The following is a 57,671-nucleotide window of genomic DNA, read 5'->3' as shown; positions in this document are numbered from 1 at the left end:
GCGAGCCGACCAAGCTGCACGTTTATGCGCTGGAACGGGAGCCGACCGCCGAGGAGACGAAGCGGCTCGCCGACAAATGCTCCGGCCCCGAGCGCTTCGAGATCAAGGGCGACGTGCTTTACCTCCATGCGCCGGACGGGCTCGGCAAATCGGTGTTCGCCAACCTCATCCCGCGTACCTTGAAGGTGCCGGGCACGGCGCGCAACTGGCGCAGCGTGCTGGCCCTGCTCGACATGGCCGGCAAGGCCGGCGGCTGACTGTCCGAGGCACTTTTCCCGGAATTGCTCCGGCTCAGGCAGCCTTTTGCCAATCGAAGCTTAGTTCCTCGCGAAAGGCGAAGCGCTTGATATGGTCGGCGACCACGCTCTCCAGCCGCTCCAGCGACGCTTCATCGTCGGCGGCCACAGCGATGTGCAGCGCCTGATCGTCGGCATCCATCACGGTGCGGCCGATCGAGAGTTGGATGGCGCCGTGCTGCGGGTCGAACTCGACCGGGAATTTATGCGACCAGTGCTTGCAGAGCTGCTGCAGGTAGCGGCTGGCATGTTCGGTGGCGACATCGGCGCGGCTGGTCAGCATGAAATTCTCCTGGCGGATGAAGAGACGCCAGCCTGGATGAGGCTGGCGCCAATTGCGGATAGATAGGCAGCACCGGGCGAAACGCTAGCTGCCCCCGGTCAAATCGGGGTGGATTTACCAGACGCCTGTGTTCGGCATCGAGGTCCATGGTTCGGCCTTCGCCTTGGCCGGGCCTTTCTGCAGCAGCTCGATCGAGATGCCGTCCGGCGAGCGGACAAAAGCCATGTTGCCATCGCGCGGCGGACGATTGATGGTCACGCCATTGTCCATCAGCTTCTGGCAGGTTGCGTAGATGTCGTCGACCTCATAGGCGAGGTGGCCGAAATTGCGGCCGCCCTTATAGTCCTCCGGGTCCCAATTGTAGGTCAATTCGACCAGCGGCGCCTTCTCATGGATGCCGCTTTGCTCGTCTTCCGGCGCGGCGAGGAAGATCAGCGTGTAGCGGCCCTGCTCGTTTTCGTAACGGCGCACCTCCTTCAGGCCGAGCTTGTTGCAGTAGAAATCGAGCGACTGGTCGATATCGGCGACGCGGACCATTGTGTGCAGATAGCGCATGGCGGCTTCCTCGGGCTATTGGGGTTGCCAGGCAACATAGGGGCCACCCGGCGAAAGGGCAATCGTCCGACAATTGCGGCGCAGCGGCTGATTTCGGACCTCGCCGTTCGTCTTTGGGAAGCGCCGGCAAACAACATTTCAGCCTTTCCGGTAATGAACGGTGAAAAAAGGCACGTCAGCCCTTGCACACCCCGGAAGCCGCAGTGTTAATCTCTTGGCAAGAATCAGTTGTAGTTCAGTTGGAAAAAAGGGGGCATTCTTATGGGGGAAAAAGCCTCTTTTACGAGGCGGGACGGAAGCCTTGACGACGCCTTGCAGCGGGACAATGGCGGCGACTCCGCCGAGCTTGTCGAAATCGCCGGCGCTATCAAATGGTTCGACGTGGCCAAGGGCTACGGCTTCATTCTTCCGGACGACGGCGTCTCGGGTGATATTCTCCTCCATGTGACATGTCTTCGAAGGGACGGTTTCCAGACGGCGCTCGAGGGCGCGCGGGTCGTCTGCCTGGTCAAACAGGGCGAGCGCGGCTTGCAAGCTTTCCGCGTCCTTTCCATGGATGCTTCGACGGCCGTCCACCCGGCAGAGCAGGAACAGCGCACCCACGTCACCGTCAACCCGGAGAGTGGCCTTGAGCGAGCCTTGGTCAAGTGGTTCAACCGTACCAAGGGTTTCGGCTTCCTGACGCGGGGCGAGGGGACGGAAGACATCTTCGTCCACATGGAGACGCTGCGGCGCTACGGCATAACCGAACTCCGGCCCGGCCAAGTTGTGCTCGTTCGGTTCGGGCGCGGCGACAAAGGCCTTATGGCCGCCGAAATCCACCCCGATATGGGCACCTTGTCGGTCTCGCACTGAGGTTCTCTCGACTCAGTCGAGAGGTCCCTTTGCCGCGGCGCGACCATCTTGTCCGAAAACCGGTTCCACTTGTCCGGATGATGGTTTAGGACGAGCGTCTGGACGAGGTACGCATGGTTCATCGCAATTGGCTGACTGCGGGCATATTCTGCGCCGCGATCGTTTTCGCCGCCTGTTTCATCGCTGCGAAGCCAAGTTCGGCGGATGCGATGCTGCTGCCGATCGACCGGACGCCGCTTGTGGTGTCGACCGGTTCGGGCGAGCATTCCTTCTCCATCGAGATCGCCGATACCTCCGCCGAACGCGAGGCGGGACTGATGTTTCGCCAGACCATGGCAGACGATCACGGCATGTTGTTCGTCTTTGAAAGAACGGACGAGGTGGACTTCTGGATGAAGAACACGCCGATGGCGCTCGACCTAATCTTCATCGGTGAGGATGGCAGGATCAAAGCCATCAAGCGCGGCGAGCCCGAATCCGAAGCGATCATCTCGCCGGGACAACCCGTGCGCTTCGTGCTTGAGCTCAAGGCCGGCACAGCCGCCAGGGACGGCATCAAGGAAGGCGATCTGTTGCGCCACCCGGCTATCGGTACTGGCGCCAACTGAAAAAGCAAATCTGCCGATGCAGTTCTTTTCCCATGACGGTTTCGAACTTGCCTATCTCGATCGCCAGCCGGCCTCGGGGCAGGGCGACCCGGTGCTGATGATCCATGGCTTTGCCTCGAGCCACTACGTCAACTGGGTCTCGCCGGGCTGGTTCAAGACGCTGAACGACGCCGGCTACCGGGCGATCGCTTTCGACCATCGCGGCCATGGCTCGTCGTCGAAGAGCTATGACGAGGCCGATTACACGCCGGCCAAGATGGCGTCCGATGCGGCCGCGCTGCTTGATAATCTCGGCATCGAGCGCGCGCATGTCATGGGTTATTCGATGGGCGCGCGCGTCTCGGCTTTCCTGGCGCTCTCCGACCCGGAGAAGGTTGCGACGCTGGTGTTCGGCGGCCTCGGCATCGGCATGATCGACGGGGTCGGCGACTGGGATCCGATCGCGGCGGCCCTGCTGGCGGAAGACCCTTCCCAGACCACGCATCCGCGCGGGCGCTCCTTTCGCGCCTTCGCGGATCAGACGCGCAGCGATCGTCGCGCGCTTGCGGCTTGCATCGCAAAGTCGCGCGAGTTGCTGAGCGAGGATGACATGGCCCGCATCGCCCAGCCGACATTGATCGCCGTCGGCACGAAGGACGACATCGGCGGTTCGCCGGACGAGCTTGCGGCGCTGATGCCGAATGCCAGGGCCTTTCATATTGAGGGCCGCGACCACATGCTCGCCGTCGGCGACAAGAGCTTCAAGCAGCGCGTGCTCGAGTTCTACGCCGAAAACCCGCTCTGAGCGCGGCGCTGCTGGGCTGACAAATGGTAGACCTGCACGTCGCGCTAGCCCTGCGCCCTCCTGTCGGCGAGGGACCTCGCCATGACGCACAGCAGCTCGAACATCATCGTCGCGCCGGCCAGCGCCGTCATGCCGCCGACATCAAAGGGAGGCGCGACCTCGACGACATCGGCGCCGACGAAATTCAATCCGCCCAACAATCGAACCAACTCCTGCGCCTCGCGCGTCGTGAAACCTCCGATCTCCGGCGTGCCGGTGCCGGGAGCCATGGACGGATCGATGCAATCGATGTCGAACGTCACATAGGTCGCGCTGTCGCCGACGAGATCGCGCGCCTCCTGCATGACGGAAGCGACGCCGCGCCGGACGAATTCTTCCATATAGATGATGCGCACGCCCTGAGCGGTCGCCCAATCGTGTTCGCCCGGTTCATAGATCGAGCCTCTGATCCCGATCTGGACAATCCGCTTCGGGTCGAGCAGCCCCTCCTCGATCGCGCGGCGGAAAGGCGTTCCGTGCGTGTAGGGATTGTCGCCGAAATAGCGGTCATTGGTGTCGGAATGCGCATCGAAGTGAATCATGCCGACAGGCGCCTTGCGGGCCACGGCGCGCAGCACCGGCAGCGTCGTCAGGTGGTCGCCGCCCGCGGCGAGCGGCAGGGCACCGTCCGCTACGATCGCCGCAATGCCGTCCTCGATGCGCTTCAACCCGTCGAGCAGGTTGATCGGATTGGCCGAGACGTCGCCGACATCGGCAATATTGGCGATGGAGAACGGTTCGGTTCCCGAGACATGGTGGACCCGGCGTATCAGGCTCGACTGGTTCCTGATTTCGCGCGGACCGTGGCGGGCGCCGGCCCGGTTGGTCGTGCCGCCGTCCCAGGGAATTCCGACAAGGGCGATGTCGAGCCCCTTCGCGCTCGGCACGGCCGGCAGCCGCATGAAAGTGGAAAGCCCGGCAAAGCGCGGCACCTGCGCGGCGTCGACGGGTTGGTGGAAGCTGTTTTCCATGGTGACGGCCATCCCAGAGCGGTTCACGTTCGATAGTGATCGCAGTGCCTTGAATTTGGGCATAGGGGCAAAGCCCCGCGGGAGTATGGGCCTATCAGGGCGGATTTTGCAGGGCTTGCAGTGAACGGCCGAGATTTTCCCTGGCCTGCGCCTCGAACCGATCCCGGAACTCGGTCGTATGGAAAATGTGCGGACGGGCGAGGAAACTCTTCAGGACGGCCGCCCGGCCCGCGCGCCACATCGGCTCGTCCACCCAGCCATATTCCAGCCGGACCGCCTTCTCGTAAGCATCGAACACCGCGGGTTCGGCGCCGAGGATCGCCAGATCCATGTCGAGCAAAAGGGCCGCATCGTTGAGCGCGCCCTCGTCGCGCAAAGGCGGCAATTGATGGGTGGCGGTCGCGTTGATCATCGCCGCTATGCGGGCTAGGCGATGAGGATCGACGCGCCCGGCAAGCTTTTTCTCGGCCAGGTCTGCGCTTTTTGCCTCATTGTCCTTGGCGCGGCTGTCATAGATCGCGTCATGAAACCAGATCGCCGCTTCGACGGCGCCCGGGTCGTCGAGCAGGTCTCGGTATTCTTCAGCCAGCGCCAGCATGGCCTCGATATGGGCGAGGTTGTGATAGTGCCGGTCCCCGGCCTGACAGAGGGCGCAAAGCTCGGCTTTCAGCGCAACATCGATCAGCGTCTCTTTTTCCATGACGAATTTTTTCCGGGCGGCTAACGCTGGCAGGACAACGCAAGTCGCCGCCGGCTTCAAGAGCATATGTATCCGATTGACCAAAATGCGCGACGGAGGGAAGCTGCCGAGATCGAACCCAAGGAGCGTGACATGACCGGCGGGACGAAACCTGGCACGATCGACATGAAATTGGAGGCGGTCGTCATCCCAGTTGCCGATGTCGATCGAGCCAAGGGCTTCTATGCCGGCTTGGGCTGGAGGCTCGATGCTGACTTCGTGGTCGGCGACGCGTTCCGAGTCGTGCAGTTCACGCCGCCGGGTTCGCCATGTTCGATCCATTTCGGCACGGGCCTCACATCGGCCGCGCCTGGTTCGGCGAAAGTGCTTTATCTGATCGTGTCCGATATTGAAGCGGCCCGGGCTGAACTCGTGGCGCGTGGCGTCGAGGCAAGCGACATCTTCCACCGCAACGGCCCCGGCCAGCCGCCGATCAAAGGCCGGCATCCGGAGGGGCGCAGCTATTCCTCGTTCGTCACATTCAGCGATCCGGACGGCAATGGCTGGCTGCTGCAGGAGATCACCCAGCGCTTGCCCGGGCGCGTCGATGCGGGTGACACGACGTTCACTTCATCCCCGGAACTTGCGGCCGCGCTGCGGCGGGCCGCGGCGGCACACGGCGAACATGAGAAACGCGCTGGCGGACAGTACGACAAGAACTGGCCTGACTGGTACGCCGCTTACATGGTGGCGGAACAGGGCCGGAACGGCATTGCCGCAATGAGGTCTGACGCCGGACTGTGCCCGTTTCCTACGTTTGGGAAGACGACAATCGAGGCGATTTCGAATGCGCTCCCGATCAAGGGTTCGTTTTCCATCGCCGCTTGAATTTGCGTGAACCAGGTCCATTTGACAAAGCACTAAGGAAAATTGAGTTCAACCGTGCTATGATGTGGCCTATATGTGCCGCCGGAGAATGAGGAAGGCCGGAGAGCGTCGATGAACAGCATTACGATTGCCCGCCCCAGCAGGGTGCAGCCGGTCGATCCGATCTGGCGGTCGATCCGCGACGAAGCGATGGAGGCGGTGAACCGCGATCCGTTGCTGGCGGCCTTCCTCTATTCGACGATCCTCAACCAGGAGAGCCTGGAAGAAGCGGTGATCCACCGGCTTGCCGAGCGCCTTGATCACCAGGATATCGGCTCTGATCTCATCCGCCAGACCTTCAAAGCCATGCTGGACGACGATCCTGACTGGAGCACGACGGTGCGCGTCGACATCCAGGCCTATTACGATCGCGACCCGGCCTGCGACCGTTTCATCATGCCGGTGCTCTATTTCAAAGGTTTTCACGCCATCCAGACGCATCGTCTGGCGCACTGGCTGTGGAACCATGGCCGCCGGGACTTCGCGCTCTACCTGCAGAGCAGGTCGTCGTCGGTGTTCCAGACCGATATCAACCCGGCCGCTCGCATCGGCAAGGGTATCTTTATCGATCACGCCACCGGGCTGGTCGTCGGCGAGACGGCGGTCATCGAGGATGACGTGTCGATCCTGCACGGCGTGACGCTGGGCGGCACCGGCAAGGCCAATGGCGACCGTCATCCGAAGATCCGCCGCGGCGTGCTGATCGGCGCCGGCGCCAAGATTCTCGGCAATATCGAGGTCGGTCATTGCTCGAAGATTGCCGCCGGTTCGGTGGTGCTGTCGCCCGTGCCGCACAACAAGACGGTCGCCGGCGTGCCGGCGCGGGTCGTGGGGGAAACCGGCTGCGACCAGCCCTCGCGACAGATGGACCAGCTCCTGCCGTCGCAGAGCATGGACCACGTGGTCAGCTTCGACATCTGAGACTGTCAGCCCGCCTAGTGACCGGAATCCGGCCACGGTTTTCAAGTGCCGGTTGTCACGTGTTATCCTGTCGGCTTGCCTTTACATCGCCATCGTCGGCGTGTCAGAAGCGCGTTCCCATGAATTAAGCCGACATTTCGGAGAAGTCTTTTGAAGCCTGATGAAATCAGAAAGCTGGACGCCTATTTCAAGCGCGTCTTCCAGAATCCCAAGCTGCAGGTGAAGGCGCGTCCGCGCAAGGAAGACTCGGCCGAAGTCTATGTCGGCGACGAATTCCTCGGCATCGTCTTCAAGGACGAGGACGACGGCGACTACAATTTCTCAATGGCGATCCTCGACATCGACCTCGCCTGACCCGGGGACAGCTCCGGCCGGCGCGCGACACCACCGCCCGGCCGGCTGCAACCCGTAGGCGAAGTACCGGCTAATCCTGGCAATGCCGCGGAATGTGCACGCGCCGCCAGCTGGTCGAACCTTCCCGCACCACCACCCTACGCGCTACCGTCCCGTAAGACGGCGGGATTTCCCGGATGCGGACTTGTTGCGGCCGCACCAGCACTTCGTGGGCAACCGCTTCATATTCCGCCGGCTGAACGACGCGCCGGACGCGCTCCGGCTGGACCACGACCGTCTCGGCGACGCGCGCATAGCGGGCCTTTCGCCATACCTTGCACAGCACCTTGCGGCCATGGATGACGCGCCATTCCCAGGCATAGCCGCCATCGTCGACCTTGACAGTGTGGTAGACCGTGCGTGTGACCGCCGGCGCGGTCTCGTAGGTGACGCGCGGCGGCGCGATCTGCTCCACGCCTTGATAGGTGCCGTAAATCGGCGCGTCGTAGTCGACCACCTGTCCGCCAGGGTTCAGCATCACGTCCTCGTAGAGGGTATCGTAAAGTGCCGGCCTGTGGATCGGCTCGTAGCATTCGAGCGCGCGGCCGCCTGCGGCGGTTTCACAGACGCTGGCAAGCATCGCGACTGCCGCCAGCGATGCGGAGCTTTTGCGGATCATGACATTCCCCCGTTGAAAAAGGATGTCTTCACAATGCAGGACTGTAACGGAAGCTCCGCGGGCGGACAGCGATTTCAAGGCTTTTCGTTAAGCGTCGTGGTTAAGGAATTGCTACCTTGCGAGCGCCTTACGGGGCCGGCCGGGACTGGGCCCGTCTCATTAGGCCAGAGCGCGCCGTGCTCCGCGGGCCTACCGCGCTTGATTCGGCTTAACCAGATGGCTAGGAGAGGCGGCCTTGCGCTAGGGTGAGCCGGCATCCTATTTAGGTCGTAACCAATCCAGAACGATTCCGCGCGATTGCTGATATATCAAGGTGCCGGAATCCATCTCCTACAAGGGTAGTCCATGAAGAACCCCGTTGAAACCTACATGAACCTCGTTCCGATGGTGGTCGAGCAGACCAACCGCGGCGAGCGTGCCTATGACATTTTCTCGCGCCTCTTGAAGGAACGCATCATCTTCATCACCGGGCCGGTCGAGGACGGGATGGCGACGCTGGTTTGTGCACAGCTTTTGTTTCTCGAGGCGGAGAACCCCAAGAAGGAAATCAACCTCTATATCAATTCGCCGGGCGGCGTCGTCACCTCGGGCATGGCGATCTACGACACTATGCAGTTCATCAAGCCGGCGGTGTCGACGCTCTGCATCGGCCAGGCTGCTTCGATGGGTTCGCTGCTTCTGACCGCCGGCCACAAGGACATGCGTTTTGCCACGCCGAACGCCCGGATCATGGTCCATCAGCCGTCCGGCGGCTTCCAGGGCCAAGCTTCGGACATCGAACGTCATGCGCAGGACATCATCAAGCTGAAGCGCCGCTTGAACGAGGTCTATGTCAAGCATACCGGCAAGAGCTATGACGAGATCGAGAAGACGCTCGACCGCGACCATTTCATGACCGCGGACGAGGCCAGGGACTTCGGCCTGATCGACAAGGTCATTTCCAGCCGCGAGGCGGTCGAGACAGCCACCGCTTCAGCCTGACCTCGACGGCAAATGGCAGCATAACGCGGTTTTGGCGCGTCTTGCGGCATTTCGGCCACATTTGGCTGTTCCCTCAGGCGTTGGGATTGCCTACGTTAAGGCTATGTTGATTTTCGACGGCTTAGCTTTGCGTGGGGTTGCTGCGAATCATTGCCGCGTTTTCTGATTTGTGTTTCGTACGGAATGCGCTGTGTGAGCCGGGACACTGGCGGTGGCGGATTCCCGCGATAGATTGGTGAAGACGTCACTCAAAGCCAGACGGTCGGCGGGCGTCGGTGAAAGGACAGAAAAATGAGCAAGGTCAGCAACGGCGGCGGTGATTCAAAGAACACCCTCTACTGCTCGTTTTGCGGCAAGAGCCAGCACGAGGTCCGCAAGCTGATCGCGGGGCCGACGGTCTTCATCTGCGACGAATGTGTCGAGCTGTGCATGGACATCATCCGCGAGGAGAACAAGACCTCGATGGTGAAGTCGCGCGAAGGCGTGCCGACACCGCAGGAAATCCTCAAGGTCCTCGACGACTACGTCATCGGCCAGCCCTATGCCAAGCGCGTGCTGTCGGTGGCGGTTCACAACCACTACAAGCGCCTGGCGCATGCCGGCAAGAACAACGACGTCGAGCTGGCCAAGTCCAATATCCTTCTGATCGGCCCGACCGGCTGCGGCAAGACGCTTCTCGCGCAGACGCTCGCCCGCATCATCGACGTGCCGTTCACCATGGCCGACGCCACGACGCTGACCGAGGCCGGCTACGTCGGCGAGGACGTCGAGAACATCATCCTGAAGCTGTTGCAGTCGGCCGACTACAATGTCGAGCGGGCGCAGCGCGGCATCGTCTATATCGACGAAATCGACAAAATCTCGCGCAAGTCGGATAATCCCTCGATCACCCGCGACGTGTCGGGCGAGGGCGTGCAGCAGGCGCTCCTGAAGATCATGGAAGGCACGGTCGCCTCCGTGCCGCCGCAGGGCGGCCGCAAGCATCCGCAGCAGGAATTCCTGCAGGTCGACACCGCCAACATCCTGTTCATCTGCGGCGGCGCCTTCGCGGGGCTGGACAAGATCATCTCGGATCGCGGCCGCAAGACCTCGATCGGCTTCGGCGCCACCGTGGCTTCGCCCGAGGATCGGCGCACCGGCGACCTGTTCCGCCAGGTCGAGCCGGAGGATCTCCTGAAATTCGGCCTGATCCCGGAATTCGTGGGCCGTCTGCCGGTCCTGGCGACGCTGGAAGACCTCGACGAGCCGGCGCTGATCCAGATCCTGACCGAACCGAAGAATGCGCTGGTCAAGCAATATCAGCGGCTGTTCGAGATGGAGAATGTCGACCTGACGTTCCACGAGAACGCGCTGTCGGCGATCGCCAAGCGCGCGATCGAGCGCAAGACAGGCGCGCGCGGCCTGCGCTCCATCATGGAAGCGATCCTGCTCGACACCATGTTCGAGCTGCCGGCGCTGGAAGGCGTGCGCGAGGTGGTGATTTCGGAAGAGGTGGTGTCCGGCAACGCCCGGCCGCTCTACATCTACTCCGAGCAGAAGGAAAAGAAGGGCAATGTCAGCGCCTGAAATGGCACTGCGCCCGATAATTTTCATGGAACGGCGCCCGCGTGGCGCCGTTTTGCTGTCAAGGGCGGGGAGGGCGAGCAGTGGAAGGGCTCGAACGACCGTGTTAACCCTTGATCTTTGCCTCGGTTACATCCACCTAACAGCAGAAGGCCGAGGCGCCGAATTCTGTGCTGTAAAATTCCCGTCACAAACGGTGGTAGGCGGAACGACGCTCGGTCGTTAATATGAGATTCGCGGTTGGCTAAAATAAGCGGCCGCGACATGAAAGGTTGGACAATGGCCAAGATATCCAAGGCTTCCGGCGACGGCGTTTTCGCAGTCCTCCCACTGCGCGATATCGTCGTGTTCCCGCATATGATCGTTCCGCTCTTCGTGGGGCGTGAAAAGTCGATCAAGGCGCTGGAAGAGGTGATGGGTCAGGAAAAACAGATCCTGCTTGCCACCCAGATGAATGCAGCCGACGACGATCCTGAGCCCGGTGCGATTTTCGACATCGGCACACTCGCCAATGTGCTGCAGCTTTTGAAGCTTCCCGACGGCACCGTGAAGGTGCTGGTCGAGGGCGCCTCGCGCGCCAAGATCGTCTCGTTCACCGACCGTGCCGATTTCCATGAGGCCCGCGCCACGGCGCTCGCCGAGCCGGAAGAGGAAGAGGTCGAAATCGAGGCGCTTGCCCGCTCGGTCGTCACCGACTTCGAGAATTACGTCAAGCTGAACAAGAAGATCTCGCCCGAAGTGGTGGGTGCCGCCAGCCAGATCGACGACTATTCCAAGCTCGCCGATACGGTTGCATCGCATCTCGCCATCAAGATCCCCGAGAAGCAGGAGATGCTTGCAACGCTTTCCGTCAAGGAGCGTCTGGAGAAGGCGATGGGCTTCATGGAAGCCGAAATCTCCGTGCTCCAGGTGGAAAAGCGCATCCGTTCGCGCGTCAAGCGCCAGATGGAGAAGACGCAGCGCGAGTACTACCTCAACGAGCAGATGAAGGCGATCCAGAAGGAGCTCGGCGAGGGCGAGGATGGCCGCGACGAGGCCGCCGAGATCGAGGCGCGCATCAAGAAGACCAAGCTCTCCAAGGAGGCCCGCGAAAAGGCGGAGGCCGAGTTGAAGAAGCTGCGCTCGATGTCGCCGATGTCGGCTGAATCGACGGTCGTGCGCAACTATCTCGATTGGCTCTTGTCGATCCCGTGGGGCAAGAACTCCAAGGTCAAGCAGGACCTCGGCTTTGCGCAGGACGTGCTCGATGCCGATCACTTCGGCCTCGACAAGGTCAAGGAACGCATCGTCGAGTATCTCGCCGTGCAGAGCCGCCAGAAGAAGCTGAAGGGGCCGATCCTGTGCCTCGTCGGCCCGCCCGGCGTCGGCAAGACCTCGCTTGGCAAGTCGATCGCCAAGGCCACCGGCCGCGAGTTCATCCGCATGGCGCTCGGCGGCGTGCGCGACGAGGCCGAGATCCGTGGCCACAGGCGGACCTATATCGGCTCGATGCCCGGCAAGGTCATCCAGTCGATGAAGAAGGCCAAGAAGTCCAACCCGCTCTTCCTGCTCGACGAGATCGACAAGATGGGCCAGGACTTCCGCGGCGATCCGTCGTCGGCCCTGTTGGAAGTGCTCGATCCGGAGCAGAACTCGACGTTCATGGATCATTACCTCGAGGTCGAATACGACCTGTCGAGCGTGATGTTCGTGACGACCGCGAACACGCTGAACATCCCTGCGCCCCTGATGGACCGCATGGAGATCATCCGTATCGCCGGTTACACCGAGGACGAGAAGATCGAGATCGCCAAGCGTCACCTGATGCCCAAGGTGATCCGCGACCATGCCCTGCAACCGAACGAATTCTCGGTCGGCGAGGACGCGATCCGCGGCATCATCCAGACCTACACGCGGGAAGCCGGTGTGCGCAGCCTGGAGCGCGAGCTGATGAAGCTCGGCCGTAAGGCGGTGACCGAGATCCTGCGGACGAAGAAGAAGACGGTGAAGATCACGGCGGACAACCTCGCCGATTATCTCGGCGTGCCGCGCTTCCGCTTCGGCCAGATCGAGGCCGACGATCAGGTCGGCGTGGTCACGGGTCTTGCCTGGACGGAAGTCGGCGGCGAGTTGCTGACGGTCGAAGGCGTCATGATGCCCGGCAAGGGCCGCATGACGGTGACCGGCAATTTGCGCGACGTGATGAAGGAATCGATCTCGGCGGCGGCGTCCTACGTCCGCTCGCGCGCCATCGATTTCGGCATCGAGCCGCCGCTGTTCGACAAGCGCGACATCCACGTGCATTTGCCGGAGGGTGCCACGCCGAAGGACGGCCCGTCTGCCGGTGCGGCCATGGCCACGGCCATCGTGTCGGTGCTGACGGGTATTCCGGTCCGCGCTGATGTGGCGATGACCGGCGAAATCACGCTGCGCGGCCGTATTCTGCCGATTGGCGGCCTGAAGGAGAAGCTGCTCGCGGCGCTGCGCGGCGGCATCAAGAAGGTGCTGATCCCGGAAGAGAACGTCAAGGATTTGGCGGAGATTCCGGACAATGTGAAGAACGGCATGGAGATCGTCCCGGTCTCGCGGGTCGGCGAGGTGCTCGCGCACGCGCTGGTCAGGATGCCTGAGCCGATCGAGTGGGTCGAACCGGTCAATGCGCCGGCTCCGGTCGACAGCGGCGACGATGCTGGAAAGTCGCTTGCTCATTAGCGGTTGCTAATATTGCAGCGCACAAAGAGAGAGCCGGGCTTTCAAGCCCGGCTTTTTTCGTGTGAAAAGCCATGAAAAAGTGGAAAAAAGCCCGGAATTCCGCGGTTTTCGGCTTGGGTTCCGGAGCGCTTCTTTCTAAAGTCCGTCTCCTGCCGGATGAGTCGTAGTTCCGGTTTTCTCATGGAAGGGAATTTTTATGAACAAGAACGAACTGGTGTCCGCCGTCGCCGACTCCGCAAGCATTTCGAAGGCTGATGCGCAGTCCGCTGTCGATGCGGTGTTCTCCGTGATCACTGGCGAACTGAAGAAGGGCGGCGATGTCCGGCTTGTCGGCTTCGGAAATTTCACCGTGTCAAAACGCGCTGCTTCGACCGGCCGCAACCCGCAGACCGGCGCGGAAGTGAAGATTCCGGCGCGTACCGTGCCGAAGTTCTCGGCCGGCAAGGGCCTCAAGGACGCGGTCAACTAAGACCTTTTTCTTTTAAGAACCGAAAAGCCGGGCAAGCCCGGCTTTTCTTTTTATGGCTGTTTGCAGGCCATTCAGGCCGTTGGCGCGTCGGCGCGCATCAGATCTTCCTGTTTCAAATCCGCCCACAGCGCCGCCGGTATCTTGGTGTCGAGCAGCGCGCGGTTGCTTTCAACTTCGGATGGCCGCTGGCCGCCAGGAATCACCGACACCACCGAAGGATGCTGCAGCGGGAACTGCAGCGCCGCCTCGATCAGGCGCACATTGTGGCGCTTGCAGACGGCTTCGATGCGCGCCACGCGATCCAGGATCTCCTTCGGCGCCTCGCTGTAATTGTAGAAGGCTCCGGGCTTCGGGCCGGTCGCCAGCACGCCGGAATTGTAGGGGCCGCCCAGCACGATGCCGATGCCGCGCTTTTGGCAAAGCGGCAGGAAGGTGGCAAGCGCCTCCTGCTCGAGCAGCGTGTAGCGGCCGGCGAGCAGGAACAGGTCGAAATCGCCGCGTTCGGCGAGGGTCTGTGCCACCTGCCACTCGTTGATGCCGCCGCCAAAGGCCTTGATGACGCCCTGGTCGCGCAGCGAAAGCAGCCCGTAATAGCCGGATGACATGAACTCCTCGATGCGGGCATCGGAGGCTTCCTTGCTGCCATGGGTAAAGATGTCGACGTCGTGGACGAAGAGGATGTCGATACGGTCGACCCCGAGGCGCTCCAGCGAGGCCTCGAAGGAGCGCATGACGCCATCATAGGAGTAGTCGTAGACTTCCCGGCGCGACGGCGTCTCGAAGAACTTGCCGATGCCGGTGCGCTGGTCCGGTGCAGAGACCCGCATGATGCGCCCGACCTTGCTCGACAGCACATAGTCGTCGCGCTTCCTGCCGCGCAGAAACGGGTTGAGGCGGGTTTCCGACAGGCCGAGGCCGTAAAGAGGTGCCGTATCAAAGTAGCGGCAGCCGGTCGCCCATGCCGCCTCTAACGTGGCATTGGCGTCCTCGTCGGAGATGGCGCGATAGAGATTGCCGAGCGGCGCGGTGCCGAAGCCGAGCTCGGTGAAGGTGATGCCGCCATTGCCGATGCGGTCGAAGTGCCGTGTCTTCATGTCTGACGATGTCCCGGAGTGATTTGTCTGACATGACACTATCACGCTCGTGGCCCAGCAAAAGTGCCGAGGCTCGTTGGACAGCGATTTTCGCGATGGTAGCATAAACAAAAACAAGCCTTTCGTGGTCGCGAGCCGCAAATCCGTAGAGGCAAGCGACGCCCCGGCAGGCAAGGTGAGCCGTCATGACCAAAGCCGCATCAGGGATGTTCGCGACCGCGCTGGACGAGCTTGGCGCGGTGCTGGCGCGCACGGACGAAGCTCGCATCGACGCCGCCTGCGAAATGCTTGCCGGCGCCGGCAGGATCGCTGTCTATGGCTGCGGCCGCGAGGCGCTGCAGGTCAAGGGCTTCGCCATGCGGCTCTACCATCTCGGCCTGCCGGTCTCGGTCGTCGGCGACATGACCACGCCGCCGCTCGGGCAGGGCGACGTCTTCCTGGCGAGCTCAGGTCCCGGCGAGACCGCCACGGTGCTGAGCTTGATGCGGGTTGCCCGCGAGGCCGGCGCGAAGGTGCTGCTCTTGACGGCAGAACCGGAAAGAAGCGCCGCCAAGCTCGCCGACTTCACGCTCGTCATCCCGGCGCAGACGATGGCCAGCGACCAGGGCGAGGCAAGAAGCTCGGTGCTGCCGATGGGCTCGCTGTTCGAAGGCGCGCTGTTTCTTCTGTTCGAAATCATGGTGCTGAAGCTCCAGGCGCTGACCAATGCGACGCCGGAAGCGATGCGCGCCAGGCACACCAACATGGAGTAAGGAGATGCGCTACGAACTTATGCTGCCGCACCAGATCCGCAAGGCGATCGAGGAGAACTGGCCGATGGTGCTGCCGCTCGGCGTGCTCGAATATCACGGCGAGCACATGGCGGTCGGCATGGACACGCTGGCGGTGATCAAGACGGTCGAACTGATCGAGAAGGAAAGGGACATCGTCATCCTGCCGCCCTTCTATTACGGCGCGGCAAGCTATGCGGTGGCGGCGCCGGAAGGCAGCGGCTCGGTGCAGGTCGGCGGCCCGGCGCTTTCGCCGTTCGCGGAGGAATTGTTCTACGGGCTGCTGCGCATCGGCTTCCGCAACATCCACGCCATCATCCACCACCAGACCGAGAATTTCGCGGCCGGCATGCCGACCGATCTCGCCTTCAAGACCGCCGGCCGGCAGGCAATCTTCCGCTTCCTGGAAAAGGAGCGCGGCGAGGGCTGGTGGGGTTCCAACACCATGGCCGATTACTATGCCGGCCATGCGCAGGGTGAGAATGTCTTCAACTGGGTGCAGGTGCACCCGCTGATGCCGGCCGCGATGAACGGCAAATATCCGTTCGACCATGCCGGCATCGGCGAAACCTCGCTGATGCTGGCGCTATGCCCGGAGGCGGTGGACGAGAAGCATTTGGCCGACAACACCGGCTGGTACACGAAAAGTGCCGCGGAAGCCTCGGCGGGCCTCGGTAAGATCGGGGTTGCGATGATCCTCGACCATTTGCGGTCGATTCTGGTGCGATAGGTGCGGTTCTTCCTTTTCTCCTTGTGGGAGAAGCTGGATCGGCGCGCAGCGCCGAGACGGATGAGGGTGTTCCAGCGGAGTGAGAGGTCGGCTTTCCCTGGAACACCCCTCATCCGGCCGCTTCGCGGCCACCTTCCCCCACAAGGGGGGAAGGGGAAGTAATCCTACTTCACTGAGCCGGCCGTCATGCCCATGATCAGATAGCGCTCGAGCGCGATGCCGATGATGGCCAGCGGCGCGATCGCGGCGGTGGCCAAGGCCGCCATCGACCACCAGTTGATGCCTTGCGAGCCGGTCTGGCTCGCCACCATGACGGGGATGGTCTTGGCGTCGGTCGATGTCAGCAGCGCGGCGAAGAAATACTCGTTCCAGCACAGCACCATCGCCAGGATGAAGGCGGCGACCATGCCGGGCAACGCGATCGGCATGACGATGCGGAAAAAGGCGCCCCAGATCGACAGCCCGTCGACAAGGGCTGCCTCCTCCAATTCAACGGGTATCGAGTTGAACTGGTCGCGCATGATCCAGATGACGATCGGCAGAACCATCAGCGTGTAGAGGAGCACGAGCCCGATGCGCGTATCAAGGAGGGCCACTTCGCGGTAGAGCACCAGGAAGGGGAGCGCCAGAACGACCGGCGGCAGGATCAACTGCGACAGGAAGAAGAAGGAGATGTCCTCGTTCTTGAACCAGGCGAACTTGTAGCGGTAGCGGACAAGGCCATAGGCGGCGAGGCTGCCGATGATGATGGCGAGGCTCGATGCGCCGACCGAGGTGATGACCGAGTTCATGAAGCGTTTGAGGAATTCGTCGCGCACGGTCGAGGTCTGGGAGATCGAATCCGGCGACAGGCCGAGCGAGCGCCAGCCCTTCCAGTCAGGCGTGAAGTCGACGAAGGGAATGAGATGGCCTTGGGTGACGTCGACCGCCGATTTGAACGAGGTGGTGATCGTCCAATAGATCGGGAACAGGCAGACGAAAGCCCAGAAGGCAAGCGCGCCATAGATGAAGACGCGGCTGGCGATGAAGGCCGCCGGCGAGCGGATATCGGAAACGGTGTAGTCGGTGGTCTGGACGCTCATGATGCCGCTCAGTTGACGTTGCGCACGAAGCGACTGGCGAATTTCAGCAGCCAGGTCACGAACACGACGATGATGACCAGATAGGCCATGGCCAGCATGGTGCCGTAGCCGACATTCGAGCGGTCGCGGTACTCGCGATAGATGAAACTCGACACGGAATCGGTGGCGCCGCCAGGGCCGCCGGAGGTCAGGGTGATGATGATGTCGGCAAGCTTCAGCTTGAAGATGATGCGCAGGATCACGGCTGTCACCGATACCGGCAGCATCAGCGGAAAGGTCACCTGCCAGAATGTCTGCCATGCGGTCGCGCCATCGACGCGGGCGGCTTCCAGCACCTCGCGCGACATGGCCTGCAGGCCGGCCAGCAGCATGATCATCATGAACGGGATGAAGGTCCAGGCGTCGAGCATCATGATCGAGATGCGGGCAGTGATCGGATCGGAGAAGAAGGCGGGATTGTCCCAGCCAAGATGACGCGCCAGCGTCGCCGCCGGGCCAAACCGGTACTCCATCAGCGACTTGCCGACCATCCAGGATACCGCGACCGGCGACAGCATCAGCGGCAGCAGGAAGACGACGCGGAAGAATTTGCGGGCGCGGATCTGCGCATTGAGCAGGAGCGCCAGGCCGAAGGCGATGACATATTCGACCAGCACCGCAAGCACATAGAGCACCATGTTCAACAGCGCGTTGTGGTAATAGGGGTCGGCCAGCATCTGCCAGAAATTGTCGAGGCCATTGAACCTGCGTCCGCTGAAAGAGCTGAGATTCCAGTCGGTCAGCGCGATGTAGAAGCCGAACAGCGTCGGGAAGATCACCATGGCGATGGTGAAGAGCAGGGCCGGCAAAAGGAACAGCGCGCGCTGCCCGTCCTCGCCGCGCGTCAGCACCTGCCAGGCGCCAAGCGCTGCGCCCCACAAGATGTAGGCGTAGACCACAGGGCGCCATGTGTCGAAACCGACCGTGGACATCTCGGTCTTGTAGAGGATCTGCACGACGATGATCGCCAGCAGGCCAAGGGTTGCAATGGCCAGCAGGCCCCAGCCGAGGCGCTTGCGGCCTGCCGGGATCAGGTCGGCCGGATGTGCCGGCCACGCATTCACGGTCGAAGTCTGCTCAGCCACGCCTCTCGCCTTCTAGAGCGCTTCACCGCTTCACGGAAACGGCGAACCGCTCTATCTCTGTTTTTACGCAATTCCGGAAAACCGCTCACACTTTTCCTGAAACTGCTCTAACGCATCAAACCGGCCGAGCCGGTAAAAATGCGGCCCGGTGACAATGTGCCACCGGGCCGCGACGTCTCATAAGCCAGCCTACATGCCGAGCGAGGCTTTGTAGAGCTTGATCTGGTTCTCGCGGCCGATCTGGTCGGTCAGCTTTTCCCAGGCCGCGGCGATGGCGTCGGCGCCTTCCTGCGCCTTCATCTTGCCTGCAAAGGTGTTGGCCAGGATGTCCTCGGCGGCAGAATAGTACTGGAAGATGCCGGGGATGCGCGGCTCGATCGCAGCGTTCGGGTGGTTGTAGGAATCGCCTTCCGATTTCAGGTAGGAGGTGATGAAGGCCTCGTCATAGCCGGCGGCCACCCATTCGGGAACGTTGAAATGGGAGTTGCGGTAGGGCTGGAAGCCCGACGGATACATCGCCGTCCAGATCGACAGGTCCTTGCCGCCGAGATGGGCGGCGGCCGACCATGCGGCCTTCTTCTTCTTCTCGTCGGAATCGACGCGGGCCATGACATAGACGCCCCAGCCGAGATAGGCGCAGTTCGGCGCATAGTTCGGCCCGCTGGCGAGCTTTTCCCACTTGCCGGTCTTGGAATTGTAGACGTCGTCGGAGCCAGGCAGGATCGAGAAGCCGGTGACATCGCCGATGACCGACGAGTCATTGGTCTTCACATTCGAGCCGACGTCGCCCCACCACGGGATCATCGAGCCGGTGCCGGCCAGGAACTGCTGGAAGGCAGTGGTGTTCGGATCGGCATTGATCTGGTCGGCGGGTTCGGACGGCAGGGCGTCGATGACGTCCTGGATGGCGCGCACCCAGGCCGGGTTGTTGATGCGCGGCTTCATCGTGTCGGCATCGAACAGCCAGGCCTTGTCGTCGGGGTGCTTGGCGTAAGCTGTGGCGCGGCTGCCGAGGAAATAGAAGCCGAAGCCGCCCCAGGGCTTGGGCGCGTCCAGATAGCCATAGATGTCCTGGCCCTTGAACTGCTTGCCCTTGAGGAACTTGGTGACGGCCTGCACTTCCTGCCAGGTCTTCGGCACGCCCCATTCGGTCGTGGCGCCGCTTTCCTTCCAGGCTTTGGCGAGATCGGCATCCGCGAACACGTCGGTGCGGTAGTTGAAATTGTGCGCGTCGCCGTCGATCGTCACGCGATACTGCTTGCCGTCCCAGGTGCCGACCGGCGGCTTCAGGTAGTTGACGAGGTCGTCGAAATCGATCTGCTTCTTGACCCAATCGGGCATCTCGGAGGTAAGGCCCTTGCCGCAGACATCGCCTTCGAAAGGCGCGCCCATCTCGATGATGTCGAAATCGACGGTCTTGGTTGCGATAGACTGCTGTAGGCGGGCGTTGTAGTCGGCCTGAGCAAGGTCGATCCAGCTGATCTTGGCGCCCGTATAGGCCTCCCACGGCTTCAGGAAGCCGCGGAACAGCACGTTGTGGAGGTTCTGGTTGTTGAGGCCCATGAAGGTGAGCTCGACACCGGCAAACTCGCCTTCCTTGACATTGGCCTTGGTCGCTTCGAGGCAGAGCTCGCCGACCTTCTGGAAGTCGGCATCCGTCGGCTGGCCTTTGCCGACGCCCGGGATCTGCAGGATTTTCGCGCGCAGACTGTCGTCGGCGGCCGCAGGCTTCGTCAGTGCTCCGAGCCCGGCGCCGGAGGCGGCGGCGATTGCGGCCATGCTGGCCGCACCCTTCAGCACATCGCGGCGGCTGGCGCCGGCGCGCATCAGTTTTTCATACAGATCGACTCTCATCTACAGGTTCCTCCCAGAACAACAATGCTTGAATTGAAGTGCCAATCTCTCAGACGTCGAAACGCCTCTCGGTTCTCCTCGATCATACCGGACGTGGGACCCCACCCTGCGTCGCCGGATCTCCGATTTCAGGATAACAGGCCTACTCTCGGATTGGCACTCGCCACTATTCGCGTAATCGATTACCTTGTCAACAAGATTGGCTTTTTATCTATAAGATACCGACTTGCCGTTGCCGTTCGCAATGGCTAGCTTCACCGCAAACGATAAAGGGGAGACGATGGCTCAAGTCGCGATCAGCAGTGTGGCCAAGGCGTTCGGAACCGTCAAGGTCCTGCATGAGGTCAGCGTCGATATTGCCGACGGACAGTTCGTCGTGCTGGTCGGCCCGTCGGGATGCGGCAAGTCCACGCTGCTCAGGATGGTGGCCGGGCTTGAGACGGTTTCCGGCGGCACGATCTCGATCGGCGACCGGGTCGTCAACAACCTGCCGCCGGCGAAGCGCGACATCGCCATGGTATTTCAGAACTATGCGCTCTATCCGCACAAGACGGTGGAGCAGAACATGGCCTTTGCGCTGAAGCTGCGCGGCACCGATCCGGCCGTCGTCGCCGAACGGGTCAAGCGCGCCGCCGACATCCTCGACCTTGCGCCTTATCTCAAGCGCTACCCGCGCCAGCTTTCGGGCGGCCAGCGCCAGCGCGTCGCCATGGGCCGCGCCATCGTGCGCAACCCGCAGGTGTTCCTGTTCGACGAGCCGCTTTCCAACCTCGACGCCAAGCTGCGCGTGCAGATGCGCACCGAGATCAAGGAGCTGCACCAGCGGCTGAAGACCACAACCATCTACGTCACCCACGACCAGATCGAGGCCATGACCATGGCCGACAAGATCGTGGTGATGCGCGACGGCCGCATCGAGCAGGTCGGCGCGCCGCTGGAGCTGTTCGACCGGCCGGCCAATCTGTTCGTCGCCGGCTTCATCGGCTCGCCGGCGATGAACCTGCTCAAGGGCACCGTTAAAAAGGGCGGGAAGCCCGTGGTCGACATTGCAGGCTCGGCGTTTCCGATGCCGACCAATATCGCCGCGGCGGACGGCCAGGCCGTCATTTATGGCGTGCGCCCCGAGCACCTGGAAATCCATCCCGACGGCGTAGCATCCACGATTTCGGTGGTCGAACCGACAGGCTCGGAGACGCTGGTGTTCGTACGGTTCGGCGAGGGCGAGATGGTGGCGCTATTCCGCGAGCGACACGACTTCAAGCCCGGTGACACGCTCAAGCTCAAGCCGCGTCTCGACCAGGTCCACCTCTTCGACGCCGCAACCGGCAAGCGTCTCTAACCGCACACAACCCTTCAAGAGGAAATCATGCTCAAAGGGATCAACCCGCTGCTCAATGCCGATGTGCTCCAGGCGCTGCGGGCGATGGGCCATGGCGACGACCTGATCATCGCCGACACCAATTTCCCGTCCGATTCCGTGGCCAGGCAGACGGTGCTCGGCAAGCTCCTGCGCATCGACGCGACGGCGGCGGAGGTGGTGAAGGCGGTGCTGTCGCTCTATCCGCTGGATACTTTCGTCGACGATGCGGCAGCGCGCATGGAGATCGTCGGCAAACCAAACGAAATCCCGCCGGTGCAGAGGGAGGTGCAGAAGGAGATCGACGCCGCCGAGGGCAAGCCCTGGCCGATGATCTCGATCGAGCGCTACGCCTTCTACGAGCGCTCCAAGAAAGCCTATTGCGTGATCCAGACCGGCGAGCGCCGCTTCTATGGCTGCTTTGCCTTCCGCAAGGGCGTCGTGCCGCCGGATGCGGAGTAAGAACATGGCTACAGGCAAGTCCGTGAAGCCTGTCGTGATCCTGGGCGTGTTCGTCGCCGACACCGCCTATCGCGCCGACCGCCAGCCGCGCCTGGGTGAGACGATCCTCGGCAATTCCTTCAAACTTGGACCGGGCGGCAAGGGCTCGAACCAGGCGGTGGCGGCAGGCAAGCTCGGCGCCGACATCACTTTCCTGACCAGGCTCGGCGTCGATGCCTTCGCCGATATGGCGAAACGGACCTGGAAGGATGCAGGCGTGAAAAGCGCCGTCATCGATACGCCGGACAGCTATACGGGCGCAGCCTATATTTTCGTCGAGGAAGGCACCGGCAACAACGCCATCATCGTCAGTCCGGGCGCGGCAATGCTGATCTCTCCGGCTGACATCGAGGCGCATGCCGGGCTCATCCGTTCCGCCGGCGTCTTCGTCACCCAGCTCGAACAGCCGATCGATGCGGCCTTGAGGGCGCTGGAAATCGCGCGCGGGGCAGAGGTGACGACCATTCTCAATCCCGCGCCGGCCGCCAGCCTGCCGGACCGCATCTACACGCTCTGCGACTATGTCACGCCCAACGAGACCGAGGCAGAAGGGTTGACCGGCATCAATGTCTCCTCGATCGACGACGCCCGCCGCGCCGCCGACGCGTTGCTCGCCAAGGGCGTTGGCGCCGTCATCGTGACGCTCGGCGAGAAGGGCGCTTTGCTCCACACCAAGAACCGGTCGGAGCATGTCGACGCGGTCAATGCCGGTCCGGTGATCGAGACGACGGGAGCGGGTGACGCGTTCAACGGCGGTCTCGCGGCCGCCCTGGCAAAAGGCGTCGAGCCGCTGGAGGCCGTGCGCTTTGCCTGCGCGGTCGCCGGCATCTCGGTGACCCGCCCCGGCACTGCGCCTTCCATGCCGACATCGCAGGAGGTCGAGGCGCTGCTCGCCAGGGCCTGAGACCTCCCGCCTTCCATTTTTTGCGGCTTTTTAGCGGCCCCTTATTGCGGAACGCAACTGAGGCGAGCGCGTTCATCGTCCTGTCTGCGCGCCGATTTGGAACGGTAGGATGAAAAAGCCTTACGAAAAGCCCACGCTGGTAAAGCGCCAGAAGCTCACCGAACGGACGGCCCAGATCGTCGCTTCCGGGGTTGTGCTGGGCGAATGATTCCGAGGGGGCAGCGCTAAAGAATCCTGCTGGTCAGCTCCAGCATCGTCGTTGCGCCTTGCTCGCTGCCGGGCACATGCACGACACGAAGCACACGAAGGTCCCTGCTCGACTCTCCGACCGGTATCGACACGCTTTCGCCAACCCGCGGCAATTCCTGGAAGGCGAGCTCGTCGACATCCCTCTCATCGTCGATGGAAATCCGGCATCTCACAGCCATCTTATCTCTCCCGTCTTTTCGCCCGTTGGCTGAACGGGACAAGATTGGAATGGTTCCGGGATCAAGGATCTCAGACGGCAAATCTGCTGCGGCATTCGCGCGGAGGCCCCTTCAACGCTTTGAATTGACGCCTGAAATTTGCCAACGTTAGATACCGACCAGCTCTGCGACGACGACAATCGGCCGGTCTTCTTCAGCCAGGAGGGCGCGGGCCTCCCCGAAGCGCAGTCGCGCCGCATATTCGCAGGAGCAATCAATTCTCGGGAAGCGGCAACGGCCTGTCGCTCAAGGTCCGTAGGTAAGCGATCAAGTTTGCTCGCTGGTTCTCGTCTCGCAGGCCCGGGAAAATCATGTCTGTTCCAGGCAAAGCGAAAGCCGGGTTTGAGATGAAGGAATTGAGATCTTCAAAGGTCCATGTGCCGCCAGCTTCCCTTAGAGCCGACGAATACTGGACGTCGCTTTGTGCTGCTTTTGGCCGCCCTACCACGCCCCAGAGATTGACGCGTTTGGGAATCTTGCGATCCGGCGCTGAAAGATGACAGGCTCCGCACGTTTCGTCGAAAATTCTTTTGCCCGATTCGGCGTTTGCCGATGCAAGTCGCGCCGAAATAGGCGCGATGGGCGGTTGTCCCGCGCCGTGAGCGCGCAAGTAAGCCACGACGTCTTCGTGACCGCTAAGCTTGGCCAAATGTATGGGTGGGTTTCCATTCGACGTCAGCGCGTTGACGTCTGCTCCCGCATCCACAAGATGGACCACGCAATGAAGACAGCCTTTCTCGGCAGCCACGTGCAGCGGGGTTTGCGATTTCGCCACCTGATTTGGATCGGCGCCGTTATCGAGCAGCAGCTTCACGACGTCAGAATAGCCACCCTTGTTGGCCGCGTAGAGTGGCGTTCTTTGCCAGCTGACGGGCATGTTAACGTCCGCCCCACGATCGATCAGAAGTTTTGCTATTTCCACATTCCCGCCCTCGCAGGCGATATAGAGCGCCGTAACACCGTCAACTTCGTTGACAGCAGCGCCTTTATCCAAGGCAGAAGCCACCCCCGAGAGATCGCCATGTTTGACAAGATCGCCCAGGCTGCTTGCCTGGGCGGGCAGGTTTAAAAGCCAAAGAACCCACAAAGCCGCTATCACCCACTTGCTTGGCCTGACCATCGTGTCCTCCCTGTGTTGTGGGCCCTCCATCTGCGAGCAGAATCAATCGGTAGTTCCAGCGTTGGCCCGCGTGCAATCACGCCTCGGGTCGACATCACTGCCGGGAAAGCGCGGAACGTTGGCTCGCATTACGGCACCTGCGAAAATAAATTTTAGCAGATGCTGATATAAAGACCAAGGAGAGACGGCGAAGCACTCTCATTCGGCTGCCTGCAAGATGCGCCGACACGGTCCGACGCTTCCCCCAAGTGTCAGGAGAGCCACTTCAGAAAATATACCTGTGTCAGGAAGTTAAATGGCGCGAGTGACGGGGCTCGAACCCGCGACCTCCGGCGTGACAGGCCGGCACTCTAACCGACTGAGCTACACCCGCGCACTTGACGAGCACGTGTCAGGCGTGTTCGTCGCTGGGGCGGTGGATAAGGGGTTCGCCTGCGGGTGTCAAGCGCGGCATTCAAGCATTACAGCAATCAGGAGAAGGTTTTTTGACAGCGGCGCCGAGGCTGGGGAAATCCGCGCCCCGACGGGTGCGCCGTCTGTTCATTTAGCCTTGCGAATGCGGCCCTAACTGCTTAAAGGTCCGCGCTCAAGCGGGCGATTAGCTCAGTTGGTAGAGCGCTTCGTTTACACCGAAGATGTCGGCGGTTCGAGCCCGTCATCGCCCACCATATAACCCTCTGTTTAGATTGAACAAACCCATTTGTTGCCGCCTTGTATCCGTTGACCAACGCCGGGCTAGCAACTGACTAGCAACTGATCCACGGCGGCAGCGGCGCCGTTCCGTGCTGCGGTTCGCCCGTGGCGCAGGAGGAAGGAAAGTAGCTGCTGGCGTTTGCGGCGCAGGCCGTCGGCTGCGGCTTCGCGGGCACGCACCAGATCGCGCACAGCCTCGTGGACCACGTCCGGGCACCCCACACCCCGATCAGCTCGCCCGCCCGATGTCGGGCCAGCATGACGGCGTCCCCGGTCGCTTCGGGATCAGGGCCGGCGCAACCACCATGCAGTCGTGACCAAGATCGCGGACCTGCCGGCACAACCCATATAACTCGTTGGCCCAGCCTTGAAGCATGCGTGCAGTCGATCATACTTTTTCCCAGCTTCTTGATCGTCCGCTCTATCGCCGCCGGACTATTCTCGACCTCGCCGACGAACCGGACCTCGCCAGTGCGTCCGCCCTCCGCGATCACCACCGCGTGCTTCTTGGCTCCATCAAACGCAACAAATGCTTCGCTTTACTCTCCCATGGCTCGCCCTCCGTGCGGGAGGATCGGCTCGGCCCATCCGAGCAACCCTGGTGTTTTAATCGCACGAAAGGGCGGGCCACCGATCTCCTCCTCGGAACATGACGTCCAGCGGCCGAGGTGCTGCTCTCTGCTAAAGCTGAGCTGACCGGTGCATCCAGGCATGGAGCGAGCGCGCAAAAACCGACTAGGTTAGGGCCCCGATCCGCCTGTAGTGACATCCGAAATCAGAAACCGGAAGATCCCGCGAAGCTCAGTTGGGCAAGTTGCTGTGAGTCCAGTGCCGCGCCCCACGGCCAGTGAACCGTTGTTTTGTAGGCCCAGGTGGGCTGGAAGGGCGTGTAACGCTCCCGGTAGCCCCGCTTTGCTCGGGTGGAGCAGGGCGAGCCTGTATGAAGGTGATCTGAGCCCCAGCCCGCTTCGACCTGGTGGTGAATACTCCACGCCGAAGTAAATAGGACTAGACACGCAGCTCGAAGCGACTATTGTTGGTGAACTGCGCCCGCGACAACGGGGGGGAGCATGTTTGGCCGGGCCTTCGTCAGGTTATGTGTCCTCGCGCTGCTGTTGCAGGCCCAATTCATATCCTATTCCGCAATCGCCAGTGATGTTCCGGACAATGGCGCAACCTTGGCCGCAAGATCTCGATCGACGGCGGAGATTGTCCTCGATCATGCCAATCCCACGGCACGGGCCTTCGGTCTTGAGCTAACGCTTCCACCGGGTTTTAACGGCCGCGATTCAGTTCGAGTGCAAGTTGGCTGTTACGCAGCTGAAGATACACCAACCCTGGCGCTTGATGCGAAGGCTTACTCCGAGGACAACAGGTTAGTAAACACTACCGACAAACGGGAATTCGGTTGTAGCTCGTATCAGGTCAACATAGCTGACTCCGTCAATCAGCCAGCGTCAGTGCAGATTGACGCAGATACCCATTCTCCTGCGCAGGCTGGCATTGCCATCAGTGTCCCGAACAATTTGCCGGCCAGCAACGAGGAGATGACCGCCCCGGCTGTATTTATCTTCAATCCGGTCCATGGAAATTGGACGAGCGTAAGGCCGTTCCGGGCAGCCGAGCCTGATCCTAAACGGACTTACGCCACATTGATCGAGCAACGACAGAGGATAATTTCGGGAGTCATCGTTCTACCCGGTAAGCTGACGGCAGAGCCCGCAAAAAGTGCTCCGTCGACGATCTCTGAGCCGCTCGCGCAACTAAAGCCCACCACAGGTTATCTATCCTTGGGTGACATCGCTCCTGACTCGAAGGGAGCATATACCCAAAAACTCCCACTCTATTTGCGGCCGTCGCGTGGACCTGGCCCTAGTATTTCTGTCGTTTACAGTTCAAGCGGTGCAGCTGGTGTTCTGGGGCGGGGGTGGGATCTCAAGGTCAGTTCGATCTCGGTTCGCGGTCCTGCTCCGATCTATCATCCAGATTTTGAAACCGAGGATTACTCACTGGATGGCCAAGACCTCATTGCGGTAGACTCGCGAGGTAACGACATTCCGTCTCTTTATAAAGGCGGACCCATCATCGCACGCGTCAAAGGCGAGCGAGTCTTTCGCTTACGCAACAATTCGGCGGGATTGATTGTTCGCCGGTTTGGCGATGGTCCGAATAGTTACCGCTGGTTGGTCTGGGATCCCCACTCGAAACGGACGAGATTGTATGGCGGACACCGCGATCCGAACCCTTCCTCGAATGAATCTGGATTTGAGCTCCCGACCCTGAACGGTGACGGGAATGGTTTGCTTAGAGGAGTGGTTTCCTTTGGTGGCCCTAGAAGCCGAACGCAAACTGTCATTGGCGAATGGGGTTTAACGCAAGAATATGATAATCAGCCGGCCAAGAGCGGATCCTGGTATGTCTACGGCAGCGCGGATGAACCCTGCGAACCAAGCTTGGGAGAAGGATGCAGCCCCGCTCTGCGGCTGGAAGAAGTCGTTTACAATTTAACTTTTGGTCAGAGTTTAGACCAGACTGCCGACGCTGGGGTAACGCTCGTCGAGCTTCAATGGGATAAGCGCTATAGACGGTCCCCTGAGAACCAGGAAAAGAAGAAGATTGATACGGCGCGATTTAACACGGATGGTCGTCTTGGATTTGTTCGTGCTTATGAGTATTGGTTAAGTCAAATTGACGTTCGCTATACTATAGTGCATGATCAATTGACATATCCGTATACATCTGCTTTTCCGCAAGATATATTTGAGAAAAAATTTGAGAAGGTATTTAGCAAGCACTCGTTCGTTCTGTCCGACGGATCTGATGAATGCACAGATTTTGACATATTGTTAACAAGCTATGTTGTGGAACCGTCCGAAGCTTATGATCTAAACACGTCACTGTCTCCAAAGTCGCAGACATTCGGGTTCCAGTACGAGGGTCAAGATCACTGCAAAAAAGCCTGGGAGCCTCCTCAGCAAGTCACATTTGAGGGTGCACCTGACAAGGCTCCGGCCACTAATCTCGGATTTCCAGCAGACGCTTTGGAGCGCGTGGGACTAGGGAGCCTCGCTGAAGCTTCAATACTCGGAACAGGTCAATCCGACGAAACCGGCGCTTCGCTCTACATGGGTGTTGGGCCAATCGGAGATGTCTTCGAGAAACCAATCTCAGGGGGGATCAAGGGCGGAACCTTGCAGACAAGGAGTGAAGTCGGCTCGACCTTAGTCGACGTCACCGGCGACGGTATCAGCGATATTGTCTTTCGATCGAATAATGGGTTTAGATATTGCGCCGGCGAACGTCACGGGACAGAGGTCGCGTATCCTTCCGCGCGTTGTGGTGATGTGTTCGGGATCCCGGATTTGGGAGTTTCGAGCAGCTCTGTGAATAGTGCGGGAGCCGAGCTTTACGCTTTTAACGCATTCGTTGGCGTCGGTTACAACGAATCCTCAAACGATACGTATGTCTATTTTACCGATCGCGACGGAGACGGGCTCGCTGACCTGATCGCCTATGGAAAGATATACTATGGATTAGGTGAAGACGCCGACAAAAAGAGCGTCAGATTTTCTCCTGACAAAGCATTGACGCCGCCGCTTCCCGCGCGGCTGACGCCGCAGGCTTCAGCCCCGGCAGCGCCCGGGATCTTGGGGCAAGTGTCTCTCGATCTAAGTCAGCGAGTTCCGGAGGATTTGGAGGACACGGTAGCCAAAGCGGGGCGGAAGCTTGAGAACACCACCCGCAAGCTCGATGAACTCGATTATAGCCAGACGACTATCCTTTGGGAGGCGCCGCTCGATGGACGGGTCAAGCTATCAGGTTCGTTGGTCCTTTATCCAGGCAGTCGAGACTTTCCTACGCTCAAAGCTGATGCCGATCGGCTCGGTCAGTACTATTATGATTGCAGCCCACGCCCGTATGCCCGGGCTTGTTATGATGCCTACGCATATCCCTATGAACCGCACTATGTTGAACAGGAAGGTGATATACATTTTATTGATACGCCTAAAGCGTATGTCCAAATTTCGCTGTCACCAAGGCAGCCTGGCAAACAGGTGGTCGTCTGCGCCGAGGCGGAAATCGCCGTAGGGCATCCCGTCGATCTAGGTGCGCTTGCGATAATGCCGGTGTGCAGGGGAGCGTCCTCTGCAGCCGGATCGGACATGACCGTCCGCTCCCGAGATGCTCTCTTTATCACGTATAGTGTCGATCCGGACTCCACCGCTCGGCTAAGGCCATCGGCAAACGTCAAATATGTTTGGGTCGACAATGATTACGCCTTCAATTTCACAACTGGCAGTCAGCCAGATACGATTTCGCCGCTACTCAAATGTGGATGGGCCGACCAAGGCTCCGCTGCGTTTCAGGGGAAATGCCTTCTTAGATCGCAGTCGCGTTACACCTACGATCTCGAGACCGGAGGGCTGACATCCACGGCTGGCAGGGTTGTTGAACTGAAATCCGGTTCAGATCGCGTTTTCAATGGGGAATTCGAGATACCAACCTCGATAACTCAAGATTACGACGTCTACTACGAAGTCTTTGTCTCTGAAGATCTTCACGATACAACACTTCCATCCGAGTTTCCGCTGGTGTTTCGTCAGTCGATTTCAGACGCTTGTCGCGCGGCCGGCGATCTATGCGTTGTGGAAATTCGTCCTCGTTGTGCAACCGACAGTCCTCGCGGAAGTTGCCAGAATTTCTACAAGAAGGATGCTCCTGCCGCCAGGCTGACGTCACGGATTTCTGTCCAGCATAAAGGTATGAATGGTTACGAAGTAAGAAATATCAGTTCTCGGCTCAACAGGCTCAGGTGGGTGACGCCCCCTCATATCAAGTCCGTTTTTACAGAGGGTGGAAATGCGAGTCCGGGTATTCCAAAGCAGCCAGGGGACGCAGGCGATGCCTCCGCTTACCGCAGCGTCGTCTATCTGCCCGTTACTCTGGGTGATGACGATATTGAATACGGTCGCGTAGAAAACGGACTCTTTCCAGAACCAAATCCGGACTTAAACGAGGCGTCTGGATTCGCTGATAAAATCGACTACAGCACGATATTGAAGGCGGAACACGATAACGTCAAAGTGGCCCGCGCGCGTCAAACCAGCCAACTTTGTGGATATGTACTCGAGCTTATAGACTTTCTCGACGATCGGTACGCTGCCGAATACTCACCATTCGCAGGCAATTATAGTTCGTACTGGAAGAAGGAGCAGGCTATATATGCCGAACCTTGTAGAATATCTGAAGAGTATTTGCGAACTCTGCATTTCACCACGCCTGACTCACCTGATTTTAGCTATAGAGAGCGCTTGAACCTACCGCACCTCTTGAGGAATCTTCCGCCGGCCGAGCAGATTTCAAGTGCGGAGACGCTGCTCGACCGCGCCTTTAAGAACCTCAAATTGCCAGGCGACCTGCTCACGGATGAGCCAACAGTGACCCGCCGCGGGTACAGGCTGCCAGCAAAGGTCAACCCCGAAGGCTGTGACATTCTCAGTTCTGGCGCACAACCAGTCGACCAGCCGATTTTTGGAGCTGAGTCTGCTTGCAAATACAGGATGCTTGTAAATTTTGCGATGACGTTGAAGGCTGGGCAGATAGACGCTCTCCTGTCGCAGTTAAGCAATAGCCCGCGCCCTGCCTTCAATCTACAACTAACGGCAACAGTTAACGGAACCCCTATTCTTTTCAATGAGCTTTCAGGGGAGGCGGCGGGCAATGTTGGGTGCCACGATGCCCCGAAAAATACGTGTATAGGAAATTATGGATCCTTTGACCAGCTTAAAGGTCACCTTTATCCCGACTTAAACGGTGACATGTTCCAGAGGGTTGTCACGAACCGAAGAACTGGCAGAGCAGTCGCCTTCTCAGATGACGTCATGGACTTGCGCCATGGTGGATGGTGTATAGCTTCAGGGAAGCGCTACTTAGGCGATGCTGCCATGGAGGTCAAGCAGGATTGTTCGCTGCTCGATGCGATGAAGTATGTGAAAAAAGATCAGGCGGAAATAGGATATCAGATACTTGAGAACAATCAATTCGTAGGCAGAAACAGGGTAATAGAGTTCGAGGCAAGCCCGCTGGATATTTTGGAGCTTCATCTCGAGCTTTCTCCCGTAACTCAAACAGTCACCATCGGGTCGACGACCGTTCGTGGCAATTTCTCCGTGTTTGACGTTGATGCGTCGTTATCGCAGGAGATCGGGATAAAGAAGGGCAGGCATCTTATCCCGCGATCCCCGTTTGACTTGGTATCGGAGACCAGCGTGGCGGCGGATTGCCCGGCCCCGATTTTCAACGACCCACTTCACCCGCGGCCGAATCCAGAGAGGCTGCTCCCGGTCAACTGCCGTCCGTGGACTAAGCTGGGTTGGACGGAAATCCTATTCGGTGCGCAATATCGCACGCTCAGCGATGCGCACAACACCATCGACCAACGTTCTTTTTCTATTCTACGGCGCCGAGATATTCTGCGGCTTAATCCCGAAATCGAAGTCAAGTCCAATTCGTATAGGCTTCAATTCGAGAAAGGCAGCTACCTTCCGATTGCCGAAGACATTTGGTTGCAGCGCGGGCAGAAAATTGCGGAGGAGACTGCTAAGGGCGTATCGGCGGCATCCAATCCATTGATCCCCTCGACGCCCATCACGCCACCTTCGTTGGTTCTAGCGGAAATTGAGCGTACGCCGAATGTGGCAAAGGTCGGCGCCGACTGGGGGTTCTTTGCCTCGAGGCATGGGAAGGACGGCAGGATCCAAAAACCCGTCGGGTACGATGACATTCGGTATGGTGTCCTCATGCCTGATCGGCCGCTAAACGAGCCCGAGAAGACGTTCGATGGCGCACTTGCCGCATGCGGTGGTGGGCATGATCCAGGCGCTAAGGGTTTTCAAGATTGCAAGATCGGCCTTGGCGCTCAAGGAGAGGCGGTCTTGGGGCTTCGGGCGGTGAATGTCATTCCCCTCGTCCATCAATTCCACGGACCAGTTTCAGATCCAAGGGTAGGTGCCGCAGTTCCATCGCACTTGCCCACCGGCGCATCGGAATGCATGGACCCCGTGCCAGTGGCGATGACAAGCTGCTGGAAGGGGCAAGACGATTCGATATTCTTGGAACGAAAAATCAATGGCCGGGTCGGAGCGTCACAGTCGCCCATTAATTCCGTTTCCGCCCTCGTAGGCTTCGAAGATCCGCCGATCTCGCGGTTCAAGAGCGAATATGATGTGCTTTGTAAGTTATTGTCCAATGACGATAGCCTGCCGCCCGACGTCTGCGCCGGTCACCGGCTCTTGAGCATTGCGGCGGGACCAGTTGTTCACGGTGTGCCCCCTGGGGATGCTATTCTGCCAAACTTCCCCAATCGACCGGCTCCGCCATCCAAGGATCGCGCCATTCAGGTATTTGCCCCAGTTCAGGGTAGTGAAAGCAGAACGATTTCAATAAATGGCGGTGTTGCATTTGTGAACGCCGATAAAAGTTGGACGACAAAGGAGACCAAGCAGCTCTTTATGGATGTGAACGGCGACGGCTATCCCGATGCGATATCAAATGGCGTTGCCGATCTGACATCGCCCGTAGGTATGTCGCGTAAGGATTGGTGGCGCTTCTTCAGGGTTGATGCAGAGGCGCCTGGGCTGAGCGGGGAATTGGTGGCTGGCGGGCTTAGCCAATCGAATAAGTCTGAAAGCAGCGGCGCCGGGATAGGGCTATCACCATACACCTTTGCGAGAGCCGAGACAAAAGGCACACACACGGCTGTGACGGGTTCGACCGATGGATCGGTCGAACCGAGTTTTGACTTGAGCTTCGATCAAGGTCATGTGGATAACTTTAACGATCTGAAGGATTTCAATGGGGACGGTATCGCCGACGAATTCAACGCGGCTGATCCGGAGATATCAACCGGCATTTCAGTTTCTCTGAGTAATGGAAACAGGCTCGGGGACAAGGAGGACTCCTCCGCGCCAGATGTAAATCACCCGAACCTGCAGGGATTTAAATTTCAAAACAAATTCGACACCAGCCATGGTGCAGGGTTTGGAGTGAGACTCGGCTATGCTTATGCGTCTGGAAGTGTCCTAGCAGGAATGGGTATATCCCATCGCGACAGCGCTTCGGAGGGCGCGTTGATGGACTTTAACGGCGACGGGCGTGTCGATGTGGTTTTGCCCGCTACTAAGGATGGAGCCAACTATCTTACGGTCTTTCCCAACCTAGGAAACGGGTACGGACCTGCGAGGCTGTACAAGATTGATGGATGGCAGAATTCCGAGACAGGTGCCTCGGAAACGACCCAGCTCGACTCGGATGTGGCTTTCACTTTTGGGGTCGATATTCCAATCATATTCATCAAGATTGTTTGGACTCCGAGCGTCAAATTCGCGAATGATCAGACACGCGAACTGATCCAGATCCGTGATATGGATGGCGATGGCGCACCAGATATTGCGACAGTCAGCGGAAGATTTCGGTCGGCAGACGAAAACGGGATTCCAACGCTCAGCCGCTTTGGATCTGTTCAAACTCGTGTCCACCATAACCCTGATGCTCGATATCATCTTTTGTCAGGAATTACGGAACCGGGAGGAACCCGCTACTACTTGAGTTACGGGCTCTTCGGCAACACAGGTCCGGAGCACGGTACGGCCGTCTGGGCGCTGACAAGCGTCGGTCGATATGATGGATATGAGCCTGCGAAGGCTGCCCCCATGGGCAAGCTTGCTCTGGACGGCCAAGATATTGATTTGAGGCTCTATACCTACAGCGGTGGCTATTTCAATCGCGCCGAGCGGCAGTTCTACGGCTTTTCCGAACGTACGATGACCAGGTATGGATGCGATCTGGCCTTTGATAGTCCCACGGAAAGCAAGGGATGCCTGAACGTCCTTGCGATGCAAGACCCGCCAACCGAGTCATCCCTGGTCGGAACCGCTTACCGCAAGCTGCAGGTGATCAAGCAAGAATACTCCAACCGGGACTATCTTACCCAGGGACTGCTTCTTTCGGAAACAGATCGTGGATTTGAATCCGCGCCCCAGGTCACCAACCAATTCCTGTCAGACGAATCTGTTGCTCCGCAGCTCGTAAGCCGGAGCATGCTTGGCTACTCGATCGATGATCTCGCGTCTCTCTCGCCCGCGCCGAAGGGAGATGGTCAATGTGTGCTTCCGAGCTTAGAGCCGGGAAGCGCGGTCGGATGGGTCGCCAACAAAGCCGATGATCCAAGCTCGCTCCAAACGACAACCTCGCAGCTCTCGACACAGTGGAACGGAGCGGAGTTCCACGACAACGGTGTCGTGCTCGGTAAGAATTCGATTTGCGGGGAGGGCGTCGCAGGATGCGCCGCTTTGCTGAAGACAAAAATCTGCCAGGAGGGATTTGTACGCGAGCAAACCGCCTTCTGGGGGCAGCAATCGGGCTCTGTCCGGCAAAGGTTTAGTCTTCTTCAAACGTTTGGTGATGGCGAGCAAGATGAAAACGCGCCTCATCTGACATCTGCGGTCGGTTTTGATCATGACCAGTGGGGCCAGATTCTTCGGTTCGACAGCGTCGGTGAGACTCTAAAGAGTGCAGACGAAGGCACTCCCATTTCCTCGTCCTCGGTGCATGCAAAGATCGATTATTCGCAGCGCCAAGGCCCGAATTCACGTCTTGGAACATCCGAGGAATTGAGGGCCCTGGGCTATCCGATGCTCGACCTTCCGGAGAGCATCGAGATTTATTCGGGACCATGGGCGGATCCAGGCAAGGACACCATGCCTGGAGAGCCACTTCGCGCACGTGAGGCGCTATATGCGAATGACGGCACCGCTAACCTAACGGACATCTGCCTCTACCCGGGCGGAGACGGATTCTTATTTCGTCGTGATCTCCACATCTGCCAGACCTACAAGGTATCCATGCAAAAGGCCTTGCAGGACGGCTATAGCACACTTGAGACCGCGCTTCGGAGCACCTACGCGAACACGACCGGTTTACCCAAGGGGGTCGATCGTTTCAATGCTATCATCCACCATCACCTGGCAGGCTATGATGCGTTTGGCAATCTGACCCACGCTGTTTCGCCGCTGTCGGAGGGTAAGGAATGGATCGAGCGGCGGTTCGACTATTCCGTCGATCCATTCCTCATGTCGCCAACAACGACCGAGCTCACTCGATGCGTGGAGGATGTGCCGGGTGCTGGAACCGACAGTCCCCGTTTGAGACAAGCGGAGAAGTCGCGATGCACCTATGGACTCGACGCCCTTAACAGTGTCGTTGTCCGAAAGCCAATTACACATTTCTCCGACAGCCGCATCGATCCTCATCTTGGTGTGGTGGCTGAGTCGCAGGACATCAATGGAAATTCCCTCTTGTACGACTATGACCGATGGGGCCGGCTGCGCCTGATGGCCCGCTCATGGGGTGAGGCGCCGCGCGAACAGAAGACGTTTGAGAAGCTTTTGGAGACCGCGCTCAAGAAAACGCTTTCAGCTCTTCGCAATCCGAGTGCCCCGGTTGACGTAAACGAGTGGAAGATTCTGTCCCTCGCAGACTATGGCAAGACAAGCGAGGGCCTGCTCCGCAGCAGTGTAAGGCGGTTTGAGCCGTCAGATAGCTACAGCGGCTTCGTGCCAGGCCACAGTTCAACCCGTGAAACGGCTGCGATTTCGGACGGACTCGGGCACCTCGTCCAGAGCATTCAAGAAGCGGACGTCTGTGAGGCGGCGCTGAATTCGATCATTGACGGTGCCAATCCCGGTCCACGTGCCGACCTCGCTCACCGTTGCGAAGGCGTAGCGACCGGAATGGTGACCCCCGGAACGGCGACCGATGTTCTCGGCCGGGCGTTGCAGACATTTGAGCCCTACGCAGCGATCACACACTCTGCCCCACACGCAAGTGACTTGAGATTCACCGCGTTGGAGTATCGGCCAAGCGACCGCAGCGCAATTTCGAGCACAACTTACGACGCTGCGGGACGCCCGATCAAAGTCGAGAACCGGCTCTCCAAGGCTGAGGACGTTGGCGACGGCCAAATCCGACTGATCGCGACTTCGCAGTATCATTATCGTGTTCTCCCGGAAACCGATGATCGCGGTACGCGCTTTGAATCGTTGAGCCTGTCGCCACGATGCGCGGCCAACTCAATCTGGGCGGATGCGCGCGGCCAAACGACTGACGTGTTTGAAAACCAAGACAAGTTTTACGGAATGATTCCGACACCACCTCAGCCTTCGGCCCGATACGGCCGCGACTACGAGCATTCGCTAGGCAAATGCTTTCCTATCGAAACGGCCAAGATGCAATGGGATGAGGACGTTAAAAGCTTGGCTCGGGTTTCCTACTTATATGATCCACTTCAGCAGCTTACCAAGGTGGACTATCCGCTCGACGGAACCGACCGCGCTCACATAGAGGCAAGCTATGATGATTTCGGCCGCATGACCGAGATGCGCGAGGCAAATGCCGGGTGCGTGCAGTACCGCTATGACGGGCTGCAGAACCTGATGTCGGAAATCGCTTCTAAATACCAGCCCAATGCGAAGAAACCGTGCGAAGCGGCTTCGAAGGTGCGAAATGAAAAGAGCTACCGCTATTCGGCTGAGCGCTTGCTCGAGATGTCCTATCGATCCCTGGAAGAGCGCGGCGGGGCCAAAGATCAGGCCGATAGAGCCCGTTTTTTCTACGACCGGTTTCCCTATTCGGTTAGGCACGGTGAGCTCATTGAGGCTCTGAAGTTCGTGCCGAATGATCTCGCCAATGAGCGGTTCGTGGATCAAACAGGCCTTAATTGTCAGAATTGCATTGGCCAGGTGGCTATCGTGGCCGATCGGACGGGGGCCAGCAGCCGGACATACAATGAATGGGGTCTTCCCAGCCGTGAGCTGCGCTCGATCGTCGGTCCGGTGCGGAACGTCAAACAGAGTGATGGAGGGAGCGAGACCTACCTGCCTGAGATCGGCTTCTACGAACAGGACAACTCTTACACCTCGTTCGGCGATCTAAGTCAGCAGGAGTTTGGCGAGCGCGCCCCGATGAATCCTTCGCTGGACTGCCTGAAGGCGGGGATCGAGACATGCCTTGCCCACTTCACGTTGGGCCGACGATACGGACCGGACGGCACAATTGCCCAGCTTCTCTACAACAGCAAACCGCTGATCAATTCCGCGCATGACGCGCTGAGCCGTCCCGCAGTGCGCTGGACGGCAGATGGAACCGTCACCGGCTTCGCCTATGACGACAAAGATCTTCGCATGGACCAACTGGCCACGATCACAGCCGGCAAGGAAGCCGAGAAGTTTGTGCCGGTGCAGGTCAATGGATATCAATATGATGGCGGGGGAAATGTTCTTGGATACGCCAACAGCGCTCTTCCCCGCGAAGATCCCCACGAAGATTATGAAAGTGTTTTTGATTTCACCTACGATCCCGTAAACCGGCTCACCAGCTTTGACGCCAAGGTTCGGAAGGGGACGGCACGCCTGGAAGGCACGGGAAACTATGCGTACGATGCCGGGAATCGTATCAAGAGCCAAGGACTTACGATTGCTGGCATCCCGGGCGAAGTTTTCAAGCGGCACTGGGACTACCACTATAACGACGTGCCTCACGACGACGTGCTCGGCAAAGGCCCTGTTCACGCGCCGGCCTCCATCGAATTTGCAATCAACAGTCAAGCGCCGCGAACAAGCCTGTTCGCCTATGACGACATCGGCCGCATGACGCGGATCGAAACCGGGGAACCCGGCAAAGAAATGGTATTGGGCGTTCTCTCCAATCGGGGCCTGATATGGGACGCCGAAGGCAGGCTGACCGGAGTTCGCGGCGCAATTGATGGAGCAATCAAAGACAATGCGGAATGGCTTCGCGAGGACTATGTCTACGATTATGGTGGCAACCGTGTTCTGAAAATTCATAGGCCTCTCGCGCCGAAGAAACACGAGGGAACTGCTTCAGATGATGCCAAACAGGTGGAAGAGGGTGAGGCCGTCACCATCTACATGACGCCCTACTATGCCCGAGGTATGGACGGTCATGGGGCGGTGCAGATAGCGGAAGGCAACCTGCCTAAGGTAAGCCTATCACTCCCAGCTGACCAAAGCGAAGATCCAGTTGCCACCTATCTGTATTCGGATCTGGCGGTGGGCTCGGTCTCGGCCAGCGTTACGGCATTTGGCGAAGTGGACGATGCCAATTCGACTGTTGTCGGCCGGCGTGAGTACGGGCCCTATGGCCTGGAGCTCACTGCTGATGGTCTCGCGAAAACCGGACGCGATGGTGTGGCGCCGTTGTCCGTGTTCCACGGCAAAGAACTGGACCGAGTTACCGGCTTCTCGTCATTTGGCGCCCGATCTTACAGCCGAGATCTCGGGTTGTGGCTAAGCCCTGATCCAATCCTGCGCGACTACCTCGCGGGACTGCCAAATGGGGGTGTTTATGAGATGTCGAATATAGCGCCATACTCTTTCGCCGCGGACAGTCCGGTTCTTGTCCAAGACGCCACTGGCTTGAGCCCATGCGGACCCAATCAGATTTGTGCGGCGCCAGATACGTTCTGGAACAGGCACCCAACGCTCGGAAAGCTGATTGGCGATCGCGTAGCAATCTACAACTATCATGGCGACCTTGCCTTCAACCCTCTGACGAACCGTGCACTCTTGCCGCGCGAAGAGCAGAACGAGCAACTGCTTCACCTGCTGCTTTCTGTGGTGACGTTTGCCGCGCCGGAAGCTTTGATGGCATCAACTACTGCGCGGGGCGTAGAAGCGACCGCCACGGCTGAGAAAGGGATAACCGCAGCAATTGATGCCAACAGGCTGCATCATATATTTGGGGACGTTGGCCATAATTTGGGACCTCTCGTTCAGCAGCTTGGGTCGGAGGAAGCCGCCTTTACGGCGATTAAGTCCGCAACTGAAACGGCCGTAAAGGCCCGAAGTCTTACTGGAGTGTTTGAAACAATTGTGGATGTAGCGGGTGCGCAAATAACTGTCCGGGGAGCAGTCGTCGAAGGCGCCGTGAAGATTGGAACAGCCTTCATACCGCCGCCACTATAAGGTGCACAAATGCCACTGAACGCTCTTGAATCAGCTGTATTGCAAAAAATGTTGGATGGGGATCATCCTGTTCTACGTGCCCTGCGCAATCAGTTGGGAAAATTATCTGTCGAGAGTCGAAAGTATACGGGCTCTGGATTTTTTGTAAGCCTCTTAGTTGAGAATGGTGTTCCTCCCGTCAACATCCCAAGAAATCACGTCAGATTTGGCGACGTTCACGCAACTATTGATGGTCTTGCCTATGGTGCAGGATTTATATTATCTATTGATCACGGATATATGAGAGTTCTCGAAGGGTATTCTTATGAGGAATCTTGGCCAGAAAATGTTGCACATTTTTCGTTGAAATATATCAATGACGATCGACAGGCTGAACTTAGCAAGTTTGACTGACGTGGTGAATGTTAAAATGAATCATTTCGACGTTTCGTAAGGTTAATCCCAGCAGGTTTCATGAGGAGATGGCATAAGTGTTGCATATAGACCGAGATGATCTGGATCTCGCAAGGCGAGGACTATCGCTCACTAGGATATCTTCAAATTATCTCTTGAAATGCTGTGGTCTGCGCAATTCTAGGCTAGCATGGTAGGTGGAGATATGGGCGCTATGAGCTCAACAAAGATTTCAGGTGGCGCCATCGGCTCCAACGCGGTCGCCTGCTTCGGCTCGGCTCTTATTGCGATAGTTGGGATCTGTTTGATCATGGGGATTGCCCATGCGCAAACCGCGTCTCGCAACGGGACGGAGGTCGTTTTCGACCTTTCGCACCCTATTCCCAACCCCATCGACTTCAATTGGTTCACCCCGGGAACTAAACGCGAGCATGGCGCCCAGCAAGCTATGTGGGAGCCACTGTTTCTGCTCGATGAGCAGACTGGCACGCTCGAGCCCTGGCTGGGTCTCGAAATTCGGGCCAATGCTACCCAGAACGAGTGGACCCTCAAGCTCAGGAAGGACGTGTTCTGGTCCGATAAGCAGCCGTTCAATGCCGATGACGTGGTCTTCACCGCGAATCTGGCCATCAACCACGATGACCTGCCAGCAGCGGAGGCTGCGACCTTCCGCGCCGAAGTGGAAAGCGTTCAAAAGGTTGACGACCTGACCGTCACCTTCAAGCTGAGAAAACCCAACCCTCGCTTCGCCATCGAAAATTTTGGCGGCGCCATGTTCAGTTCCTTCCTCATCATGCCGCAGCACATTTGGAAGGATGCAAAAGATCCAAAGGCTTTCACGTTCTTCAAAGCGGATAAAGCCGGCAAACTCCTGCAGCCTATCGGCACCGGGCCCTATGTTTTGAAAACCATAGATGACAAGGAGGCAGTCTGGCAAAGGAACGACGATTGGTGGGGGGTAAAAGCGAAGTTCTTGTCGCTGCCCGAGCCGAAGGAACTCATTTGGCGCTACAGTCCGGACGCGGTGAGCAGCTATCAGGCAATCAAAGGCAACGATATCGATGCAGGACGTGAGCTTTCGCCCGATGACTTCGCTGCGCTTAAAGCCGACAACCCCAAGGTCATCGGCTGGGACGCCGCAAAGGCTTGGAACGATCCGTGCGCCCGACAGCTCGAAATCAACCTCGATTACCACATCGGCAATCCCGGTTCATACTGGAACGACCAGAAACTACGACAGGCCCTTTCGCTGCTCATCGATCGACAGGAAATCGCCGATGTTGCCTACAAGGGTGCCACGGTCCCCTCGCAAACGATGTTTCTCGAGAACGGTGCCATGGGCTCGATAATCAAGGCGGTCGTGGACGACCATAGCGGGTTGTCGCCGAGAGCAGATATTCCAAAGGCCCAGGCTCTGATTGAGGCGGAGGGGTTCGCGAAAGGTGCCAACGGCATTTACAAGAAGGGCTCGGACGAACTCAGCCTTGCCATCAATGTGAATGGAGATTTGGACCAGGATGTGAAGTCAGTTCAGGTTCTGGTGGCACAACTGAAGGCGGCCGGCATTGCCGCTCGTGCTGTGCCGGTGACGACTGCGGAACTGTGGGGCAAGGTTATACCCCCAGGTAACTATGAGGCTGTCTATAGCTGGCTTTCATGCGGCTCGATCACTGAACCGTGGACATCGATGAGCCGCTATACCAAGGACAAGTACGTCGCCTTAGGGTACCGCAGTCCTGGTTTCAGCAACACCGGCCGATGGAATACTGCGGGCACAGCGGCCTATACGACGATCATCGACGAGATCGGTACAATGCCTCTTGAAATCGAGCAGCCGGCCGGCGCAGGCGGAACCAAGCTGGTGGCGAACCCGGACATTCCGAAGCGAGTGGTCGACGCCTACAAGATCCTCAATGATGAGATGCCATTCATTCCCCTCGTGCAGTCAGCGAAAATCATCCCTTTCAACACGACCTATTGGACGGGGTGGCCAACGATGAGTGACAACTATGCCCCACCGATGCACTCCTGGAGTCGCGCCCAATTGATCATTCATCGTCTGAAGAAAGCTCATTAGCGATTGCCACCTATCTCAGTTGAAGGATGGAAATAGATGTCCGTGACAGCTAGAGGGTGCGTTGGCGTTTTTGCGGCGCTCATCTCTGGAGCGGCGGCCATTTCTGTGCCCGGAAGTCAAAGTCTGGCTGGCCCGGCATGTGCCGATTACACGACCTACCCGACTGGGGGGCCAATCCCGCGTGAACTGAACCTGAATGGGTTTGTTGCGAGAGATATAGACGAGCCTTCGAAGTCACACATTGGGGTAGGGAAAGGGTTATATGTATCAGGGGACGGAATAGTCATCGTATTGCCGTTTGATGCCAAGGAGACAACGCTCAAGGCAAGAGGGAGCTGCGGCCCGTTTGAAGTTGTTGGGCTATCGTTTGCGGGGGCAAGCGCGGGACATTTGACAGTTGACTATAGTACGCAGCCACCATCGGACTACACACTCGTTGGACCGGAAATCCGCAAAATCATAGTGTTGGGTAGCTGTGGAGAGGGAGTGGTCGCCTCGATCTGCGCTATCCCTCGTTGATACCCTCTTTGAATTTGGTCACATAATCGCTTCGAATATTCCGATACCAAAGCGGTTCCGCGGGCCAAAGCCAGATCTTCTTTAGCGCATCGCCAGGAAAGGTGTCCTGGTAATTCTTCCTAAAGGTTGGAGACGCATGTGCTTCGAATCCGGCCACTACAGGATTGTATCCAGCGCCATCTGCAACCTGTGCCGCGACTTCCGGCGTCGTCAGATAGTTGATGAATTCGTAAGCCTGCTCAATGTTTCTGGCAGCCGTCGTGAGAGCAAGGCCATCGACCCATGCAAGGGCGCCTTCCTTGGGCGACGTGAAGTTCACAGGTTGTCCGGCATTTTTGACCGAAAGCGACGGCCTATCCGAGGTCTGGCCAATCCATACGTCGTTCTCGATCAGCCCTGACTTGGTCATCTCGCTTGAATTACAGAATTGCTTGATCCAGACCTTATGACTGATCGCAAAGTCGAGGATTGGGTCCCACACTTTTCGAAAACTAGCCTCATCGACATACCCGTCGAGCATCCGACCTGAAGGCATCTGTCCGGTGTCATCCCACCACAAACCTATCCCGAGCAGCATTGAATGCGCTCGGCCCTGTAGATGGCCTTTGACGCCTTCCTCCCACAATGATCCGTAGCTAAGGTTGCCCAGATTTCCGCTGTAAAGGTCGGTGCGATAGGAGATGGCCTCGGTACCCCAACAATGGGGAACGTGATAAAGTTCACCGTCCCAAGTCCACAAATTCTTGGAGCCTTCAAATATCGAAGGGATCAGAGCGGAAAGGCTGTTTAGCCTGCTGGTGTCGAATGGCGCCAGGAGGTTCAGGTCCTTGAATTCCGGTGCACGATTTCGCGTCGGCTGACAAAGGTCGTAGCTTTCGTTCCGGGTGGGCTGCAATTTATAGATTTGCTCTTCATTCTGGGAAAACGGAAACTGATTTATCTTGATTCCGGTTGTTCGTTCGAAGTTTGGAATAATGGGATCAGGAAATTGGTCTGCCCACAGCAGAACGTTCAACTCACCGGACGATGAGAAAGCGTTTCTCACATACGCGGGCGCGCCAAGGCTTATCGCACTTAAGCCGGCAACTGACTTTAGCAGCTTGCGTCGTGAAAGACGGGGTGCACGGCTTTGTTGAGTGGCCGGCGATTTGGTCGTCTTCATAGGAAGAGGTCCTTCATCGAGGTAAGTTCCAAAGAGCCGAGGCTGCAGTCCCAAATAGCCGCTGGAATCTAACGCGAATCGCCTGCAAATAGTAGGCTCCAAATGGCTGCCCGCTAGGCTCATTCCTCTTAATGCGCGTCGCAGTTCTTTTGTTGCATAGGTCGACTCGCGCTGGTCACAGAGTGACGGAATTAGCAGTCGACTCCTTAAACCGCCGCTAGTTCTCAAACACCAATTCAGGATTGAGACTTGTGATATAGGTGGTCGATTGGACGTGGTTTTAGATCATAAGCGACGACCGTTCGAGGGCCGCTGTTTGGCTTGAAAATAGGATTTAATGCCTATAATCTGGGGTTGTCCCATCTCTGGAGCGCAACCTAAATGTCTGGTCGTCAAGCCAAGGTCGTCACCGATTCAATGCTGCGCAAAATGCTGGCGCATACGCGCAAATCTTCCCGCCCCATGCGGGACCGGGTGATTGTCTTGCTCTCCTGTAAGGCTGGCTTGAGGGCTTGCGAAATAGCCGGGTTGGAATGGTCCATGCTCCTCGATCCCAAGGGGAGGATTGGGAACCTGGTGGTGATCGAGGATCGTATCGCGAAACGTCAGTCTGGACGTCGAATTCCGCTTCATCCCAGCCTGAAGGGCGCATTGTCTCTGTTGAAAGAGGAGGAGGGGAGCGACGGCCCGGTGATTCGTTCAAGCCGCGGGGGCGCCATGAGGCCCAACAGCATCGTCAATTGGTTTGTCGAACTCTATCGAGAACTGAGCTTCGAAGGGTGTTCGTCCCACTCGGGGCGTCGGACCTTCATAACGACGGCAGCGCGGTCAGCGCACTGCGCGGGAGGTTGCCTTCGCGACGTTCAGCTCCTCGCCGGACACCGGTCTCTGTCGATGACTCAGACCTACATCGACGGCGACACCGATGCCCAACGCCGCATCGTTTCCATGATCTGAGACGAGGCCATGTCTGACCAAGACGAAGTGGCTGGTAGACGGATTTCGCGCGCGCGGATTTTGAGGATGCCGATCGGCAAGAAGATCTTGGCGCCTTTCAATCAAGGGGATCTGAATAGCCTCTGTGGGATGTATTGCGTGATGAACGCCGTCCGATTTCTTTACCCGGAGTTGGGACGTGAGAAGTCAATTGGCCTTTTCCAAGTCCTGTCTGAAAGCCTGACGACAAACTCAGTGACAGCCCACGAGACGGTCGGGTTGGGAATTGAAATTCCGACTGTCCATGCCCTCGTCGAGGCTGCCTGCGCCTACCTCCAGGAGGTACTCGAAACGTCGATAATCGCTGCGACCTTGACGTCGAAAATCCGTCGGTTCGACGATCTGTGGGCGACGTTGAGTGAGGGCCTGGGCGGCCATCAAGTTGCCATTATCGGTCTCTCCGGTCGCCACGATCATTGGACGGTTGCCTATCGAATGACCGCAAGAACGATCCGGTTGTTCGACTCCGACTCTATGAAGGTTTTGCAGCGCGCCCGATGTTCACTCCGCAATCCGAGAGTTCCTTACCAGATTGATCCGGACGAGATCATTCTCATTCGAAGGGGAGGGGGTAATGGTAGTAAAATCTAGTAGAAATCCGGGTGATCGCGCCATCGGTGTGAAATGTCACTTTTACACTGAGACTATGGCTCCGGAGTGTGGACGGAATTCCAATAGGGCAGGAAGTGGTCGGTGACCCTCGAGGAGTACCTGATCTATCGGGGAAGGATTATCGAACACGATCCGGACGCGATGAAAAAAGTCGAGACGAAATCACCTCCAATAGACCCGTTGGATTTCGCCTTGAGGGTTGCATACGTCATCCTCAACAGCGGCATGAGGTGGACGGTGGCGAAGGACATCTGGAGCCGAATGAAGCCATCACTCGTTGAAATGGGGGAGGTGGGAGATTCGTTTGGTCACCCAGGGAAAAAGAAATCCATCGACCTGGTGATGTCGAACCGATCGGAATACTTTGAAGGGTTTCGCGCGGCCTGGCAGCGGGGACCGGAGAAAGTGATCGAGTTTTGTCAGACCCTTCCTCATGTCGGCGACATAACGAAATATCATTTGGCCAAGAACCTGGGTGTGGACGTTGCGAAACCCGATGTCTGGTTGGAGAGGGTCGCGGCAACGTCGGGTGAGACCGTCCACGAATTGTGCGGACGATTGTCAAGACAGTCGGGAAACAGCGTCTCGACGGTCGACTACGTGATCTGGAAGGCCTGTCAACAAGGATGGTGGCGGCAGCAGAGTCAGACGAAGACGCCGGACCAGGAAAAGGGATTGCTGCGCGGAGCCGCGGAGGAGTGCTGAGGCAGTTCTGCACGGGGCAAGGCACGCGGGGCGCTTCCGCTCTCTCTACCCTATCTTCGGCTTTCTACCGGACGACAGAGGCATAGGCTGCCGGGCGCCCTTCGCGGGCTCAATCAAAAGAGCCGCAGCAGGGACCCCAAGGACGGTTGCCAAAGCATCCAACGTATCAATGGTGACGTTCTCTGAGCCGCGCTCAATGCGGCCGACATAGGATCGATCGATCTCTGCCGCCAATGCCAGCCGCTCTTGCGACAAACCCTGCTCTGCTCGGAGTTTGCGGAGATTCCAACCAATGATCTTGCGCACATTCATTGTGGGCAAGAAGGCAATACAAACGGCCTGACAATCGACGGACTGACAGTCTCTTATTTACTCGGGAGATTGTTTACGTCGCTGTCGATCGGTTGTCCTGAACCCTCGCGTAATCCGGACGCGGATGGGTGAGGGAACGTTAGTGTGATCCCAGTTTCCCTCTGGGAGGATGTAGGCGCTGAATGAACGAGCCAGTCGATGAGTTCGACTGACATCCTGCGATGGTCGAAAGCCTCCGCCCGAGCAACACCGGGAATCTCGATGGGCGGGATCATGCAACATTCCCGAACCACCGGATTTCGACCCTAGTCCGACATTGACAATTTTGTTCTGTTTCGGTCCGGTGCTGGCTTGAAAATAGGAATGTTTTCCTGTATCCTGACCCTGACCGGAGGGGGAACACCCGGGGGCTCCCGCGTAATGACGTCCCCAATTTCCCCCGGCGGCCAAGCCCGCGGCCGAATGGCCGCGTCTGACATAGGCCAACGACTTCAACAGGAAACTTGAACGCAGAACTGACCGGCAATAGCGCCGGTCAGAAAGGACCACTCGTGTCCAAGAGAGGGAGAGACCATGACGAATCACAAACCAGACATGCTCTTCGGGAAAGCCAATGACATCAGTCGGGCGCTCGACGAGACCGTCGTCAAGACTAGGCAGCTGAACGACGACCTCAGGAGCCGGCGTCTTGGTGGGACCATTGTCATCACCGCAGGCATAGGGGCGCTCGGTCCCTCGGCGATTAAGGACATCATCTCGGCCATCACCGCGTTCGATGCTTTCACTCCCGAGAACGATCCCTATGGCGAGCACGATTGCGCGGTCATGACGGTCAACGAGATCAAGATCGTCTGGAAGATCGACTACTACGACCTGACCCGCCGTTACCATTCCTCTGACCCGTCCGACCGAAACGTCACGTCGCGGGTGATGACAATCATGCGGGCCGACGAGTACTGACTCGCCCTTGCTGCCTCCACTGAACGTCGCTTGCCGCACCACGACAGGCGTATCGAAGCGACTGTCCAGAAACCGGAGGCGAAGGGCGATCTTGTTCCACGACGAATGTGCGCAGAAGGCAGTACAAACGGCTTGACAATAGACGGACTGACAGTCCCATATTTACGAGAGGGTTGGGCGATGACGATTTCGTATGATTGACAAGGCGACGGGCGGCTGAGGCGGCTTTGACTGCGGGATCGAAGCGCGTTCGGCGCCGGGGCGGTGGATGGTCTTGCTTGGTCATCGCAAAGAGGGGGTGAGCCAGTGGCAGAAATTATGTTTCAGAATAAAATTAGAGATATTGAAGAGATTGTCTTTCACTATAAGAACTCAATACGAAATTATGCCACGTTCTCGGGTCGCCTTAGCGGAAGAGGATTTTGGTATTTTTTCGGTGCCATAAACATAATTGTCATAGTCTCCCTCGCAGTCGATTCCATGCTAAGGACGGATATTTTTCTTAATCTTGCGGTTCTCTTTCACATCATTCCTTACTTTTCCGCGCTTGTGCGGCGTCTGCACGATGCGGGATACAGCACATGGGTCGTCATACCGTGCATCGTACCGCTGATCGCATTGATCTTCGCATTGATGGCTTCTGAGAAAGGGCCGAACGAATATGGATCTCCCCCTGTACCATTTTCGCCAAGGGCGCGCCAAAATCCAAACCCTATGCTCCAGCCCAAGCAGCCGCTCCAGGCTCATGCGAGGAATGGAGATTCCAAATCTGGCGAACCGCCGATCGAAAAGCTCGAGCGGCTAGCCGAGTTGCGAAACAAGGGCGCGATAACCGACGCCGAATTCGAAGAAATGAAGCGTCGCCTGCTGGGCGCCAACCCAGTCTAGGGCTCGGTTGCAAGCCGAAGATGATCGCGCCGGCACCGGCCAAAGGAGGGGTCCGTTGGGAAAAGCGGGTGATCAGGCGTGACGAGTGATTTTTCGTTCACTTGGATAGTTCGTCCAGTGCTTGATTGACGCGCGCACGCAGCAGCCGCTGCGCATTCCTTAGATCCATCGGCTTGGTCGGAGGTGGGATCTTGCCCTCGTGGTGCCGATGAAAGGCGTTCGCGGTTCGAGCGAAGCTAACCATCTCGTTGTCGTTTTTTCGGATGAACCCAGCGCGTTCAAGGCACTCCATCGCCTTGTAAAGTTCGAACCAGCCCGGCTCGCCAGCGCAGTAGTTGAGGGCATAAGTTAGCTCGCGGCTTTTCCTTGAAGCTGCATACCGGCTTTGGGCGGCGGTTGGTGCTGGAGGCGGCACAAGAATTTTGCCATCGTGGTCTCGAATGATTACCTGGAATTCGGCCGAACCTCCGCCGATGGAGAAATGTGCTGTTTCCACCCGCATGATCCGGTGACACACCAGTTTGCCGGCGCGCATTTCGGCGACACCGTCAAGTTCAACGGAGGATTTGCCGATTACGCCGGCGGCAAGTCCATTCAAGGTCCGAATTACGCCATCGCCCACGTTATAAGCAGATTTGATGGTGGTGGCCTCGTCCAACTCTGCTGCTTTGAGGATGAGAACTTCGCCGCCGGACTCATGCGACATGAGTTCGACACGAGGGTCGAACGGCGGTTTGAACAGTTTAAGCCACGCTTGTTCGTCCGAAGCGTCAGCCTTCAACAACAACCACATCGGGTCGAGCCTTAGGTTTGGGACTCCCCTTGCGACTACTTTGCCAACGCGACCGGATAGAGCTAGGCTCTCGCCTTGCGCTGCTTCGCCGGCTTTGCCGCAGGCTTCCGACCTAGCCCGCTAGACTTTGCGAGCGCCGACCGCTGAGCCGCGTAGTTCGGCGCCACCATCGGATAGTCCGACTTCAATCCCCACTTGGCGCGGTACTCGTCGGGGGTCAGCCCGTAGTGTACGCCGAGATGACGCTTTAGCGATTTGAACTTCTTTCCGTCCTCGAGGCAGACGATGTAGTCGGGGAACACTGACCGTTTCGGATTGACCGCGGGAATCTGTGCCGGCCTTTCGGTCTCGATCGGCTGTCCGAACTTGGAAAGCGAGAAGTTTACACTCTCGATAAGCTCCGGAAGAGACCCAACTGGCACTGCGTTTTTACTTACATAGGCAGAAACGATCGCTGCCGTTAGCTCAATTAGGTAGGCCGCGTCATTGTTGGTCGACATTCTAAATCCCTTTGCTGTCGGTAAGTAATTCTGCTCATAAACATTCTGTCGAAAAATGCTAGCTCTTCCGTCCTTCAGCACTTCGATGCTTCTGTCACGTTATGGATGAGGAGCGAAGATGGGGCAGGGTAGAATTGGAATCGATAAGGTCGATAATCCTTTGGCCAGTTGCATTGCTACGGTATTTTCCTTCCAGCGTCCCGATCAACCCGAAGCCCGCTACGACAAATCCACGACCGCGAAAAGGCTTGAGTGTGAAAGACCAATTTTACACTAATACGAATTCCCGGGTCACAGCCGCGATGCCGCGACACCAACGGTACACATCTACCCGACCGCCACGAAGCCAAGTCCGCTGCCATTTGTTTCAAGACTGCCATTATGGGCAGTCGGCGATGAAATCTCCATGGCTCACGATGATGCGCTGAAGGTTTGCGCCGCCGTCAGCCATTTCAAAACGCGGGCGCTAGGGCCTCCTTGTCTCTGAAAACATCCACTTATCCGCCCTCGGCTGGGATCGCGAGACCTCAACTCTGAGCGAGCGTGCCATCTGTACCCTGATCAAGATATTCATTCGGCATCCCGAGGTGACCGTGTACGCCGACGAAATTACGCACAGGCAACGACATCGACACTCCTGTTCCGACTATGGCGCTTGCGTGAATCACGAAGAAACACTTTCTTCTCGCGCCTTCACCGCGCCGAGATCGGGTGAGGGGTCTAAGCCAGAAGCCAGATATCGTTGGTAGAGATACTGCTGAAACTATTGCGCCGACTTCGACTAGCGCATAACCTTTGCAGTGTCGAATTTTGCTCAAGCGGTTGAGAAGGGGGGGTGCATCATGTCTGACAGCGAGAACGAGGCGAGTGGGCAGGTTAACGAAGAGGGGAATCGATCAGCCTTGTCGTTGCAGGATCTTCTCGATGCAGAATCAGAAGTGCTCAACCGCGTCGGTCGTATCTATGGTCCTGAGCGGACAATGGCTGGACACTACAGTTCAACCTATGGACATCGGTCGTCCGGAAGCCATAGTTCGCATACTAGCGCCAAGGTGGAGAACCCGCTCGACGATTGAGGTGTAGGGGTCAGCCTCAGGAGACAAACGAGCAGTGTTGTCAGATTTCCAAGTCGCGGCCGACCTTCTTCGGGCAGCGGCTTCCTGTAGATCGTTGCGACCGGCGGTCCTGCCGGAGATCGCCGCCTTCGCGAACGCAGCCAAACCGTCACTACGGTTCGTTGTCAGTTCTAGCGACGCTGCACGCCTGCAGGCGGCCTCGACGGGGCTGGGGATGGCTGTGCGGACGAAGCGTGTCTTCCTCGCGCCCAAGGGCAACGGCTGGAGTCAGGTCGTGTCCACTCCCACCAAGAGATGTCGGGACCTAATTGTCATCACCCGAGACAATAGCGCCGAGAGACTTCTCGATGCCGAGTTGCTCGACCCCATTCAAGCGGGGCTCTTACTCGGCTACCCGGAATGCTGCGTCCGAGCTGTCTCAGGGATTGCGGCCGCCTCCGACAAATGGGCCCTTCATCTTCTGAAAGATGCTGACAGGCCAATCAATGCCCGGCTAAATCGGTTTGCTGCAGAATGGGGAGGTATTGGCTTGATCGGAGAACTCTTCCCGTGTTCGCTCCATTGCTCAGTGGCGGTCGGTTACGCTGAGTCGCTATACCGTTCTACAGTCTCGCTCGGCCTCGATCGACTGGCAGAAGCCGCGAAATCCGATGCGCTTGCCAGTGTGGACGTTAGTGCAAGCGGCCGCATATCGCGGGCCAAGACCAAAGGTACGGTGGAGTTCTACTGGTGATCCCGCGACCTCTCAATGAGTTTATTGTCAAAGTTTCATCGCGTTGCAATCTGAACTGCGATTATTGTTACGAGTACAATCTCGGTGATGAGACCTGGAAATCCCAACCTAAGCTGATGAGTGAGCAGACGGCTCGCGCTCTCGGGAGGAGGATCGCCGAACATGCCGGTCGCCACGCCTTGCCCAGCGTGTTCGTATCGCTTCACGGTGGCGAAGTCCTCTTGCTTGGCCCCAAGAAGCTCGATGCGATTTGCCGAATTTTGAACGATGAGATCGCGCCTGTCGCAGAAGTCCAATTCAGCATGCAAACGAATGCGACGCTCCTCGACGAGCGCTTTGTCGAGGTGATTCGGAGGCACCACATTGCAGTCAGCGTCAGTATCGACGGCGCCCGCGCAGTTCACGATCGACACCGCATCGATCACCGCGGCCGAGGCACCTTCGACCGCGTCGTGCGCGGGATCGAGTTGCTGCGGCAATACGCGCCCGAGTATTTCACCGGCCTACTCGCGGTCATCGATGTGGCTAATGACCCGGTGGGCGCTTTAGATGCAGTAGCCTCACATGGCGTCGAGTTTGTCGACTTTTTATTGCCACATCATAACTGGGACTCGGCGCCGCCGCGTCCGAACGGCGATCCCATCGCCTACGGGCGCTGGTATTGGGACCTTTACAAGGCCTGGACCTCGGACAGGCACCCGCACATACAGGTGAGGTTCTTGGCTAACATCGTTAGCCAGCTTGCCGGTGGCATTTCGATCTTCGAAGAAATGACGCTGGCTCCCGCAACACTGATTACCGTCGCGACCGACGGCGGTTTGGAGGCGGTGGATAGCGTCAAGAGCACGGCCAGCGGAATCCAGCAGATTGGACTCAACGTTAACACGGATAGTTTCGACGCTGCATTGGACGATCCGCTCATCAGCATCCGTCAAGCCGGCGAGGCCCAGCTCTGCTCGGAGTGTCGTGCCTGCGTGTTCAAGAATGAGTGCGCTGGAGGCTACTTCCCGCACCGATGGGGCCGTGGCAACCATTTCAATAATCCCAGTGTCTATTGCTCTGATCTTTTCTGGCTTGTCTCGCAAATTAGGGACGATCTCGCTGCGCGCAGGAGGAAACGTGAAGCTCTACTCCATCGCGCGACCAACTGATCTTGCGCGCGTTACCGCGCTCAGATTTCGAAAGTCGATTTCAGAGGCCGTGGATAGCTATGCCGACCTGATTTCACGACGACTGGATCGCGCGTTCAGCGAAGCCGTTCAAGGCCTTGCCGAAACCGCGCCCGACACGCCTGCGACACGCGCGTGGATGCATACAATAAGATATCTGGCGCAGCCGGGCGTTCGGGAGCAACCGGTGCCGGACGCGTTCTCGCTGGGTCATCTCGAAGCTGACGGGCCGGACCCTGGCAGACTCTTCGAACTGCTTTGCTGGGAGGGCGTGGGGGCCACCTTTCATATTGGTGCGAGTTGCGATGTTGAGCTTCCCAGCGCGCCACCTCGCTTGCTTTCGGTCGGTGTAGAGGGCGCCTTTGTCGTGGGAGAACCCTGGCCCACATCGGGTCGCTGGAAGTTGACTGCAGCTGCCGATATATCGTTGATCGGGCCGGATTTTGTTGGTGCCTCGTCTTCTGACCTTTTCTGGAAGCCAAATGTTCGTGTCGCGGGTGTGGGGATTGATGCATGCGTCCCTCTGAACACCGCGGCTCTAATCAATCGGGATTTTCAGGAGTTCCCGATGGTCCGCTCTTGGGGTTACTCGGTCACGTGGGCCCCGGTCCTGAAGCGTGCCGCAGACGCAATCAGTGATTACTCGCCGCCGGCGGCAGAATGCGTGAAGGAGTTCGTGCGATGCGCGGTCCCCTTAGTCGCGGGGAAGGAAGTGATTGGCAGCGCAAGTCGTGAACAGGCACTTGGGCTTGTGTTCCTTCCTGCTACTTCACGGCCCGACCAACTGACGGAATGCCTGTTGCACGAGGCTATGCACCAATACCTCTTCCGCATAGAGGAGTGCGGCCCCCTGTTTACGATCGACAATGATGTCAGTGAAAAATACTATTCACCCTGGCGAACTGATGCGCGTCCGCTGCGCATGACTTTGCACGGGGCTTTCGTCTTTGCTGCCGTCGCCGACCTTTATCTGTGGAAGGACGCCCCGCAGATTTTTCAACTCGACCGGCGAGAATGCATCCGCCGCGCCTATCACAGGGCGAAACAAGTGCGGCAGGCCTTGGCAACCGTACTCGGTAATGCAAGCCTCACCAGGTTCGGACAGATCGTTGTTGAGGCTATCGAATACGATCTTGGAGCAATTCTAGATGCGGCCGTGCCATCCAATGCCGATCGGTTGGCAGTTGATGCCGAGTTAACGGAGCACAGCGAGCGCTATGTCGCTTACTCCCGCTGAGCTCGTGCAAGCTCACGCGAGGGCACATTCGCTCTCGGTGTTGCGACGTGCGCTGACGCGAACCTGTGATGACTCTGTCTCCCTACGCTCCCTAAAGGTGAGCGTTGTAGAACAGGCCTGCCTTGATCCAGCGTTCCGCACTTGGGCTGCGGAGATGTCCCTTAGCGACAGTGCTCCCGACCCAGGTATCGCACTGCGCATTATTTCTCATGCGCGCGACGCGAACGAGTGCGCGAACATTCTACCGGTGACGAGATCTTTGAAACGCATCATCGGTCGCAGTCGGGAGGAGCAACTCGTTGCTGATCCGCAGGTAGTTAGAGCAGCATGGATGGCTGCTGAACACTTGCTAGGTCAACTGCATCTTCATAGGCTCCTCTCAGTCGTTCAGGCTGTTGATCTTATCGCTGGACTACACGGGCCACGCGGAGAAATCAGGGCCTTATCGAGTTTGCAGTTCCCTGGGTTTGCTGCCATCGGCGTAGAGAATCCACCGCTTATCCTCGCAGAGCAAGCTGTGCACGAATCGCTGCATGTGACGCTCGCTGCGCGGATTGCGCTGGATACAGATCTCAAACCCCTCACCGACGAGCGGGTCGGCGTCCTTTCGCCTTTCACCAGTTCGGTGCGGACTATCGAGCGTGTCTCACACGGAATCCTCAGTTATGCAGCCGTTCGCCAGTTGTGGCGCGCAGTTGCCAAAGCGACTACACCCGAGCTCTGGATGGAGTTGCCAGATCGCGGGAAGGCTCGTGAGCTCGTGGCTCGCCGCCTTCGCACGCTCGACGCCCGTCTCGCTTTGGCGATGATCTGTCTCTTTGACGCAGCAGGGGTAGAAGTCTGTAACCTCATACGCGACCTGGCTGTGGACTTGATGGAGACGGAGCTCGAGTCCCCGGCAAGGGCAGTTTCCGCTCGCCGCGAAGTCGTCACAGCTGCCGGATATTCCACGAAGCCGGTTGGTCTCGACGCCATCCAGCGTGCAGAACTTGACATGGCCGAACGCGGCGACAAGGTCTCGCGTATTACTCTGCCGTTTGCCGAGATATCAAAAGACGGTTTCGCCCTCGTCTCGACGTTGAGTGTCGCTGCCTCTAGTTGGGTCATCCGGTCGATCCCCGACCCAAGACTCGGGCAGTTTAGCAATGTTTCCGGTGACGCAGCGCATATCTTGGACGCCGATTCCAAAAGCGAGGTTCACCTGTATCTCCATAGGGATCCGTCACTTGCTCGGGAGGCCGCGCTTCTCGACAGCGACGACCGTGCTGGCGAGTTACTAGGTATCCCGGCTTGCTGCTGCGAATGGTTCTCTCGTGAGTGGCCGGCCGCACGCGAGGTAGGCGGCGACGTCTTTGCCGTGATGGTTAGAAAGGTCGCCCGTGAAGGTCGTGCGATCGTCGCGTCTGAATGCGATGCCTCCGCGATGTATAGGGGTGGAGGGCTCTGCTGGCATTTCCCCTGCTCGCCATCTTGTCGCGAGACCGTCCGCATCGTCCGAGAACGCAAGGTGCGTTTGATGAAATCGAATCCCGGTTTGCTGATGGAACTCGAAAGGGCCTATCGATCCACCATCACTATTCTCGAGGATGGGACTTATCTCGATCGTTCAACGAGTAGGCAAAATGCCGTGATCGTCCAATTCGAATAGATTGTGACGCTCCACGCTCATCGGGCACTTAAGGCCAACGATGGGCAACATCGATATTCAAGTGCGGGCGCCTTCGTCAGTCTCGCCGGCTTCCGCGAGGTCGGCCCCTTCCTTTTTCTCGCTTGCAAGATATCTGTCCAAGGGGTCTATAAGATGATCGTAGCGCTCGATACCGTCTCTCCTGTCGAGTTCAGAAAGCGTCATCACAGGTAGAGAATTCCTCTTTGCCTTGGTGGATTTGGAGTTCAAGTTGTCCTCGTGTCGTCAGGGTTTGTCAGACTGACCGTCTAATTGGACCGTCCACGGTGCGAACGAACCAGAAACGGGTACCGTGCAGGTAGTGCGTATATTGCGAGGTTGTAGGCCCAACATATCGATTCACTAGATGGCGATAGATATGGTACCTTCTCCGGTCTATTGCTTCGAAGTAGAACCTATACGGTCGCACACGCCAGACCCATTCGGTTGTAAGTGACGCCACATGCCGCAGGACGGGAAATGCATTCCGGTAGTAGCCGCTACCGTTGAACTGCGTGCCTTCGTCATCCCAGTCTTCCCACGAACTGCCTGAATAGCTCTTCAACCGTGTGCTCCCGCCAATTATGCGAAACGTAACGGGGCCGCCGGTGGTTGCTGAGAACTCATACGATAAGCCATCAATGGTGAAGCGATGGATACAGCGTCCACGCCCTTCCCTAGAAATTGGTGTCAAAGCTGCGCTCCAACTCCTCAAGTTCGCTCCTGTGCTCCCGCCAATATTTGGCAAAGCTTACTACTCCCGTCTCCTTCATCAACCGGTCGATCTCAGCACGAACAGTTGGTTTAAGGCTGTTCATCCAGGCCGTAGCATCTTCCGGCAATTGGGGGGCGGGGGTCTTAACCATGATGATGTCTACTCCGATGGCAATCCACGTCAGCGGCTGCCAATGATAATGGCTCGTCAGGACGATGCCAAATGCGAGCGGTGGAACGTACGCAGCCCTCTCTTTGCTGTGGTTGGCGAAGTTCTGGTTGTCGTTGAACCCATCTCACATCTCATGTAGTCGTAATATGATGGGCTTGCCGAGCTGCTCTCTGGTTCGGACTGAGTGGTTGGGAGGGGAGAGCCTTGAGTGGGACAAGACATAATTGCAACGTCTGCGGGGAATTGTTGCCAAAGGTCTACCTGCATAGGGAATCGGCCAATACGCTTTCTGGCCGACTTGGGTGGGGATGGGCTGTCAGTCGGGGTGGCTCAGCTAAGAAGAAGGCTAGGAGAATTTCTTACAACTCGCGGAGAAATGTCTCCCGGTATTCTGATCAATACACCTGTGTTATATGCCTTTTTCATCGAGAGCCTCGAAAATTTAAGAAGCTTGGTTATTGCATAGAGGCCAAAGAACTTTTGCTAATACGTGTAGAGGGAGAAAAGACGGCTCGTCGAGTTCCAGAAAATGGCAAGAGATTACCCGAATTTTCTAATTTTGGACGCAGAACCGGAGCGCCGATTGAACGGGGTATAATGGGTACGCTGAGGAATAAGCCGCAGCTACCAATTTTGCGAGGGGGCGAAGAAGGTGAATACCATTGCTTAATCACTGCCGAGTCAGTGACAGAGGGTGTTCCTGAAAAATCGGTAAAAGAGGCTCCTCCTTCTGAAAGTGAGATCATGTTACATGAAATGATTTTATTGTCGAGGCAGCGTATATTTCCGCATCGCCGCCATTTGACGATATCTATACTCACATGCGGGTGTTGGATTCCGGTATACCTTCTAGCGCATGCGTTTCGGAACCATTTTAAATAACGCGGTGCTTTTCGAATTGACGGATTTGCTTTCGACCCGCCGGGAAGTGCGAAGCTCTAGGACGTTGGACAGCCGACTGCCATCGCTCGCGTCGGATCAAGATCGCGAGGAGAGGTTCAGTGTAAAAACCCAATTTCACACTTAGCCGTTTGTCGAGAGCGCACGGGATGAACGCGAAACAACTGAAGATGAGCATCGCGCTTCTGCCGGGGACGGCAGTGCCCAGATGATTCTGCATCTCGAACGCTTAAGGGGGCTCTCGTAGAAACCAGACGACGTCGTCGAACGCGTGAAGATGCAGACTGATGCTCCGCCAACGATCTTCCACAGATCGCCATTGACGCGCCACCTAAGTTCCCCTGTAACAGCGCGATGAGCATATTTGACAACATCAAATCTGGCGCACGAATCAAGGGACTCGAGCCTGCAACTATTGCAGAAGTCGTTTCGGTCACCAAGTTCGGGCCCGATGCGATCAATCTCGTGTTCCGCACAGGAGGAAAAGTCGCGGAGCGCCTGATTTATCGTGGTGAAGAGACAGGATTCGAGATTCTTGCTCCGGGCAACACGTATACGTTCAATGCAGACGCGGGGCTACTGAAACTCGCGTCGGAAGCCTATCGGATCCGGCTCGCTCATCTTTTCGATCCTTACCTGGCGGTCAGCGCTTCTCAGATTGAGGCGCTGCCCCATCAGATCACTGCTGTGTATGGCGAGATGCTGCCGCGGCAGC

At 58.2% G+C, this 57,671-nt stretch carries 47 protein-coding genes, 2 tRNA genes and 1 pseudogene (2 of these 50 cut by a window edge); 32 read left to right on the top strand and 18 right to left on the bottom strand.

Annotation, left to right across the window (positions count from 1 at the left end; all coding sequences use genetic code 11):
- Positions 1 to 257: the 3' portion of a DUF1697 domain-containing protein gene (locus LB515_RS02715; RefSeq protein ID WP_095765144.1), read on the top strand. The gene continues 295 nt to the left of window position 1, outside the view; the window shows 257 of its 552 coding nt (coding positions 296–552); the start codon falls outside the window, past its left edge; it ends in the stop codon at positions 255 to 257.
- Positions 258 to 291: 34 nt separating this feature from the next.
- Here LB515_RS02715 and LB515_RS02710 read toward each other — a convergent pair whose 3' ends face one another.
- Positions 292 to 579, bottom strand: coding sequence for a DUF2218 domain-containing protein (locus LB515_RS02710; RefSeq protein WP_095765145.1), 288 nt, complete (start codon positions 577 to 579; stop codon positions 292 to 294).
- Between the two features lie 114 nt (positions 580 to 693).
- The gene (gene gloA / locus LB515_RS02705; protein ID WP_224706672.1) at positions 694 to 1,134 is read right to left on the bottom strand and encodes a lactoylglutathione lyase; all 441 of its coding nucleotides are present in this window, start codon (positions 1,132 to 1,134) and stop codon (positions 694 to 696) included.
- Positions 1,135 to 1,395: 261 nt separating this feature from the next.
- Here gloA and LB515_RS02700 point away from each other — a divergent pair, with 261 nt between their 5' ends.
- The 3 genes from LB515_RS02700 to LB515_RS02690 all read left to right on the top strand — a co-directional run bounded on the left by LB515_RS02700 (position 1,396) and on the right by LB515_RS02690 (position 3,381).
- Positions 1,396 to 1,989, top strand: a complete 594-nt coding sequence (locus LB515_RS02700; RefSeq protein WP_095765583.1) for a cold-shock protein — start codon at positions 1,396 to 1,398, stop codon at positions 1,987 to 1,989.
- A gap of 113 nt (positions 1,990 to 2,102) precedes the next feature.
- Positions 2,103 to 2,597, top strand: coding sequence for a DUF192 domain-containing protein (locus tag LB515_RS02695; protein ID WP_095765147.1), 495 nt, complete (start codon positions 2,103 to 2,105; stop codon positions 2,595 to 2,597).
- Between the two features lie 16 nt (positions 2,598 to 2,613).
- Positions 2,614 to 3,381 (top strand): alpha/beta fold hydrolase, encoded by a 768-nt coding sequence (locus LB515_RS02690; RefSeq protein ID WP_224706671.1) that lies wholly within the window; start codon positions 2,614 to 2,616, stop codon positions 3,379 to 3,381.
- Positions 3,382 to 3,425: 44 nt separating this feature from the next.
- Here LB515_RS02690 and speB read toward each other — a convergent pair whose 3' ends face one another.
- Together speB and LB515_RS02680 are read right to left on the bottom strand one after the other, a co-directional pair.
- Complete coding sequence (gene speB, locus LB515_RS02685) at positions 3,426 to 4,391, bottom strand: agmatinase (RefSeq protein ID WP_224706670.1); 966 nt, start codon at positions 4,389 to 4,391, stop codon at positions 3,426 to 3,428.
- A 94-nt stretch (positions 4,392 to 4,485) separates the two neighbouring features.
- A complete protein-coding gene (locus LB515_RS02680; RefSeq protein ID WP_224706766.1) occupies positions 4,486 to 5,091 on the bottom strand; it encodes a hypothetical protein in 606 nt (201 codons plus the stop codon).
- Between the two features lie 132 nt (positions 5,092 to 5,223).
- On the opposite strand from LB515_RS02680, the pseudogene LB515_RS02675 reads away from it, so the two are divergent.
- The 3 genes and pseudogenes from LB515_RS02675 to LB515_RS02665 all read left to right on the top strand — a co-directional run bounded on the left by LB515_RS02675 (position 5,224) and on the right by LB515_RS02665 (position 7,272).
- Positions 5,224 to 5,854, top strand: a pseudogene (locus LB515_RS02675) (VOC family protein).
- A 215-nt stretch (positions 5,855 to 6,069) separates the two neighbouring features.
- Positions 6,070 to 6,918, top strand: coding sequence for a serine O-acetyltransferase (gene cysE, locus LB515_RS02670; RefSeq protein WP_095765150.1), 849 nt, complete (start codon positions 6,070 to 6,072; stop codon positions 6,916 to 6,918).
- Positions 6,919 to 7,068: 150 nt separating this feature from the next.
- Positions 7,069 to 7,272: a DUF3126 family protein gene (locus LB515_RS02665; protein WP_027166457.1), complete on the top strand. Its 204-nt coding sequence runs from the start codon at positions 7,069 to 7,071 to the stop codon at positions 7,270 to 7,272.
- A 70-nt stretch (positions 7,273 to 7,342) separates the two neighbouring features.
- On the opposite strand, the gene LB515_RS02660 is transcribed toward LB515_RS02665, so the two are convergent.
- Complete coding sequence (locus LB515_RS02660) at positions 7,343 to 7,930, bottom strand: hypothetical protein (protein ID WP_140840249.1); 588 nt, start codon at positions 7,928 to 7,930, stop codon at positions 7,343 to 7,345.
- Positions 7,931 to 8,275: 345 nt separating this feature from the next.
- Between LB515_RS02660 and LB515_RS02655 the strand changes: the two genes are divergently transcribed.
- The 4 genes from LB515_RS02655 (at position 8,276) to hupB (ending at position 13,634) form a co-directional block, all read left to right on the top strand.
- Positions 8,276 to 8,911, top strand: a complete 636-nt coding sequence (locus tag LB515_RS02655) for an ATP-dependent Clp protease proteolytic subunit (RefSeq protein WP_095765152.1) — start codon at positions 8,276 to 8,278, stop codon at positions 8,909 to 8,911.
- Between the two features lie 291 nt (positions 8,912 to 9,202).
- Positions 9,203 to 10,477, top strand: coding sequence for an ATP-dependent Clp protease ATP-binding subunit ClpX (clpX, locus tag LB515_RS02650; protein WP_040981372.1), 1,275 nt, complete (start codon positions 9,203 to 9,205; stop codon positions 10,475 to 10,477).
- 276 nt (positions 10,478 to 10,753) lie between these two features.
- Entirely contained in the window at positions 10,754 to 13,165 is a 2,412-nt protein-coding gene (gene lon, locus LB515_RS02645) for an endopeptidase La (RefSeq protein WP_224602605.1), read from the top strand.
- A 196-nt stretch (positions 13,166 to 13,361) separates the two neighbouring features.
- The gene (gene hupB / locus LB515_RS02640; protein WP_027166452.1) at positions 13,362 to 13,634 is read left to right on the top strand and encodes a DNA-binding protein HupB; all 273 of its coding nucleotides are present in this window, start codon (positions 13,362 to 13,364) and stop codon (positions 13,632 to 13,634) included.
- Between the two features lie 71 nt (positions 13,635 to 13,705).
- Here hupB and LB515_RS02635 read toward each other — a convergent pair whose 3' ends face one another.
- The gene (locus LB515_RS02635) at positions 13,706 to 14,728 is read right to left on the bottom strand and encodes an aldo/keto reductase (protein ID WP_224706668.1); all 1,023 of its coding nucleotides are present in this window, start codon (positions 14,726 to 14,728) and stop codon (positions 13,706 to 13,708) included.
- A 185-nt stretch (positions 14,729 to 14,913) separates the two neighbouring features.
- On the opposite strand from LB515_RS02635, the gene hxlB reads away from it, so the two are divergent.
- Complete coding sequence (gene hxlB, locus LB515_RS02630; protein ID WP_224706667.1) at positions 14,914 to 15,480, top strand: 6-phospho-3-hexuloisomerase; 567 nt, start codon at positions 14,914 to 14,916, stop codon at positions 15,478 to 15,480.
- A gap of 4 nt (positions 15,481 to 15,484) precedes the next feature.
- On the top strand, positions 15,485 to 16,228 hold the full coding sequence (locus LB515_RS02625; protein WP_224706666.1) for a creatininase family protein: 744 nt from the start codon (positions 15,485 to 15,487) through the stop codon (positions 16,226 to 16,228).
- A 164-nt stretch (positions 16,229 to 16,392) separates the two neighbouring features.
- On the opposite strand, the gene LB515_RS02620 is transcribed toward LB515_RS02625, so the two are convergent.
- From LB515_RS02620 to LB515_RS02610, 3 genes are all read right to left on the bottom strand, one after another.
- Positions 16,393 to 17,310, bottom strand: coding sequence for a carbohydrate ABC transporter permease (locus LB515_RS02620; RefSeq protein ID WP_224706665.1), 918 nt, complete (start codon positions 17,308 to 17,310; stop codon positions 16,393 to 16,395).
- Between the two features lie 8 nt (positions 17,311 to 17,318).
- Positions 17,319 to 18,434, bottom strand: coding sequence for a carbohydrate ABC transporter permease (locus tag LB515_RS02615; RefSeq protein WP_224706664.1), 1,116 nt, complete (start codon positions 18,432 to 18,434; stop codon positions 17,319 to 17,321).
- 189 nt (positions 18,435 to 18,623) lie between these two features.
- A complete protein-coding gene (locus LB515_RS02610; RefSeq protein ID WP_095765158.1) occupies positions 18,624 to 20,288 on the bottom strand; it encodes an ABC transporter substrate-binding protein in 1,665 nt (554 codons plus the stop codon).
- 280 nt (positions 20,289 to 20,568) lie between these two features.
- On the opposite strand from LB515_RS02610, the gene LB515_RS02605 reads away from it, so the two are divergent.
- The 4 genes from LB515_RS02605 to LB515_RS02590 all read left to right on the top strand — a co-directional run bounded on the left by LB515_RS02605 (position 20,569) and on the right by LB515_RS02590 (position 23,258).
- Positions 20,569 to 21,627 (top strand): ABC transporter ATP-binding protein, encoded by a 1,059-nt coding sequence (locus LB515_RS02605; RefSeq protein ID WP_140840238.1) that lies wholly within the window; start codon positions 20,569 to 20,571, stop codon positions 21,625 to 21,627.
- 27 nt (positions 21,628 to 21,654) lie between these two features.
- Entirely contained in the window at positions 21,655 to 22,107 is a 453-nt protein-coding gene (locus LB515_RS02600; protein ID WP_140627511.1) for an RbsD/FucU family protein, read from the top strand.
- A gap of 4 nt (positions 22,108 to 22,111) precedes the next feature.
- Positions 22,112 to 23,050, top strand: a complete 939-nt coding sequence (gene rbsK, locus LB515_RS02595) for a ribokinase (RefSeq protein WP_224706663.1) — start codon at positions 22,112 to 22,114, stop codon at positions 23,048 to 23,050.
- 109 nt (positions 23,051 to 23,159) lie between these two features.
- On the top strand, positions 23,160 to 23,258 hold the full coding sequence (locus LB515_RS02590) for a putative RiPP precursor (protein ID WP_208648418.1): 99 nt from the start codon (positions 23,160 to 23,162) through the stop codon (positions 23,256 to 23,258).
- A 16-nt stretch (positions 23,259 to 23,274) separates the two neighbouring features.
- Here the strand turns inward: LB515_RS02590 and LB515_RS02585 are convergent, their stop codons facing one another.
- From LB515_RS02585 to LB515_RS02575, 3 genes are all read right to left on the bottom strand, one after another.
- A complete protein-coding gene (locus LB515_RS02585; RefSeq protein ID WP_224602593.1) occupies positions 23,275 to 23,478 on the bottom strand; it encodes a hypothetical protein in 204 nt (67 codons plus the stop codon).
- A gap of 253 nt (positions 23,479 to 23,731) precedes the next feature.
- Positions 23,732 to 24,637 carry an ankyrin repeat domain-containing protein gene (locus LB515_RS02580; RefSeq protein WP_224706662.1) on the bottom strand — a complete coding sequence of 302 codons (906 nt, stop codon included), beginning with the start codon at positions 24,635 to 24,637 and terminating at the stop codon, positions 23,732 to 23,734.
- 296 nt (positions 24,638 to 24,933) lie between these two features.
- Positions 24,934 to 25,010 (bottom strand) — tRNA-Asp (locus LB515_RS02575).
- 219 nt (positions 25,011 to 25,229) lie between these two features.
- Between LB515_RS02575 and LB515_RS02570 the strand changes: the two genes are divergently transcribed.
- The 5 genes from LB515_RS02570 to LB515_RS02550 all read left to right on the top strand — a co-directional run bounded on the left by LB515_RS02570 (position 25,230) and on the right by LB515_RS02550 (position 41,842).
- Positions 25,230 to 25,305, top strand: a tRNA-Val gene (locus LB515_RS02570).
- 399 nt (positions 25,306 to 25,704) lie between these two features.
- Entirely contained in the window at positions 25,705 to 25,983 is a 279-nt protein-coding gene (locus LB515_RS02565) for a hypothetical protein (protein ID WP_224706661.1), read from the top strand.
- A gap of 417 nt (positions 25,984 to 26,400) precedes the next feature.
- A complete protein-coding gene (locus tag LB515_RS02560) occupies positions 26,401 to 39,372 on the top strand; it encodes a SpvB/TcaC N-terminal domain-containing protein (RefSeq protein ID WP_224706660.1) in 12,972 nt (4,323 codons plus the stop codon).
- A gap of 9 nt (positions 39,373 to 39,381) precedes the next feature.
- Positions 39,382 to 39,765, top strand: coding sequence for a hypothetical protein (locus LB515_RS02555; RefSeq protein WP_224706659.1), 384 nt, complete (start codon positions 39,382 to 39,384; stop codon positions 39,763 to 39,765).
- 214 nt (positions 39,766 to 39,979) lie between these two features.
- Positions 39,980 to 41,842, top strand: coding sequence for an ABC transporter substrate-binding protein (locus LB515_RS02550; RefSeq protein WP_224706658.1), 1,863 nt, complete (start codon positions 39,980 to 39,982; stop codon positions 41,840 to 41,842).
- 505 nt (positions 41,843 to 42,347) lie between these two features.
- Here the strand turns inward: LB515_RS02550 and LB515_RS02545 are convergent.
- The gene (locus tag LB515_RS02545; protein WP_224706657.1) at positions 42,348 to 43,523 is read right to left on the bottom strand and encodes an extracellular solute-binding protein; all 1,176 of its coding nucleotides are present in this window, start codon (positions 43,521 to 43,523) and stop codon (positions 42,348 to 42,350) included.
- Between the two features lie 381 nt (positions 43,524 to 43,904).
- Between LB515_RS02545 and LB515_RS02540 the strand changes: the two genes are divergently transcribed.
- From LB515_RS02540 to LB515_RS02530, 3 genes are all read left to right on the top strand, one after another.
- Entirely contained in the window at positions 43,905 to 44,480 is a 576-nt protein-coding gene (locus LB515_RS02540; protein ID WP_224706656.1) for a tyrosine-type recombinase/integrase, read from the top strand.
- Between the two features lie 9 nt (positions 44,481 to 44,489).
- Positions 44,490 to 45,110, top strand: coding sequence for a hypothetical protein (locus LB515_RS02535; RefSeq protein WP_224706655.1), 621 nt, complete (start codon positions 44,490 to 44,492; stop codon positions 45,108 to 45,110).
- Between the two features lie 102 nt (positions 45,111 to 45,212).
- The gene (locus tag LB515_RS02530; protein WP_224706654.1) at positions 45,213 to 45,836 is read left to right on the top strand and encodes a hypothetical protein; all 624 of its coding nucleotides are present in this window, start codon (positions 45,213 to 45,215) and stop codon (positions 45,834 to 45,836) included.
- A 45-nt stretch (positions 45,837 to 45,881) separates the two neighbouring features.
- On the opposite strand, the gene LB515_RS02525 is transcribed toward LB515_RS02530, so the two are convergent.
- Entirely contained in the window at positions 45,882 to 46,148 is a 267-nt protein-coding gene (locus tag LB515_RS02525; protein WP_224706653.1) for a helix-turn-helix domain-containing protein, read from the bottom strand.
- 573 nt (positions 46,149 to 46,721) lie between these two features.
- Here LB515_RS02525 and LB515_RS02520 point away from each other — a divergent pair.
- Together LB515_RS02520 and LB515_RS02515 are read left to right on the top strand one after the other, a co-directional pair.
- On the top strand, positions 46,722 to 47,108 hold the full coding sequence (locus tag LB515_RS02520) for a DUF3768 domain-containing protein (RefSeq protein WP_224706652.1): 387 nt from the start codon (positions 46,722 to 46,724) through the stop codon (positions 47,106 to 47,108).
- A gap of 306 nt (positions 47,109 to 47,414) precedes the next feature.
- Positions 47,415 to 47,996, top strand: a complete 582-nt coding sequence (locus LB515_RS02515; RefSeq protein WP_224706651.1) for a DUF805 domain-containing protein — start codon at positions 47,415 to 47,417, stop codon at positions 47,994 to 47,996.
- A gap of 97 nt (positions 47,997 to 48,093) precedes the next feature.
- Here LB515_RS02515 and LB515_RS02510 read toward each other — a convergent pair whose 3' ends face one another.
- Positions 48,094 to 48,789: a hypothetical protein gene (locus LB515_RS02510; RefSeq protein WP_224706650.1), complete on the bottom strand. Its 696-nt coding sequence runs from the start codon at positions 48,787 to 48,789 to the stop codon at positions 48,094 to 48,096.
- 62 nt (positions 48,790 to 48,851) lie between these two features.
- Positions 48,852 to 49,289, bottom strand: a complete 438-nt coding sequence (locus LB515_RS02505; protein ID WP_224706649.1) for a MucR family transcriptional regulator — start codon at positions 49,287 to 49,289, stop codon at positions 48,852 to 48,854.
- Positions 49,290 to 50,399: 1,110 nt separating this feature from the next.
- Here LB515_RS02505 and LB515_RS02500 point away from each other — a divergent pair.
- The 4 genes from LB515_RS02500 to LB515_RS02485 all read left to right on the top strand — a co-directional run bounded on the left by LB515_RS02500 (position 50,400) and on the right by LB515_RS02485 (position 55,152).
- Positions 50,400 to 51,098: a DUF483 domain-containing protein gene (locus LB515_RS02500; protein WP_224706648.1), complete on the top strand. Its 699-nt coding sequence runs from the start codon at positions 50,400 to 50,402 to the stop codon at positions 51,096 to 51,098.
- Positions 51,095 to 52,249, top strand: coding sequence for an FxsB family cyclophane-forming radical SAM/SPASM peptide maturase (locus tag LB515_RS02495; protein ID WP_224706647.1), 1,155 nt, complete (start codon positions 51,095 to 51,097; stop codon positions 52,247 to 52,249). Before LB515_RS02500 ends, LB515_RS02495 begins: the two co-directional genes overlap by 4 nt.
- A complete protein-coding gene (locus tag LB515_RS28240) occupies positions 52,218 to 53,504 on the top strand; it encodes an aKG-HExxH-type peptide beta-hydroxylase (RefSeq protein ID WP_224706646.1) in 1,287 nt (428 codons plus the stop codon). Before LB515_RS02495 ends, LB515_RS28240 begins: the two co-directional genes overlap by 32 nt.
- Positions 53,505 to 53,658: 154 nt before the next feature.
- Positions 53,659 to 55,152 (top strand): aKG-HExxH-type peptide beta-hydroxylase, encoded by a 1,494-nt coding sequence (locus LB515_RS02485; RefSeq protein WP_224706645.1) that lies wholly within the window; start codon positions 53,659 to 53,661, stop codon positions 55,150 to 55,152.
- Positions 55,153 to 55,209: 57 nt separating this feature from the next.
- On the opposite strand, the gene LB515_RS02480 is transcribed toward LB515_RS02485, so the two are convergent.
- Together LB515_RS02480 and LB515_RS02475 are read right to left on the bottom strand one after the other, a co-directional pair.
- Positions 55,210 to 55,401, bottom strand: a complete 192-nt coding sequence (locus tag LB515_RS02480) for a hypothetical protein (protein ID WP_224706644.1) — start codon at positions 55,399 to 55,401, stop codon at positions 55,210 to 55,212.
- A gap of 446 nt (positions 55,402 to 55,847) precedes the next feature.
- A complete protein-coding gene (locus tag LB515_RS02475; RefSeq protein WP_224706643.1) occupies positions 55,848 to 56,036 on the bottom strand; it encodes a hypothetical protein in 189 nt (62 codons plus the stop codon).
- Positions 56,037 to 57,310: 1,274 nt separating this feature from the next.
- Between LB515_RS02475 and LB515_RS02470 the strand changes: the two genes are divergently transcribed.
- Positions 57,311 to 57,671, top strand: partial view of a helicase-related protein gene (locus tag LB515_RS02470; protein ID WP_224706642.1) — the start only. The gene runs 3,143 nt beyond the window's last position; only the first 361 of its 3,504 coding nucleotides appear in the window; it begins with the start codon at positions 57,311 to 57,313; its stop codon lies beyond the right edge, outside the window.

The organism is Mesorhizobium sp. CA15 (assembly GCF_020165215.1).
Taxonomy (GTDB): Bacteria; Pseudomonadota; Alphaproteobacteria; order Rhizobiales; family Rhizobiaceae; genus Mesorhizobium.
This window is presented reverse-complemented; position numbering and strand designations above follow the sequence as displayed.

Bases quoted from the DNA above. Each gene is read 5' to 3' on its own strand.
- LB515_RS02565 (WP_224706661.1), top strand. From the start codon at position 25,705: ATGCGTGCAGTCGATCATACTTTTTCCCAGCTTCTTGATCGTCCGCTC.
- rbsK (WP_224706663.1), top strand. From the start codon at position 22,112: ATGGCTACAGGCAAGTCCGTGAAGCCTGTCGTGATCCTGGGCGTGTTC.
- LB515_RS02655 (WP_095765152.1), top strand. From the start codon at position 8,276: ATGAAGAACCCCGTTGAAACCTACATGAACCTCGTTCCGATGGTGGTC.
- LB515_RS02550 (WP_224706658.1), top strand. From the start codon at position 39,980: ATGAGCTCAACAAAGATTTCAGGTGGCGCCATCGGCTCCAACGCGGTC.
- LB515_RS02535 (WP_224706655.1), top strand. From the start codon at position 44,490: ATGTCTGACCAAGACGAAGTGGCTGGTAGACGGATTTCGCGCGCGCGG.
- hupB (WP_027166452.1), top strand. From the start codon at position 13,362: ATGAACAAGAACGAACTGGTGTCCGCCGTCGCCGACTCCGCAAGCATT.
- hxlB (WP_224706667.1), top strand. From the start codon at position 14,914: ATGACCAAAGCCGCATCAGGGATGTTCGCGACCGCGCTGGACGAGCTT.
- LB515_RS02680 (WP_224706766.1), bottom strand. From the start codon at position 5,091: ATGGAAAAAGAGACGCTGATCGATGTTGCGCTGAAAGCCGAGCTTTGC.
- LB515_RS02505 (WP_224706649.1), bottom strand. From the start codon at position 49,289: ATGTCGACCAACAATGACGCGGCCTACCTAATTGAGCTAACGGCAGCG.
- LB515_RS02585 (WP_224602593.1), bottom strand. From the start codon at position 23,478: ATGGCTGTGAGATGCCGGATTTCCATCGACGATGAGAGGGATGTCGAC.
- LB515_RS02475 (WP_224706643.1), bottom strand. From the start codon at position 56,036: ATGGTTAAGACCCCCGCCCCCCAATTGCCGGAAGATGCTACGGCCTGG.
- lon (WP_224602605.1), top strand. From the start codon at position 10,754: ATGGCCAAGATATCCAAGGCTTCCGGCGACGGCGTTTTCGCAGTCCTC.
- LB515_RS02690 (WP_224706671.1), top strand. From the start codon at position 2,614: ATGCAGTTCTTTTCCCATGACGGTTTCGAACTTGCCTATCTCGATCGC.
- LB515_RS02590 (WP_208648418.1), top strand. From the start codon at position 23,160: ATGAAAAAGCCTTACGAAAAGCCCACGCTGGTAAAGCGCCAGAAGCTC.
- LB515_RS02600 (WP_140627511.1), top strand. From the start codon at position 21,655: ATGCTCAAAGGGATCAACCCGCTGCTCAATGCCGATGTGCTCCAGGCG.
- gloA (WP_224706672.1), bottom strand. From the start codon at position 1,134: ATGCGCTATCTGCACACAATGGTCCGCGTCGCCGATATCGACCAGTCG.
- LB515_RS02580 (WP_224706662.1), bottom strand. From the start codon at position 24,637: ATGGTCAGGCCAAGCAAGTGGGTGATAGCGGCTTTGTGGGTTCTTTGG.
- clpX (WP_040981372.1), top strand. From the start codon at position 9,203: ATGAGCAAGGTCAGCAACGGCGGCGGTGATTCAAAGAACACCCTCTAC.
- LB515_RS02660 (WP_140840249.1), bottom strand. From the start codon at position 7,930: ATGATCCGCAAAAGCTCCGCATCGCTGGCGGCAGTCGCGATGCTTGCC.
- LB515_RS02540 (WP_224706656.1), top strand. From the start codon at position 43,905: ATGTCTGGTCGTCAAGCCAAGGTCGTCACCGATTCAATGCTGCGCAAA.
- cysE (WP_095765150.1), top strand. From the start codon at position 6,070: ATGAACAGCATTACGATTGCCCGCCCCAGCAGGGTGCAGCCGGTCGAT.
- LB515_RS02485 (WP_224706645.1), top strand. From the start codon at position 53,659: ATGTCCCTTAGCGACAGTGCTCCCGACCCAGGTATCGCACTGCGCATT.
- LB515_RS02545 (WP_224706657.1), bottom strand. From the start codon at position 43,523: ATGAAGACGACCAAATCGCCGGCCACTCAACAAAGCCGTGCACCCCGT.
- LB515_RS02525 (WP_224706653.1), bottom strand. From the start codon at position 46,148: ATGAATGTGCGCAAGATCATTGGTTGGAATCTCCGCAAACTCCGAGCA.
- LB515_RS02625 (WP_224706666.1), top strand. From the start codon at position 15,485: ATGCGCTACGAACTTATGCTGCCGCACCAGATCCGCAAGGCGATCGAG.
- speB (WP_224706670.1), bottom strand. From the start codon at position 4,391: ATGGAAAACAGCTTCCACCAACCCGTCGACGCCGCGCAGGTGCCGCGC.
- LB515_RS02610 (WP_095765158.1), bottom strand. From the start codon at position 20,288: ATGAGAGTCGATCTGTATGAAAAACTGATGCGCGCCGGCGCCAGCCGC.
- LB515_RS02605 (WP_140840238.1), top strand. From the start codon at position 20,569: ATGGCTCAAGTCGCGATCAGCAGTGTGGCCAAGGCGTTCGGAACCGTC.
- LB515_RS02555 (WP_224706659.1), top strand. From the start codon at position 39,382: ATGCCACTGAACGCTCTTGAATCAGCTGTATTGCAAAAAATGTTGGAT.
- LB515_RS02510 (WP_224706650.1), bottom strand. From the start codon at position 48,789: ATGTGGTTGTTGTTGAAGGCTGACGCTTCGGACGAACAAGCGTGGCTT.
- LB515_RS02520 (WP_224706652.1), top strand. From the start codon at position 46,722: ATGACGAATCACAAACCAGACATGCTCTTCGGGAAAGCCAATGACATC.
- LB515_RS02635 (WP_224706668.1), bottom strand. From the start codon at position 14,728: ATGAAGACACGGCACTTCGACCGCATCGGCAATGGCGGCATCACCTTC.
- LB515_RS02560 (WP_224706660.1), top strand. From the start codon at position 26,401: ATGTTTGGCCGGGCCTTCGTCAGGTTATGTGTCCTCGCGCTGCTGTTG.
- LB515_RS02695 (WP_095765147.1), top strand. From the start codon at position 2,103: ATGGTTCATCGCAATTGGCTGACTGCGGGCATATTCTGCGCCGCGATC.
- LB515_RS02620 (WP_224706665.1), bottom strand. From the start codon at position 17,310: ATGAGCGTCCAGACCACCGACTACACCGTTTCCGATATCCGCTCGCCG.
- LB515_RS02700 (WP_095765583.1), top strand. From the start codon at position 1,396: ATGGGGGAAAAAGCCTCTTTTACGAGGCGGGACGGAAGCCTTGACGAC.
- LB515_RS02710 (WP_095765145.1), bottom strand. From the start codon at position 579: ATGCTGACCAGCCGCGCCGATGTCGCCACCGAACATGCCAGCCGCTAC.